Genomic DNA, 57671 nt, shown 5'->3' with positions numbered 1-57671 from the left:
CGGAACGGGGATTATCGGTTGAAGTGGAGGTGGACGGTGGAGTCAATCCCGAAACCGCCGCACTTTGCGTCGAGGCCGGAGCGGATGTGCTTGTTGCAGGTTCAGCCATTTATCAACAGGCAGACCGTAAAGAAGCCATTTCATCCATCCGTGGAAACTTGACATAAACCTGAAACTTGAGATATAAAAGGTCTTCAAATTGAAGGCCTTTTATTCTTGTCTTTGTTAAACAAGAGTGCTGTTATTTATGTATACTAGCTGTTGATTGGAGCAATAGGCGAAGACTCCTCGAAAATGCGAGCATTTTCTTCGTGCGATGAATCGCTGCCGGAGCTTTCCTTGTCCTGCGGGAAGTAGCGATTAGTGGAGACCCCACAGGCGAAGCCGAGAAGGCTCACGCAAGCCCCTTGGGTCGCTGCGCCTAGTGCAGAAATCAACAGCGGTGTTTAACGGGGCCATATTCTTAATAAGGAGCAAAAGGCAATGAAAATAATTATTGTGGCCGGTGGACCGCCGGAATATATCCCGTACCTAAAAGTAAACACTTCTGAATCCATCACTTGGATAGGGGTGGACAGGGGCGTCCATTATTTATTGGAACAGAATATAGTCCCCCAGAAAGCGTTCGGGGACTTTGACTCTGTAACAGCTGCAGAACTGGCGGAAATGAAGAAGAAAATTACAGACCTTGATATGTTTCCAAGTGAAAAGGACGAAACGGATACAGAGCTTGCTGTCAATTGGGCCATGGCACAAAACCCTTCTTCCATAACCATGTTGGGAGTGACCGGTGGAAGACTCGACCATTTTCTTGGCAATGTGCAACTCCTGCTAAAAGGGATCCAAAACGGATTCACCATTGAAATCCGGGATAAACAGAATATCCTTTATCTGGTCAATCCCGGACAATACCCTATAAAAATGAATAAGGACCTCCCATACATCTCATTCCTTTCCATAACCCCTACAGTAAGCGGAATCACTCTGGATGGATTTAAATATCCCCTAAAAAATAGGAATATAAAATGGGGCGACACACTATGTATAAGTAATGAACTAGATACTGAAAATGGTACTTTTTCATTTAAGGATGGCATATTAATGATGATAAGGAGCCGTGATTCATCCCATTTTATGTGACGGCATTCTTCATCTGCACGTATTCATTCATATCTATTATGGTTAAAAAGTTCCGGGGAGGGAAATGGAATGAAATTTTATACGATAAAGTTGCCGAGGTTTTTAGGTGGTATCATCCGTGCCATGCTGGGATCGTTTAAAAAAGAGTAGAGCACCTTTATGAGGTGCTTTTTTGATAGATATTCCGATAATAATATTATGTTAACTAAAAGAACAAAAGTAAAAAGCGACAGGGGATTATCCCTGTCGCTTTTGCATGTGCGCATATAAATTATACGCGCTCAACTTTACCTGATTTTAAAGCTCTTGCAGATACGTATACACGCTTTGGCTTACCATCTACCAAGATACGAACTTTTTGAAGGTTTGCACCCCAAGTACGTCTTGAAGAGTTCATTGCGTGAGAACGTGAGTTACCAGAACCAGTCTTTTTGCCAGTGATTACACATTTACGTGCCATGTTTAATTCCCTCCTAACTACAAAGAAACATCAATCAATATTTTCATTTAGTGTCAGAAAAACGATGCACGGGACCTCCGTCAATAGGAAGCAGGTCCATACAGTGTCTTTCTTTTCATAGATAAAACAGTTGAAAATACTTATATAATTTAACATACAACCCCGCACAATGCAATAGTTCTGAAGAAAGCTTTCAAGAAAAAAGCCTTGACATACATGTTTCTAGCATTCAGTATAATAATAGTATTATTACAATAGCATTCGTCTGCTTTCAAAAACCTTTCTTTTATAGTAAAATAACGAGTAGACAAGGTGAATAAACCAATCGAAGGGGGAACCTTTATGTCCATCGAACTAAAAACATCTTATGGTCAAATAGATATTTCTAATGATGTAATTGCAACAATCGCAGGTGGAGCAGCTGTAGACTGCTATGGCATTGTAGGAATGGCTTCCAAAAGCCAGCTTAAAGATGGGTTGTCAGAAATACTTCGAAAAGAAAACTTTACAAAAGGTGTTATCGTACGCCAGGAAGAAGATCGATTACATATTGATATGTACATCATTGTAAGCTATGGAACGAAAATTTCAGAAGTGGCGCATAATGTACAGACTAAAGTAAAATATACCCTTAATCAAATGCTCGGTCTTTCCGTTGATTCATTAAACATTTATGTACAGGGAGTTCGAGTTACGAACCCGTAATAAGGAGGAAAATTTAGTGTCAGTAAAAGTTCTAAATGGGAAACGTTTTGCACAGATGATTATTCAGGGTGCAAATCATTTATCTAACAACGCCAAGACTGTGGATGCGTTGAATGTGTTTCCGGTTCCTGATGGAGATACAGGTACGAACATGAACCTTTCCATCACATCAGGAGCAAAGGAAGTAAAAAACAATGTTTCCGAGCATATCGGCAGTGTTGGTTCTGCTCTGGCTAAAGGCCTACTTATGGGGGCAAGAGGTAACTCGGGGGTTATTCTTTCTCAGCTATTCCGTGGATTCTCCAAGCATATCGAATCAAAGGAAACGATCACAAGCAAGGATTTTGCACATGCGCTTGAAGCAGGAGTTCAAACGGCCTATAAAGCAGTTATGAAGCCTGTGGAAGGAACTATCTTAACGGTTGCGAAAGATGCAGCCAAAAAGGCGGTCGCTGTTGCAAAGAACGAAGACGACATCATTGTTTTAATGGAAGAAACGCTAAAAGAAGCGAATGCATCTTTGAAGCGTACTCCTGACCTGCTGCCAGTTCTTAAAGAAGTTGGCGTAGTCGACAGTGGTGGACAAGGTCTCGTTTATATTTATGAGGGCTTCCTGGCTGAATTGAAAGGCCAAAGAATTGAAGATATCGTACCAACCACTTCGATGAACCAATTGGTTAGTGCAGAGCACCATAAAAATGTGCATGCGGCCATCAATACAGAGGATATAGAATTCGGCTACTGTACAGAATTCATGGTTAAATTCGAAGCGGATAAATTGAAGGCGAATCCTTTTACAGAAGATAAATTCCGCAATGACCTATCTCAACATGGAGATTCTTTACTGGTCATCGCTGACGATGAAATTGTAAAAGTTCATATCCATGCAGAACAGCCTGGCGATGTGTTGACTTACGGTCAGCGCTACGGCAGTCTTATCAACATGAAGATTGAGAACATGCGTGAGCAGCATAGCAACCTACTTTTTGAAGAGGATGAATATGCAGCACCGACTGTTGCGCCACAAGCGAACAAAAAGCGTGAGAAGTTTGGAATCATCACCGTTGCAATGGGTGAGGGTATTGCTGAGCTATTTAAGAGCATTGGGGCAAAGGCGGTTATTGAAGGCGGCCAAACGATGAATCCGAGTACAGAGGATATCTTAAAGGCAATTGAGGAAGTAAATGCCGACAACGTCATTATCCTTCCAAACAACAGCAATATCATCATGGCTGCCAAGCAGGCTGCTGAAGTTGCCGGCAATCATGTTGCAGTAATTGAGAGCAAAACGGTTCCTCAGGGGATGGCGGCTATTCTTGCTTTCAATCCTACTGGTGAGCTGGCAGACAACAAAGAGGCAATGAAAGAGGCTCTTACATCTGTTAAAACCGGTCAGGTTACATTTGCTGTAAGAGACACCAACATCGATGGCATTGAAATCCAAAAAAATGATTTCATGGGAATCGCTGACGGTAAAATTGTCATTACCAGCAAAGATAAAAAGCAGGCTGCCAAAGATCTCCTTCATACGATGATGGATGATGATGCAGAAATCCTGACTGTCATTTATGGTGAAGATGTTTCCCAAGAGGAAGTAGACGAATTGGTGGAAGAACTTGAGCAGGCGTATCCGGATGCTGAAGTGGAAGTTCACAACGGGAAACAGCCGTTATACTCCTACATCTTCTCTATTGAATAAAGCCCCATAATCAGCAAAAAAGAATAAATGCAAAAGAAGGGGTAAATACCCTTCTTTTGTATGTTTTTTTATCAACCAAGGTGTTTGTGTTCATTGTTGATTTTATGTGTCTAGCAACAGCGGTGTTTAAAAGATAGAGGGGGAGTGGGGAAATGAAGTATAGAAGCGTCTTTGATATTATTGGTCCTGTAATGATTGGTCCATCAAGTTCTCACACAGCAGGAGCTGCCAGAATTGGTCGTGTTGCGAGAAGTCTGTTTGGCAGACAGCCTGAATGGGCAAGCATCTCCTTTTATGGCTCCTTTGCAAAAACATATAAAGGCCACGGGACGGACGTTGCGATTGTCGGCGGACTTCTGGACTTTGATACATTTGATGAACGAATCAAAACTTCCCTATCCATTGCTGACTCATTGAGCATGAAAGTTGAATTCATAGAGGAAGAAGCAATAACGGATCATCCTAATACTGCAAAAGTCCGTATTGGTGATGAACTGGGAGAACTGGAGCTTGTAGGCATCTCCATCGGTGGAGGAAAGATTGAAATCACAGAGCTGAATGGCTTTGAATTGAGGCTTTCAGGGAACCATCCGGCACTCTTGGTTGTGCATAATGACCGATATGGTGCGATCGCTGGAGTCGCTAATGTACTTGCGAAATTTGCCATCAATATCGGACATATGGAAGTTTCGCGCAAAGAAAAAGGAAAACAGGCATTGATGACAATAGAAGTGGATCAGAATATTGATGATGCGGTAATCAAAGAGCTGTCTTCTCTGCCTCACATTACACAAGTTACCAAAATAGTCGATTAAATTTCAGAATAATAATGATAGCGCTTTCAATTAGAGGGAAGGGGAGCTTAGTATGTTTCGAAATGTAGCAGAATTAATCGAGCTTGCCGAAAGCACCGGTAAGAAAATATCCCAGCTCATGATTGAACAGGAAATGGAGTTCACTGGTAAGAGCAAGGAGGACATCCTATCGCAGATGGATCGAAATCTAGAGGTGATGGAACAGGCGGTTGAAAGAGGGCTGCAAGGGGTAAAATCCGTTTCTGGTCTTACTGGGGGAGATGCGGTCCTATTACAGAAGTATATTGAATCCGGGAAGTCTTTGACCGGCAAAAATATTCTGGATGCTGTTAGTAAAGCTGTTGCCACCAATGAAGTGAATGCGGCGATGGGAACGATATGTGCTACACCGACTGCAGGATCTGCGGGAGTAGTTCCTGGCACCCTATTTGCAGTGAAAAATGTGCTAAATCCAACGCGCGAGGAAATGATCAATTTCCTGTTCACTTCTGGAGCATTCGGGTTTGTTGTAGCGAATAATGCCTCCATATCAGGTGCAGCAGGTGGTTGTCAGGCTGAAGTTGGCTCAGCTTCCGGTATGGCTGCTGCCGCAATCGTGGAAATGGCAGGAGGCACACCAGATCAATGTGCACAAGCAATGGCCATTACACTGAAAAACATGTTAGGATTAGTATGCGACCCTGTAGCTGGCTTAGTGGAGGTCCCTTGTGTGAAGAGAAACGCAATGGGAGCGGCCAATGCCATGGTAGCCGCAGATATGGCGCTTGCAGGAATTACAAGTAGAATTCCATGTGATGAAGTGATTGACGCGATGTACAGAATCGGTCAAACGATGCCGACTGCATTAAAAGAAACAGCGCAAGGAGGGTTGGCGGCAACACCAACTGGACGTGAGCTAGAAGCGAAAATATTTGGTGTTCCCTTACAAAAAGGTGAGTAAACTATCTGAAACTTCGATAACAAATGTTAAAGGTATTGGGGAAGAGACAGCCAATTCCCTTCATAGCATGGGAATTGAATCCGTAGAGGATCTTCTCATGCATCTCCCATACCGATATGAAGACTATCGCTTGCGGGACATTTCCGAAGTGAAACATGATGAGAAAATAACAGTGGAGGGGAAGGTTCATGGTGAGCCTTCTCTTATGTATTATGGGAAGAAGAAATCAAGACTGACTTTTCGCGTTTTTGTGGGAAGCTTTCTAGTAAAGGTAGTCTGTTTCAATCGACCGTTCTACAAAAACAAACTGGCAATCAATGATACCATCACCATTACAGGTAAGTGGGACCAGCACAGACAGACCATCACGGTTCTGGAAATACATTTTGGTCCTTTTACAGAGGGGCGGGAAGTGGAGCCGGTCTATTCTGTGAAAGGGAATATTACGGTCAAGCAGATGAGAAAGTTCATCCACTCTGCCCTAAAAGAGTATGGCGACCGAATCGATAATTCGTTGCCACCTGTTCTGCTGCAAAAGTATAAGCTGCCTTCCAAGAAGGACTCCATTACCGCCCTACATAATCCCGTCAATCAAGAAATGCTGAAAGGAGCCAGACGCTATCTCGTCTATGAAGAGTTTCTGATGTTTCAGCTGAAAATACAGGCGCTGCGTAAATATCAACGAGAGCATTCCAAAGGAATCTCCCAAAAGTATGCTGAGAAAAGCTTGAATGAATTTATTCAGGTTCTCCCTTTTCCTCTAACGGGTGCTCAAACTCGGGTATTGAAAGAAATTCTGGGAGATATGGCTTCTCCTTACAGGATGAACCGCTTGCTCCAGGGGGATGTTGGATCCGGGAAAACCGTTGTTGCGGCAATTGGTCTGTATGCATCCTATCTTTCCGGCTATCAGGGAGCGTTGATGGTCCCGACTGAAATTCTTGCAGAACAGCATGCGCAATCCCTGACAGGGCTGTTTGCATCTACCCCTTTAAGGGTTGAACTTTTGACGAGTTCTGTAAAAGGAAAGAGAAGAAGAGAGCTTCTCGAGCAATTGAAAAATGGGGAAATAGATATTTTGATAGGAACACACGCATTGATTCAGGACGAAGTGGATTTTGCCAGATTAGGTCTTGTCATCACGGATGAACAACATCGTTTTGGCGTAGGGCAAAGGAGAATTTTGAGAGAAAAAGGGGAGAGTCCTGATGTATTGTTCATGACTGCAACTCCTATTCCAAGAACTCTTGCCATTACTGCCTTCGGTGAGATGGATGTCTCCATCATTGATGAAATGCCTGCTGGAAGAAAAGCGATTGAAACGTATTGGGCTAAACACCAGATGATTGATAGGGTACTGTCGTTTGTGGAAAAGGAATTGCTGAAAGGAAGACAGGCCTATGTGATCTGCCCCCTCATTGAAGAATCAGAAAAACTCGACGTGCAAAATGCCATAGATGTCCATGATATGCTGACCCACTACTACCGGGGAAAATGGAAAATTGGTCTTATGCATGGCCGCCTGAATTCCGATGAGAAAGAAAAGGTGATGCAGGAATTCAGCGACAACCTGGCGCAGGTATTGGTTTCCACAACTGTAGTAGAGGTGGGAGTCAACGTCCCGAATGCTACAATGATGGTGATCTACGATGCTGAGCGGTTTGGCTTATCGCAACTCCATCAATTAAGGGGACGTGTAGGTCGTGGTTCCGAGCAGTCTTACTGTATTTTGCTCGCAGATCCTAAATCCGAAGTAGGGAAAGAACGGATGAAAATCATGACAGAAACGAATGATGGATTCGTCCTTTCTGAAAAGGATCTCGAACTCAGAGGGCCTGGTGACTTTTTTGGAAGAAAACAAAGCGGTGTTCCTGAATTTAAAGTAGCCGACATGGTTCATGATTACCGCGCCTTGGAAGTTGCCAGACAGGATGCCTATGATCTTCTTCATTCGCAAAGTTTCTGGGAAGAAGACCAATATGAGGATTTAAGGACAGTGATTGAGGAATCAGGCGTTCTGGATGGAGAAAAACTGGATTAATTCCATCACATAATCTCGGAAGCTAGCAGAAGTTTGCTAGCTTCCATTTTTGATTGAAAGTATGATTTTAAGTAGAAATAGACTACATATAAAGATTTTTTCTTGCAATATGAAGGACTCCTATATATACTACTATTAGTACCTAGTCATAATAGTTCGGATGGTGTAATTAGATGAGAAGAAATAAAAAGGAGCGCCAATTATCGTTAAAAGACAAGATAAAAGAGAATCCTTTTATTACGGATGAAGAATTGGCGGAATTTTTTCAAGTGAGCATTCAAACGATCCGATTGGATCGACTGGAACTTAGTATTCCTGAATTAAGGGAAAGAATAAAAAATGTAGCAGCCCGTACTTTGGAAAAAGAAGTCCGTTCCTTGCCTATAGAGGAGATAATCGGGGAAATCATTGATCTGGAGTTGGACCAAACTGCCATATCCATCTTTGACGTTCAGAGCGAGCATGTATTCAAACGCAACAATATTACACGTGGTCATCATCTTTTTGCACAGGCAAACTCGTTGGCTGTTGCCGTCATCAATGACGAATTGGCATTGACAGCTAAAGCGACCATACGTTTTACGAGACCCGTAAAGCTTGGGGAACGCATCGTAGCCAAAGCGGTGGTCAGTAAAGTAGACAAGGAAAAAGGCAGAACAACCGTAGAAGTGAAAAGTACCGTTGGCAGCGAAAAGGTGTTTCACGGGGAATTTGAAATGTTCCGGTCTACAAGTTTTTAATCTAGCAAAGGTAGGTAGTAAAACATGAAAATCGCAATAGATGCAATGGGCGGGGATCATGCACCGAAGTCCATGGTGGAAGGAACAATGAAAGCGGTCGAGGCTTATCCTGATCTGACGTTTACTTTAGTTGGCGATGAGCAGAAAATACGACCATACTTAACCAATGATAAGAATATAAGCATTATACATACAGAAGAAGCGATTTCAGGTGACGAAGAGCCGGTAAAGGCGGTCCGCAAAAAGAAAAACTCCTCTTTGGTTCTGATGGCCAAGGAAATAAAAGAAGGCCGAGCGGATGCTTGTATTTCTGCAGGAAACACGGGAGCTTTGATGACTGCCGGACTATTGGTGGTAGGAAGAATCAAAGGAATAGAGCGCCCGGCACTTTCACCGACATTCCCCACAATCGGCGGAGAGGGATTTGTGATGCTTGATGTGGGAGCGAACGTGGATGCAAAGCCGGAACACCTCTTCCAATATGCGCTAATGGGTTCCATCTATGCCGAAAAAGTAAGAGGAATTAAAGCACCTCGTGTAGGATTGTTGAATGTAGGTACCGAGGATAAAAAAGGGAACGAATTGACAAAAGCCGCATTTGAGATGATTAAAGAGTCCGGTGCTGTACATTTTATCGGAAATGTGGAATCACGCGATCTCTTGAATGGTGTAGCAGATGTAGTGGTGACAGACGGCTTTACTGGGAATATTGCTTTAAAGACGATCGAAGGTACGGCACTATCCGTCTTTGCCATGATGAAGGAAGCATTGACCAGCGATTTGAAAAGCAAGCTTGCAGCAGCGGTTTTGAAACCGAAGCTAAAAACGTTGAAAAATAAAATGGACTATTCGGAGTATGGAGGAGCCGCCTTATTCGGATTAAAGGCTCCTGTTGTCAAAGCGCACGGATCTTCGGATGCCAACGCTTTTTACAATGCGATACGCCAAACACGCAATATGCTCGAGTCCAACATGGTTGGCGTGATAACAGAAACAATCGAAAAAACGGAATTCGTTACAAAAGAGGAGAACGGGGGAGAATAATGGGTAAAGTAGCATTTGTTTTTCCAGGCCAAGGTTCACAGACTGTCGGAATGGGGCAGGAGCTTTCCGGTCATTTTGAAGTAGTGGACAGCATCATCAAAAAAGCGGATGAAAAACTCGGGTTTAGCTTATCCTCCCTTATGTTTGAAGGACCGCAGGAAGAACTTACATTGACCTATAACGCACAACCGGCATTATTAACGACAAGTATTTCCATCCTAGAGAAATTGAAAGAAGCTGGAATAAATGCTGATTATGTGGCAGGGCACAGTCTTGGAGAATACTCCGCTCTGGTTGCTGCAGGCTCCATCAGCTTTGAAGATGCGGTCCATACAGTATACCTGCGTGGAAAGTTCATGGAAGAGGCAGTGCCAGCAGGGGAAGGCACGATGGCCGCAGTTCTTGGATTGGATGAGGAAGTTCTCCAGTATGTTACAGAGCAAGTGACAAGCACCATTGCTCCAGTCCAGCTTGCAAACCTCAACTGTCCGGGACAGATTGTTATCTCAGGCTCCAAAGCAGGTGTTCAGGCGGCTTCCGAGCTAGCGAAAGAAAAAGGCGCAAAACGCGTCATCCCACTTGTAGTGAGCGGCCCATTCCATTCCAGTCTCATGCAACCTGCAGCAGAGAAGCTTGCAGCTGCTTTGAAAACAATAGATGTGAAGAATACCGAGATCCCTGTTATTGCAAATGTGGATGCACATGAAATGCAAAAAGCTGAGGAAATCAATGATAAGCTCGTCAAGCAATTATACTCTCCAGTAAGATGGGAGCAATCGGTCGAACGCATGATCGAACTTGGAGTAGATACATTTATCGAAGTTGGACCTGGGAAAGTCTTATCAGGTCTGATCAAAAAAATAAACCGCCGAGTAACAACCATCCCTGTCTATGACATGGAGACGTTGCAAAAAGCGTTAGATCACTTTCAAGGGGAGGATACATCAAATGCTTAAAGGTAAAACAGCAGTCATCACAGGAGCATCACGAGGTATTGGCCGAGCAATCGCTTTGGATTTGGCGGAGCAGGGTGCAAATATCGTGGTAAACTATTCCGGCAGTGAGGCAAAGGCCTATGAAGTGGTGGAAGAAATCAAACAAATGGGTGGGAACGCTATAGCGGTTCGCGCTAATGTTGCCTATATGGAAGAGGTTCAGGCGATGATGAAAAAGAGCCTTGAACAATTCGGGACGATCGATATTCTTGTGAATAATGCTGGGATTACAAGGGATAACCTCCTTATGCGCATGAAGGAAGACGAATGGGATGATGTAATCAACATCAACCTGAAAGGCGTTTTCAACACCACCAAAGCTGTGACAAGGCAAATGATGAAGCAGCGCTCAGGCAGAATCATCAATATCGCGTCAATCGTCGGTGTAAGCGGGAACCCTGGACAAGCAAATTATGTGGCAGCCAAAGCGGGTGTCATCGGCCTTACCAAAACGACTGCACGTGAATTGGCATCACGTCACATTAACGTTAATGCAATTGCCCCAGGATTCATTACAACAGACATGACAGATAAATTGAACGAAGAAGTGAAAAGCGAAATGCTGAAGCAGATTCCATTAGCCCGTTTCGGCGATGCGAAGGACATTGCATCCGTTGTTTCCTTCCTTGCAAGTGAAAAGAGTGCGTATATCACTGGCCAGACAATCCACGTGGACGGCGGAATGGTGATGTAATAAGACTGTTCGAGCAGTACCGACAAGGAAGTCGAACAATATTCTTATGAAAATCTGTAGACAATCTGGTTTTTTTCGCAAACTTTAACTATAATACTTGAGGGGAGGTGAAAGTTGTGGCAGAGGTATTAGAGCGTGTAACAAAGATCATTGTTGATCGTTTAGGTGTGGACGAGTCCGAAGTAAATCTTGATTCTAAATTCAAAGATGATTTAGGTGCAGATTCTTTAGATGTAGTTGAATTGGTAATGGAGCTTGAGGATGAGTTTGAATTGGAAATTTCAGACGATGAAGCAGAAAACATTACTACAGTTGCAGATGTGGTCAACTACATAAAAGCAAACACATAATTGCTTCACTTTGAAAGTCCCACTTTATAAGTGGGACTCTTATTCGTTTTCCGGGTATTTTCAGCTAATCCATTCAAACGATGTCCGACTGTATTTCTGCACAAATCTATGCTAACATAAGTTTTTTACATAAAAATGAGCAAATGGTGTAAGATGCTATTTGTAACCTATAAATAATTTGTTAAAATAGTCATGTTATACATCTTTCGTCACATGATTTTATAATCAGCATAGAGAAAGAAGAATGTATGTTGGAGGCACCTTTATGACAAGAAATAAAAGTCGAATAAATGAAAAGAAAAGTGAAGCGATCTCAAAGAAGTTCCAAACGCTTCAAGAAGACTTGGGCATCGATTTTCAAAATGATAAATTACTGTATCAGGCATTTACACATTCATCGTATGTGAATGAGCATCGGAGAAAGCCTTATGAGGATAATGAACGATTAGAGTTTTTGGGGGATGCAGTGCTCGAATTGACGGTATCTCAATTCTTATATAAGAAATTCCCGATGATGAGTGAAGGTCAGCTGACGAAACTGCGTGCATCTATCGTGTGCGAGCCATCACTTGTTTCATTTGCAAATGAGCTTTCCTTCGGTTCTTACGTATTGCTCGGGAAAGGGGAGGAATTGACCGGTGGTCGAGCCAGACCTGCGTTGCTTGCGGATGTGTTTGAATCCTTTATTGGGGCATTGTACCTGGATCTTGGACTGCCAGCCGTATTCTTATTCCTGGAAAAATACGTGTACCCCAAAATTAATGAAGGTGCTTTTTCTCATGTGATGGATTATAAGAGTCAATTGCAGGAATTGATTCAGCGCAATGCTCTTGGCGTGATTGAATATGAAGTCCTTGAGGAGAAAGGCCCTGCGCATAACAGGGAATTTGTCTCCAAGGTCAGTTTGAATAAAGAGGAGCTTGGAATTGGTGTCGGCAGATCGAAAAAGGAAGCCGAGCAGCACGCTGCACAGTTCGCTTTAGACAAGCTCAAGCAATCGAAATAGTAAGAATGGAGAATAGAGGGCGATCCGATGGTGCCTCCGCTGCGGCTATATGGGTCGCCTTCTTTTCTTTTTACATAGCAATAAAATTACGGGCTGTAGTTGAATACAAAAGCAACAATGTATGCGAAAAAGGCCTTTATATAAAACAGAGGTGAAGGATAATGTACCTCAAACGATTAGAAGTGGTTGGATTTAAGTCGTTTGCAGAAAAGATATCGGTAGATTTTGTACCAGGGGTAACAGCCGTTGTTGGCCCTAATGGAAGTGGAAAGAGCAATATCATCGATGCCATCAGATGGGTGCTGGGAGAACAGTCAGCCAAATCTCTGCGTGGGTCGAAAATGGAAGATATCATTTTTGCAGGTAGTGACAGCAGGAAGGCATTAAATATTGCCGAGGTGACCCTCACACTTGATAACAGCAAGCGCATCCTGCCGATCGATTACATGGAGGTAAGTGTAACAAGGCGCGCCTACCGCTCCGGTGACAGCGAGTTTTTGATTAACAAGCAATCGTGCCGCCTGAAGGATATTGTCGACCTGTTCATGGATTCCGGACTTGGAAAAGAAGCGTTTTCCATCATCAGCCAAGGGAAAGTCGAGGAGATACTTAGCAGCAAGGCGGAAGAGAGAAGAAGCATCTTTGAGGAAGCGGCTGGTGTGCTGAAGTATAAATCCCGTAAAAAGAAAGCGGAAAGCAAGCTTTGGGACACACAGGAAAACCTGAATCGTGTATCAGATATCCTTCATGTACTGGAAGGGCAGGTGGAGCCACTTAAAATGCAGGCTTCCATTGCAAAGGATTATCTGGAGAAAAAGGAAGAGCTTGAGCAGATTGAAGTAGGGGTAACCGTCTACGAAATCGAAGAATTACACCAAAAGTGGGAAAGAATCTCTCAGGAAGTCAAGGAGAGTACGGAAAAGGAATTGACCCTTTCTTCTGAACTGTCACAAAAGGAAGCGACACTTGAAAAGTATAAAGACCAAGTGGCTGCACTCGACGAATCCGTCGACTCCCTCCAGCAGGCATTACTTGTTGCAAGCTCGGAGCTTGAAAAACTGGAAGGACGGAAGGAAGTCCTGAAGGAACGCAAAAAGAATGCAAGTTCAAACAGGGCACAGCTGGAAAAGTCATCGGTGGAGTTGGATCAGTTCCTGAAGTCGCATAAAGGGAAATGGCAAACAGAAAAAGCAATGCTTGAAACTCTTCATGAGGAACTGATTTTAACGGAACAGCAGCTCAAGGAGAAGCAGCTGATCAATGAGCAGTTCGATTTGAACATCGAAGAGAAGATTGATGCACTCAAAAGCGATTATATTGAACTATTAAACAAGCAAGCTACTGTTCGTAACGAGCTGACTTATTTAGAACAGCAAGAGAAGCAAGAAGGATTGAAAATCCAAAGGCTTGACGAGGGGAATCAGAAGTATGTGAACCAGCGCCATGCCACAGAACAGAAAAAGCTGGAGATCGAAAATAAGCATAAGGCGGTCAGTGAAGAGCTTCATCAAACCATTGATTCGTTTCGAAAAGAGCAGGCCACTTTAGATCAATACAAGGAATCCTATCAAAAGAAAGAAACAACCCTGTACCAGGCATACCAGTTCCTTCAGCAGACAAGGTCCAGGAAGGAAATGCTCGAAACCATGCAAGGGGATTTTGCAGGATTTTTCCAGGGTGTCAAAGAAATATTGAAAGCCCGTGATGAAAACCGCCTATCCGGTATCAAGGGGGCGGTCGCTGAACTGATCCAGGTGAATCAGTTCGTTGAGACAGCCATAGAGATAGCCCTCGGCAGCGCAACGCAGCACATTGTGGTGGATGATGAACAGAGTGCCCGGTCTTCCATCCAGTATCTGAAGAAGAACGGCTATGGAAGAGCCACCTTTTTGCCTCTTAGCGTGATGAAGCCCCGAACAATGCCGGAGTATCAGCTGAAGCAGATCGGCCAGCATGATGCATTTGTAGGAGTGGCAGCATCACTTGTGGAAAGTGATGCCGCCTATGAAAATATCGTTCTCAATCTTTTAGGAACCATTGTAATTGCAAGGGATCTTAAAGGGGCCAATGCACTAGCCTCCATACTTCAGCATCGCTACCGGATTGTCACACTCGATGGTGATGTGGTGAATCCCGGAGGTTCGATGACCGGGGGAGCTGTTAAGCAAAAGTCCAACAGTCTCCTGAGCAGGGGCCGTGAGCTGGATACGATTGCTTCCAAGCTTGAGGAGATGGAAGGAAAAACGTCCCTTCTTGAAGATCAAGTGAAAACACTCAAGCAGAAAATCTCGGAAAAAGAGATGCAAGTCCAACAGTTGAAAGCATCCGGAGAGGAACTGCGCTATAAGGAGCAGGAAGTCCTGAGCCAGATCAGGGAAGTGGAGCTGGAAGAGAAAAATGTCAATGAGCATCTTAGCTTGTATGATTACGAGAAACAGCAGCTTTCCACCTCTATCCAGCAAGCAGTCGACCGCAAAACTGTCCTTGAGACAGAACTGAAAGAGGTAGGTCTTGGCATATTGGAGCTTGATAGGGAAATAGCCGAACTGCATACCAAGAAAAATGAACAGCACACAACAAAGGAAGCTGTCCAAAACGATCTTACCCAACTAAAAGTGGACTATGCAGGAAAGAAAGAAAAGCTTCATAGTCAATCGGAAAAAGTGGAAAACATCTCACAGGAAATCGAATCAGCACAAGAAAAACTGACAGAAATCCGGGAAGACCTGGCGCTGCTTCAAAGCGAGATGAATGACAACTCTTCAGGGGAACAGAAGCTGGAAGTGGCTGCAAAAGAAAAGCTGCAGGACAAAAATACGACAATGAAGCTGATTGCCGAGCGACGAGCACAGCGTTTGACCATTTATGAAAAAGTGGAGTATGAAGAGCTGGAGCTGAAAGAGCTGAAAAGGCAATACAAGCAGCTCACAGATATTTTGAAAGCGGAAGAGGTAAAGTTGAACAGGCTGGATGTGGAACTTGATAATAGACTTCATCATTTAAGGGAAGAGTATATGCTGTCATTTGAAGCGGCAAAAGAAGCGTATCCCCTTGATGTGGAAATTGAGGAAGCGCGCAAAAAAGTGAAGCTGATCAAGCTTGCCATCGAAGAGCTTGGGACAGTTAATATCGCGGCTATCGAAGAGTATGATCGAGTAAGTGAACGTTACTATTTCCTGAAAGAGCAAAAGGATGATCTGCAGGAAGCGAAGGATACGCTGTTCCAAGTCATTGGAGAGATGGACGAAGAGATGAAAAAACGTTTTGAGACGACGTTTACAAATATCCGTGCACATTTCCATGATGTTTTCCGTTCCCTGTTTGGCGGCGGACGTGCGGATCTTGTACTGACCGATCCGAATGATATGCTGAATACAGGTGTAGATATCGTCGCACAACCACCAGGAAAGAAACTTCAGAACCTTGGGCTGTTATCCGGAGGGGAGCGGGCATTGACCGCAATCGCCCTATTATTCTCCATTCTGAAGGTAAGACCGGTACCGTTCTGTATTCTGGATGAGGTAGAAGCGGCGCTTGATGAAGCGAATGTCCACCGCTTTGCGCAATACCTGAAGCAGTTCAGTAAGGACACGCAATTCATCGTCATCACACATCGTAAGGGAACGATGGAATTCAGTGATGTACTTTATGGAGTGACCATGCAGGAATCAGGTGTTTCCAAGCTCGTTTCCGTAAGGCTGGAAGAATCCAGGGAACTAGTCCAATAAAAAAGCGTTGTTAGAGAGGAAGAGATAGAATGAGCTTTTTTAAAAAGTTGAAAGAAAAAATCACTTTTCAAACGGAATCTGTTTCAGAAAAGTTCAAAGAGGGTCTGACTAAGACAAGAGATTCCTTTTCAGGTAAAGTAAACGATCTTGTTGCGCGATATCGTAAAGTGGATGAGGATTTCTTCGAAGAATTGGAAGAAATCCTTATTGGAGCAGATGTAGGCGTCAATACAGTAATGGAACTGATTGATGAACTCAGAATGGAAGTGAAGCGCCGCAACATCCAGGACCCGCGCGAGGTACAGGCTGTCATTTCCGAAAAATTGGTGGAAATCTATGAAGCTGGCGAGGATATCTCCCCACGCATCAACATGCAGGAGGAAGGCTTAACAGTCATTCTTGTGGTTGGAGTAAACGGCGTCGGGAAAACCACCTCAATCGGGAAGCTTTCCAATAAACTGAAGCAGGATGGCAAAAAAGTGCTGCTTGCAGCAGGGGATACCTTCCGTGCCGGTGCGATTGAACAGCTTGAGGTATGGGGAGAGCGCGTTGGTGTCGACGTTATCAAGCAATCTTCCGGATCCGACCCTGCCGCAGTGATGTTTGATGCGATCCAAGCGGCAAAAGCCCGGAAAGCGGATGTGTTGTTATGTGATACGGCCGGACGCCTGCAAAATAAAGTGAACCTGATGAAGGAACTTGAAAAAGTGAAACGTGTAATCGAACGTGAAGTGCCAGGGGCTCCTCATGAAGTGCTGCTTGTCCTCGATGCAACTACAGGCCAGAATGCACTTAGCCAGGCAAAGATATTCTCTGAAGTGACAAACGTCTCCGGTATCATTCTGACAAAGCTTGATGGAACAGCAAAGGGTGGTATCGTACTGGCCATCCGCAACGAGCTGAAGATCCCGGTGAAGTTCGTCGGCCTCGGTGAAAAAGTGGAAGATCTTCAGGAGTTCAATGCAGAACAGTATGTGTATGGACTCTTTGCAGATATGGTTGATAAGGAAGTAGTAGAGTAAGATGGGGCCGCTCCGGTTTGGGGCGGTTTTTCTTTTTGTCCTTGGGTATGATGGTGAACTGTTCAGAAGTATGATCGGTGGATTGATGTGTGATGGTTGAGACCACGAAACTGCAGGAAAGGTAGGGAGGCGGTCTCAAAAGGGATGGTTGAGACCACGAAAGCGCAGGAAAGGGGGAATGGTGGTCTTAAAAGGGAGGGTTGAGACCACGAAACAGCAGAAAAGGAGGGATGGTGGTCTCAAAAGGGATGGTTGAGACCACGAAACAGCAGGAAGGTAAGGATAGCGGTCTCAAAAGGGGTGGTTGAGACCACGAAAGCGCAGGAAGGTAGGGATGGCGGTCTCAAAAGGGATGGTTGAGACCACGAAAGCGCAGGAAAGGTAGGGATGGTGGTCTCAAAAGGGATGGTTGAGACCACGAAACAGCAGGAAGGTAGGGATAGCGATCTCAAAAGGGATGGTTGAGACCACGAAACTGCAGGAAAGGTAGGGATGGCGGTCTCAAAAGGGATGGTTGAGACCACGAAAGCGCAGGAAGGTAGGGATGGTGGTCTCAAAAGGGAGGGTTGAGACCACGAAACAGCAGGAAGGTAAGGATAGCGGTCTCAAAAGGGGTGGTTGAGACCACGAAACAGCAGGAAAGGAGGGATAGCGGTCTCAAAAGGGGTGGATGAGACCACGAAACTGCAGAAAAGGAGGGATGGCGGTCTCAAAAGGGATGGTTGAGACCACGAAACTGCAGAAAAGGAGGGATGGCGGTCTCAAAAGGGATGGTTGAGACCACGAAACAGCAGAAAAGGAGGAATGGCGGTCTCAAAAGGGTACAACTGTCAATAACTAATCCCTCACGTCACAACCACATGACAAGAAAAAAACTTGACATCCCCCCAAACAAAATGTAAACTAACTTATTGTAAAGGCATTTCACTTAACAAGGGAGAGTGAGTAGGATGCTAGAAAAAACAACGAGAATGAACTATCTCTATGATTTCTATCAATCGTTGTTGACGCCAAAGCAAAGAAGTTATATGGCTTTGTATTACCTAGAAGATAACTCCCTTGGTGAGATAGCAGAGGAATATAACATAAGTCGTCAAGCGGTGTACGACAACATCAAACGTACGGAACAGATGCTTGAACAATATGAAGAAAAACTTTTGTTATTTCAAAAGTTTCAAGAGCGGCAAGAGCTGATAAACCAGTTGAAGGGTACACTTTTGACCAATCCGTCAAAAGAAGAGCTTTTAACATTTATCGAATCGCTCGAGAAATTAGATTAGGGGGCGGCATACATGGCATTTGAAGGTTTAGCCGACCGTTTGCAAAATACGATACAGAAGATTCGTGGAAAAGGTAAAGTTAGCGAACAAGACGTGAAAGAGATGATGCGTGAGGTTCGACTGGCTCTACTAGAAGCGGACGTAAACTTCAAAGTAGTGAAAGACTTTGTCAAACGTGTTAATGAACGTGCAGTTGGACAAGAAGTCATGAAAAGTCTTACACCCGGTCAGCAGGTCATCAAGGTAGTTAAAGAAGAACTGACTGCACTCATGGGTGGGGAACAAAGTAAAATTGCTGTAAGCAACCGTCCGCCAACCGTCATTATGATGGTGGGTCTACAGGGTGCTGGTAAAACGACCACTACCGGAAAGCTGGCAAACCTATTGCGTAAAAAACACAATAGAAAGCCTCTTCTAGTAGCTGCCGATATTTACCGTCCTGCAGCAATCAAACAGCTTGAAACCTTAGGGAAACAATTAAGCATGCCGGTTTTCTCCCTTGGAGACAAGGTTAGTCCAGTGGAAATCGTGAAGCAGGCCATCCAACAGGCAAAAGATGAGCATCATGATTATGTGCTGATCGATACTGCCGGTCGTCTGCATGTTGATGAAGCATTAATGGACGAGTTGAAACAGGTGAAAGAAATTTCCAAACCGGATGAGATCTTCCTGGTGGTGGATGCGATGACCGGTCAGGATGCTGTCAATGTAGCGGAAAGCTTCAACGAACAGCTTGGCTTGACGGGAGTTGTATTAACAAAGCTGGATGGAGACACTCGTGGTGGTGCGGCGCTTTCTGTTAAGGCGGTAACGAATACTCCGATCAAGTTTATTGGTATGGGAGAAAAGTTGGATGCCATTGAAGCTTTCCATCCTGAGCGTATGGCCTCCCGTATTTTAGGTATGGGGGATGTGCTGACACTTATTGAAAAGGCACAATCGAATGTAGACGAAGAGAAAGCGAAAGAGCTGGAACAGAAGCTGCGTACGATGAGCTTTACGTTTGATGATTTCCTGGAACAATTAGGTCAGGTAAGAAGCATGGGACCTCTCGATGAAATCTTGGGGATGATACCTGGTGCGAACAAAATGAAAGGCCTGAAAAACGTCCAGGTAGATGAAAAGCAGATCGGTCATGTGGAAGCGATTATCAAAAGCATGACAAAAGCAGAAAAAGAAAATCCAGATCTTATCAATGCTAGCCGCAAAAAACGGATAGCAAAAGGTAGCGGACGTCCTGTCCAGGAAGTGAACCGTCTACTCAAACAATTCGAAGAGATGAAAAAAATGATGAAGCAAATGACGAACATGCAAAAAGGAAAAGGCAAAAAAGGTGGATTCAAGTTTCCTTTCATGTAAGTCTTTCACACCATTTTTTCTCTTAATAAATCAAGTGACAAGAAAAAACACTTTACAAACAAGTAACTACTTGTTATCATACTATCTTGTGTGAAATATTTTCGGAGGTGCTTATATTATGGCAGTTAAAATTCGTTTAAAACGTATGGGTTCTAAAAAATCCCCATTCTATCGTATCGTAGTAGCAGATTCTCGTTCTCCTCGTGATGGACGTTTCATTGAAACAGTTGGAACTTACAATCCTGTAACTCAACCAGCTGAAGTTAAAATCAATGAAGACCTAGCTTTAAAATGGTTACAAGATGGCGCGAAGCCTTCTGACACTGTTCGTAACCTTTTCTCTAACCAAGGTATTATGGAAAAATTCCACAATGCTAAATTAAGCAAATAAGAGATCAGATGACAGAACTGATTAAAACAATTGTGACGTCGTTGGTAGATCATCCAGAGCAAGTGGTTGTTACAGAAAAGGCATCAGGTAATGCCCTCACGTATCAACTCGCAGTACATCAAGATGATTTAGGGAAAGTGATTGGCAAGCAGGGAAGAATTGCAAAAGCGATTCGAACTGTATTATTCGCTGCTGCCTCTCATGAAAATAAACGAGTGCAATTAGAAATACTGGAGTAGGGGAGGCTTTATAGCTTCCCTTTTTCCTGTTTTAGAGGATGTTCCATATGGTAAGGAATCATTTTTAATAGGTTATTTAAGTGAATAAGGGTAAAATAATGCTACATAGATGTCCGAAGAAAAAAGTATATGGAGGTGCTACGCGTGTCAAAATGGTATAATGTGGGGAAATTGGTGAATACGCACGGGATCAGGGGAGAAGTCCGGATTGTATCAAGAACCGACTTTCCGGAAGAGCGCTATAAAAAAGGAAACCGCCTGTATCTATTCCTGCCAGACCAAAAGGAACCTCTTGAGGTAGTGGTGGAGACGAGAAGGGTTCACAAGTCATTTGATCTTCTGACGTTTGAAGGATTCCATAACGTCAATGAAGTGGAAAAACTGAAAGGAGCCATCGTCAAGGTTCCTGAGGATCAGTTAGGGGACTTGGAAGAAGGGGAATACTATTTCCATGAAATCGTCGGCTGCAAGGTATTGCTGCAGGAAAACATGGAGGAAATCGGCACGGTAACCGAAGTGCTGACACCTGGGGCGAATGATGTTTGGGTAGTGAAGCCTAAAAAAGGGAAAGACATCTTGATCCCTTACATCGAATCTGTTGTCAAAAAGGTGGATGTAAAAGAAAAGACGATAATCATTGAGCCATTAGAGGGGCTGTTCTAATAATGAAGATTGATATTCTGTCCATCTTCCCTGAAATGTTTACAGGTGTTCTGCAATCCTCGATTCTAAAGAAAGCTGCCGACAAGGGGGCTGTGGAGTATCGGGTGACGGATTTTCGTGAATACGCATCGGATAAACATAAAAAAGTAGATGATTACCCATTTGGGGGTGGTGCAGGCATGGTACTGAAGGCTCAGCCCATCTTTGATGCAGTGGAAAGCCTGAGGGCATCCACCACTGCAAAAAGACCACGTGTGATCCTTATGTGCCCTCAAGGCGAGCGCTACACCCAGAAGAAAGCTGAGGAGCTCTCCAAGGAAGAACATCTGATCTTCATCTGCGGTCATTACGAAGGCTATGATGAGCGTATCAGGGAGCACATCGTAACAGATGAGTTGTCTATCGGGGATTTTGTCCTGACTGGCGGGGAACTGGCTTCCATGGTAATCGTGGACAGTGTGGTAAGGCTTTTGCCTGATGTCCTCGGAAAAGTGGAATCTCATGAGCAGGATTCCTTCAGCACAGGTCTGCTTGAACATCCCCATTATACCCGGCCTGCTGATTTCAGGGGGATGAAGGTGCCGGATGTATTATTGTCAGGCAATCATGCACATATCGAAAAATGGCGTTCCAAGGAAATGCTCAAGAGAACATGGGAGAGAAGACCAGATCTTTTTAATGCATATACGTTGACGAAAGAACAGGAAGAATGGTTGGAGGAGATTAAAAAAGAGGATAAGAGATATTGATTTTTTTTATTCAATATGCTATTATACTCTTTGTGACTTAGCCTAGCTATGTCTTAAAACGATGTTCCGCTGCATCAGAAGTATGGAATGAACATCTGTGGAAAAGGAGTAGAAAACTATGCAAAAATTAATTCAAGAAATTACGCAAGGTCAATTGAAAACTGATCTTCCAGCTTTCCGTTCCGGAGACACTGTACGTGTACACGTTAAAGTTGTCGAGGGTACACGTGAGCGTATTCAGGTGTATGAAGGAGTAGTAATCAAGCGTCGTGGCGGCGGCATCAGCGAAACATTTACTGTTCGTAAGATCTCTTACGGTGTAGGTGTAGAGCGTGCATTCCCTGTTCATTCTCCAAAGATTGAAGGAATCGATGTAATTCGTCGTGGTAAAGTACGTCGTGCGAAACTTTACTATCTTCGTGCATTACGTGGTAAAAAAGCGCGTATCAAAGAAATTCGATAATAAAAGGGAGAGCTTGGTGACAAGCTCTTTTTTTGTTAATCAGAAATCTATGGCGCTTGGAGTTTTCCCTAACCTAAAAGAAGGTATATAATAGGAAAAGAATACATATGGGCAATTGGTAGACAAGGTTATATTCGGGGAGTTTCAGACCGATCGTTAATGGTTGGCCGGTCTGGCATATATTTTCATCCATGTTGTTACACACTAATTGAGAGTAGCGGAGGAACTGATATGGCACGTTCTAAAAATGAGCTTTGGGAATGGGTAAAAGCTTTGGCAATCGCTGTTTTACTTGCAGCAGGCATTCGTTATTTCTTTTTCGCACCTATAGTGGTAGACGGAGAATCCATGATGCCGACTCTTCATGATAAAGACAGAATGATTGTCAATAAAATCGGATATAAAATTGGAGATCCGGAACGATTTGATATTGTCGTCTTCCATGCAACACAAGACAAGGACTATATCAAACGTGTAATCGGATTGCCGGGAGATGAAATAGAATACCGTGATGATGTGCTGTACATCAATGGTGATCCGTACGAAGAGCCATATCTGGACAAGTACAAGGAACAGCTCCAAGGGGACGGTCCCCTGACAGAGGACTTCACTTTGGAAGAGCGTACCGGGTCAAAGGTTGTTCCAGAAGGCCACATCTTTGTAATGGGGGATAACCGCCGTTACAGCAGGGATGGCCGTCATATCGGCACTGTCAGCCAAGAGGAAGTGCTAGGCAAGACAAATATCGTATACTGGCCATTGGCTGATCTTAGAATGGTGGATTAAGGCAATATATCGGTAAGGACTTCAGGAGGCATCAGGCAATGACAATTCAATGGTTCCCGGGGCATATGGCAAAAGCCCGGAGACAGGTAACAGAGAAACTAAAATTAATAGATATCGTTTACGAACTGGTGGATGCTCGTATTCCAGTATCTTCACGCAACCCGATGATTGATGAGATTGTGGCAAACAAGCCGCGTATCATCCTGTTGAATAAAGCGGATATGGCAGATGCAAGAATCACCAAGCAGTGGTTGGAATATTTCAACCTCAAAGGGGAGACAACAAAGGCGATAGCCATCGACTCCCAGACAGGGAAGGGCCTTCAGCAGATATCCTTCCTTTCAAAAGAGCTGCTGAAAGAAAAATTCGATAAAATGCAGTCCCGCGGGATTCGTCCGCGAGCGATCAGGGCTTTGATTGTTGGTATTCCGAACGTAGGGAAATCCACCCTGATCAACAGGCTGGCAAAAAAGAATATCGCGCAAACAGGTGACCGTCCCGGAGTGACCAAAGCCCAGCAATGGGTGAAGGTTGGAAAAGAGCTCGAGCTGTTGGACACCCCGGGTATCCTTTGGCCGAAGTTTGAAGATCAGATGGTCGGATATCGTCTTGCGACTACAGGGGCCATCAAAGATACCATCATCAATCTGCAGGATATCGCAGTTTTTGCGTTGCGTTTCCTAACGGAGCACTACCCGGATAGACTGCGTGAGCGTTATGCACTGGAGAAAATACCTGAAGATATAGTGGATCTCTTCGATGCAATCGGCTCCAAACGCGGCTGTATGATGAGTGGCGGCCATGTAGACTATGATAAGACTGCAGAGCTTGTCATCAGGGAAATAAGGCAAGAGAAGCTCGGAAAACTTAGCTTTGAAGCACCTGTACAGTTATAGGAGGCCAGCATTTTTTGCTGCCTTTTTTTTATTTTTGCCAGATAATGAAAAATGAGAGGTAAACACAATGAAGAACACTCCGATAAAAGAGATAGAAGCGAAGCTGAGAGAGTTGAAAAGCGCTGATGACCCCTTTCTGGACACCCTGAAAGACGACGAGCGGAAGGGCGTAAAGGCTCTAGTGAAGTGTTGGGAAAAAAGAATCAATCAGGACATGCAATTGTTTACTCAGTTTGAAGAAATGAGCCAATATGAAAATTCCCTTTATCAACAAGGGTGTCTCCATATTGCAGGGGTAGATGAAGTCGGACGGGGACCGTTGGCAGGACCTGTGATTGCGGCAGCGGTCATCCTGCCGAAAGACTTTCAACTTCTAGGTCTGACAGATTCCAAAAAGTTATCAGCTTCCAAGCGCGCTTTTTTCAATGAGTATATAAGAGAGCATGCCGTAAGCTTTGGTATCGGTGTTGTGGACTCCAAGACGATCGACCGGATTAATATCTATGAAGCTACAAAGCTTGCGATGCGGTTGGCGGTTGATCACTTATCAGTTAAAGCGGATCATCTCCTGATCGATGCCATGAAACTCGACCTTGACATTCCTCAGACTTCCATTATCAAAGGGGATGCTAAGAGTATTTCAATTGCTGCAAGCTCTGTGCTAGCAAAAGAGGCACGTGATTCGTATATGAAAGAACTTGCGGCCCAATACCCTGAATATGGTTTCGAAAGGAACATGGGATATGGAACAAGTGAACATCTTGAGGCAATAAAAGAAGTGGGGATCATGAAGGAGCATCGACATTCCTTTTCCCCGGTAAAAGAATTGGTAGTGAGTTGAGAAAAAGGGGAATGGCGCAATGAATATTTGGCAGCTTATACAGCATAGAATTCCGGATGGCATATTAAATAAAATGGAAAAGGGCAATCATAAGCTGCCGGACAAATTTCAAGCAAAGGTGACAGAGCAGCTGGATGGTGCTCTTTTTGCCGTTCAAAAAGGGGGAATCTCTTTTTCAGCCAAAATCTCAGGGCCTGTTGAATTGGGAAAAGAATATGTGTTTCATAGTTTGAGGGAAGAGAAAGGGATAGTTCTCAGAGTGGACCGCTCCATACCGGCCATTGAGAATACTGCACAACCCTTGCCCGGGAACAGAACGCCCTCAATAGGGCTGCAACAGCTTCAAGCGCAGTCTACTATACATAGGCTGGAGCACCATATAAGGGAAGCAGGGGTAAAATTCGCTCCCGCGGAACTTCAACAGCTGGCAAAAGTGATTGATGGATTTCAAGGGCCTCAAAAAGAGATCATGATGGAGCTGACTAAATTCTTGGTCGTTCGAAATGCTGCCACACCTGAAGCTGTACATAAAAATCTGCCATTTCTGACTGCAGCCTTGCTAGATGATGAATCTTTGGGGAGTACTCTGGAAAAGGTGAAACAACTAATTAGTGTGTCAAAGGAAGCAAGACCCGAAACATTGAAACTGCAAGCGCAGCTTGAAAAGATTACAATTCCCGCCCCTCTCCAATCACAAAAGGAAATGGTGCTGTTTTTGAAACAACTATTTTCTAATACGGGGCTGGATTATGAAAACACCCTGTTTCAAAGGCTCCACTCACAGCAGTCCTTATCAAGCCTTCCATTAGAGCAGCTTAAGCCCATCCTGCTCGAATATGCGAAGGGAATGATGAATAAGGAGGAAAGCGGCTTTGTTGGAAAGCTCATAAATAAAATAACAGGTTTTCAGCTCCTTAGCAGGGAGGAGGGTTCTTTCCAACACCTATTCCTTCCTATTCCGGTCGTGGTCGAGAAAGAATCCAGGGAGTGGTATGTTCATCTGAGTTCCAAAAAGAATAAGGCCGACGGAATTGATCCTGATTATTGCCGTATTGTCCTTTATCTCGATTTACCGCTCTTTTCCACAACATTGGTCGATTTGTTCGTGCAACAAAGAGTGATCACGTTGTCCATCCACCACTCCTACCCTTCATTAGGTGATTTGGTGGAGAATGGGCTACCTCAGCTAAAAGAAAATCTCTCCCAGAAGGGTTATACTCTCTCAGCGATTAAAACAGTTCATAAGCAAGAAGACGGGCTTGAAGAGTTACCTCTGGATTTTGTCAAAAAAATATTCAGCACTTCCGAGGAAGGAGTGGACTTTCGAATATGAGCAATAGCCAAGGTAAAGCGTCTATGGAAAGAAAGAAAGCAGTCGCTTTGAAGTATGATAAAGCGAAGCATTCCGCGCCGGTTGTCAGTGCAAAAGGAAGGGGCGTTGTAGCGGAAACCATCATTCAGGAAGCAGTGAAGCACAATATCCCGGTTCAGGAGGATTCAGCTCTGATTGAGATGCTTCTCGAGATCGAATTGAACGAAAGCATTCCCGAAGAGCTGTATGAGGTGATAGCGGAGGTACTGTCCTTTGTGTATCAATTGCATCAGAAGGAGAAAGATGATTCCACGGAATTATGAATAGAGAAGGTTTATTAAAATAACAAAATAATTGAATAATCTGTCAAAAATTCAATTATCGGCTTTTTTAAACCTCATTTAATACAAAATCTAGGTGTCAAATGATAATTTTTTGAAAATAGTATAATATTTTTGCAGAAAGGTAGACATTTGACAAACCTTTTAATAAAATGAAAGCGCAGTCTATTTTTTAACGATTATTTTTGCGATACATAAGATTGGAGGATGGGAAATGAATATCCATGAATATCAAGGAAAAGAGATCCTCAGAAAATACGGGGTAGCTGTTCCGAATGGCCGCGTTGCATTTACTGTAGAAGAAGCAGTAGAAGCTGCGAAAGAATTAGGAACAGAAGTTTGTGTTGTAAAAGCGCAAATCCATGCAGGTGGTCGCGGTAAAGCTGGCGGCGTTAAGGTTGCAAAGAATCTGGATGAAGTCCGCGAATATGCAAACGAGATTTTAGGCAAAACATTGATTACTCATCAAACAGGCCCTGAAGGTAAAGAAGTAAAACGTTTACTTATTGAAGAGGGCTGCGATATTAAGAAAGAATATTATATCGGGTTAGTATTGGACCGTGCAACTTCTCGTGTTGTGTTAATGGCATCTGAAGAAGGTGGAACAGAGATTGAAGAAGTGGCTGAGCATACGCCTGAGAAAATCTTCAAGGAAGTAATTGACCCTGTTGTTGGATTAACAGGATTCCAGGCTCGTCGTATCGCATTCAACATCAACATCCCGAAAGAATTAGTGGGACAAGCTGTTAAATTCATGATGAGTTTGTATACTGCTTTTGTAGAAAAAGATTGCTCGATTGCTGAAATCAATCCACTGGTTGTAACTGGCGATGCAAAGGTAATGGCACTTGATGCAAAGTTGAACTTTGATGCAAATGCTCTTTACCGTCATAAAGACATTGTTGAATATCGTGATCTGGAAGAAGAAGATGCAAAAGAAATCGAAGCTTCCAAATATGACCTAAGCTATATCTCCCTAGATGGAAACATCGGTTGTATGGTTAACGGTGCCGGTCTTGCGATGGCAACAATGGATATCATCAAGCATTACGGTGGAGACCCTGCTAACTTCCTGGACGTTGGGGGCGGTGCTACAGCTGAGAAAGTAACAGAAGCTTTCAAGATTATCCTTTCTGATGATAATGTAAAAGGGATTTTTGTTAACATTTTCGGTGGAATCATGAAGTGTGACATCATTGCTACTGGAGTAGTGGAAGCGGCGAAGCAAGTAGGACTTGAAGTTCCTCTGGTTGTACGTTTGGAAGGTACGAACGTTGACTTAGGAAAACAGATTTTACGTGAATCTGGTCTGAATATCGTTGCAGCCGAATCCATGGCTGATGGAGCACAAAAAATCGTAGCGCAAGTAGGATAAGAAAGGCAGGGAGCATACATGAGTGTATTTATTAATAAAGATACAAAAGTAATCGTACAAGGTATTACTGGTTCTACAGCTCTGTTCCATACAAAACAGATGCTGGAGTATGGTACACAGATCGTTGGTGGGGTAACACCAGGTAAGGGCGGCACTGAAGTGGAAGGTGTACCTGTTTTTAACACGGTTGAAGAAGCGGTAAAGGCTACTGGTGCCAATGCATCTGTAATCTATGTTCCGGCTCCGTTTGCAGCAGATGCAATCATGGAAGCGGTTGACGCTGAATTGGACTTGGCTATTTGTATTACTGAGCATATCCCGGTTCTTGATATGGTAAAAGTGAAACGCTATATGGATGGGAAAAAGACTCGCCTAGTGGGTCCTAACTGCCCTGGTGTCATCACTCCTGATGAGTGCAAGATCGGAATCATGCCTGGCTACATCCATACTAAAGGCCATGTAGGGGTAGTTTCCCGTTCTGGTACACTTACGTATGAAGCAGTTCACCAGTTATCCCAAGAAGGAATCGGCCAATCTACAGCAGTAGGTATCGGTGGAGACCCAGTCAACGGTACAGACTTCATTGATGTGTTAAAAGCTTTTAACGAAGATGAAGATACGTATGCAGTAATCATGATTGGTGAAATCGGTGGAACTGCTGAAGAAGAAGCGGCTCTATGGGTGAAAGAAAATATGACAAAACCTGTAGTTGGATTCATTGGTGGACGTACTGCACCTCCAGGAAAACGTATGGGCCATGCCGGCGCCATCATTTCCGGTGGAAAAGGTACAGCCGACGAGAAAATCCGCGTAATGAATGAGTGTGGAATCGAAGTTGCAGACACTCCATCTGTTATGGGAGAAACACTTATCAAAGTAATCAAGGAACAAGGCATCTACGATAAATGTAAAACGCATTAATAATTGATGGAATAGGAATAGCCGGTGGCGGCTATTCCTATTAATCATTTTCAAAAAAATTTAATGAGGTGCTGCGACCGTATGGAACGATGGAAAAAAAGATTCATTGCCCTTCATCATTGCCCTTTTTTAAACGATTCTGCCATTATTAAGCTGATTAAAATCGATCCTACCCTTGAAAACTTTCATCAACTTTCTCCTTCTGATATCTCCCGTCTCACTTCTCTTTCTCATCAAAAAGCTCTTACCATCTTTGACTACATGAAAAACCTCCAATTTGACCACTTACTTGACATCTATGAAAAAGAAAAGATTCACATTATCACAATATTTGATGAAGAATATCCACCTCTATTGAAGGAGATATACGATCCCCCCTTGGTCTTATATACAAAAGGAAACCCTCTTTTGTTGAAAGCAAGGATTCTGGGGGTGGTCGGGACAAGGAATATGACGGAAAATGGTCGGTTATCCCTTCAGAAAATGATACCGCCGTTAATAAAAGAAGGTTTTGTCACCGTAAGCGGTCTGGCAAAGGGGATCGATACGCATGCCCATAGGCTGACTGTAGAAAATAAAGGCGGTACCATTGCAGTGCTAGGTGGCGGGGTGATGAAAATCTACCCAAAAGAAAATCAGAAGCTGGCAGACTATATTGCAGAAGAGCATTTGCTGGTCTCGGAATATCCTCCTTTCACATCTCCCGTGAAGTGGCATTTTCCAAAAAGGAACCGTATTATCAGTGGACTAAGCGAAGGGGTTATTATAATAGAAGCAAAAGAAAAAAGCGGTAGCTTGATTACCGCAGATCAGGCTCTAGAACAAGGCAGGGATGTCTTTGCCGTACCGGGGTCGATTGTGGAACCGACTGCAGCAGGAACAAACAGCTTGATACAGCAAGGTGCCAAACTGGTGATGAGTCACCAAGATATCCTAAATGAACTGCAATAGTGGAATTTTCTAAAATTTTCACATAAAAAGACAAATAAATTTCAATTTTTTATATAAATTTTCTTTTTTTACTTTACAAATGATTATATGTCTATATTATTATAGGGTACAACGATATTCATAAGTTGTACTTTTTTCATGCAAGCAAGTATGAAAAGCGCGATATCTGACTACATAGTAAATAGAAGGAAGCGCCGAACCTCCTTTTTCCCACAAATAAAGAATGATTTCTTCGTTTATTTGATAGAAATAGTAGGGAAAAGAAGGAGTAGGAATGGGTAGTTGTTTGACAAACCCATCTTTAATATTTAATAATGGTGAAGATTTAATGAACTGTAAATGAAAACTTAAAAACGAGAAATTTACCTTTTGATAAAAATTGAATGTAAAAAGTGGTTGTTAAAAACTTTGAGAAAACAAATGGCATGAGGCCAATTTTTTCTAAGAATTTACCCTCTTGAGGAGGATTATTGAATGTCAGAATACTTAGTGATAGTGGAATCACCAGCTAAAGCAAAAACAATTGAACGATATTTGGGGAAAAAATATAAAGTCAAAGCATCTATGGGACATGTCAGGGATCTGCCTAAAAGCCAAATGGGTGTGGACGTGGAACACGAATTTGAGCCGAAATACATTACCATCCGAGGAAAGGGACCTGTACTTAAGGAGCTGAAGACCGCAGCCAAAAAAGCCAAGAAAATCTATCTCGCAGCTGACCCGGATCGCGAAGGGGAAGCAATTGCGTGGCATTTGGCACATAGTCTTGATATTGATTTGCAATCCGACTGCAGGGTTGTTTTCAATGAGATTACAAAAGATGCGATCAAGGAATCCTTTAAGCATCCAAGGCCAATCAACCTCGATGTAGTGGATGCGCAGCAGGCAAGAAGAATTCTGGACCGACTTGTAGGCTATAATATCAGTCCGCTACTCTGGAAAAAGGTTAAAAAAGGATTAAGTGCAGGACGTGTTCAATCTGTAGCTGTCCGGCTGATCATTGATCGGGAAAATGAAATCAACGCATTCACACCTGAGGAATATTGGACCATCAAGGGTTCATTCATCACCAATGATTCAAAGGAATTTGAGGGCAGTTTCTATGGACTTGATGGGAAAAAGACTGAATTGAATTCTGAAGAGGATGTTAAAATCGTTCTTGGGAAATTGGAGGGCAACTCCTTTGAAATCCAAAGTGTCACGAAAAAGGAACGCAAACGCAATCCGGCTCTGCCGTTTATCACTTCTTCCCTGCAGCAGGAAGCCGCCCGTAAGCTTAACTACCGTGCCAAGAAAACAATGATGCTTGCACAGCAGCTATATGAAGGGATTGAACTAGGGAAGGAAGGAACTGTAGGGTTGATCACCTATATGCGTACAGATTCCACCAGGATATCAGAGACGGCAAAAAAGGAAGCGGTTGAATACATAGAAAAGACATTTGGCCAGAAGTTTCTTTCGACTGAACAACGAAAAGAAACGAAAAAGGCTAATGCCCAGGACGCGCATGAGGCAATCCGTCCAACTTCTACCATGAAAGACCCCCAGTCCGTAAAGGAATACTTGTCCCGTGATCAATTCAGATTGTATAAGCTAATCTGGGAACGTTTTGTCGCAAGTCAAATGGCACCAGCGATTTTAGACACAGTTTCCATTGATCTTGCACAAAATAATGTGATGTTCCGTGCAACAGGCTCAACAGTTAAGTTTCCCGGCTTCATGAAGGTATATGTTGAAGGCAGTGATGACCAGCAGGAAGAAAAGGAAAACCTGCTTCCAGCACTTGAGAAGGGCGATAATGTCTTCTCAAAGGATGTAGATCCGAAGCAGCATTTCACACAACCTCCACCAAGATATACAGAGGCCAGACTGGTAAGGACTTTGGAAGAGCTCGGAATAGGCAGACCTTCTACGTATGCGCCGACTCTTGACACCATCCAGAAGCGTGGCTATGTGGCACTCGATAATAAACGTTTTGTCCCAACAGAACTTGGTAACATCGTCATTCAATTAATATTGGAATTTTTCCCTGAAATCATTAATGTGGAGTTTACCGCAAATCTTGAGACGAATCTGGATAATGTGGAAGATGGCAAGGTGAACTGGGTCCATATCATTGATGGATTTTACCATGAATTCGCCAAACGTCTGGAAAGAGCGGAGCAGGAAATGCAGGAAATCGAAATCAAAGATGAACCTGCTGGTGAGGATTGTGAAATTTGCGGACACGAAATGGTTTTCAAGATGGGACGCTATGGCAAGTTCATGGCATGCTCCAATTTCCCGGAATGCCGAAATACAAAGCCGATCGTTAAGGATATTGGCGTACCTTGTCCTAAATGTGAAAAAGGGAATATCGTGGAAAGAAAAAGTAAAAAGAAGCGAATTTTCTATGGCTGTGACCAGTATCCAACGTGTGAATTCCTATCATGGGATAAACCGATTGCCCGTAAATGTCCGAAGTGTGAATCTCTGCTTGTAGAGAAGAAGCTGAAAAAGGGCGTTCAAGTACAATGCGTTGAGTGTGATTACAAAGAAGAGCAGCAAGCATAAGAAAAAAGGGACTGACACCTCAACACTTTGCGTCAGCCCCTTTTCATTTGGTAAAGTAGTTTTAGGTGGCCAGTTATATTGGGTCAGTAAGTTTGCAGATTTGGAGGAAAGAAATATTATGACAACACAAGTAGTAACTGTTATTGGAGCTGGCTTGGCAGGTAGTGAAGCGGCTTGGCAGCTTGCAAATAGAGGGATAAAGGTTCATCTATACGAGATGAGACCTGTTGTGCAAACACCTGCACACCATACAGATAAATTTGCAGAATTGGTATGTTCAAACTCTTTAAGAGCGAACACACTGACAAATGCTGTTGGAGTATTAAAAGAAGAAATGCGGATGCTGGATTCCGTTATTATAAAATCTGCGGATGAATGTGCCGTCCCTGCAGGAGGGGCTCTAGCGGTTGACCGCCATGAGTTTGCTGCAAAGGTTACGGAGATGGTGAAAAACCATCCTAATGTAACGGTATTCAATGAGGAAGTGGAAGCAATCCCTGAAGGTCCGACCATCATCGCAACAGGCCCATTAACGTCAAAAGCACTTTCAGAGCAGCTTCGTTCCCTGACTGGGGAAGAGTATCTGTACTTCTATGACGCCGCAGCGCCGATTATTGAAAAAGACAGCATCAATATGGATATCGTATACTTGAAGTCCAGATACGATAAGGGAGAAGCGGCGTACTTGAATTGCCCGATGACAGAGGAGCAGTTCAATACATTCTACGAAGCCCTGATCGAAGCAGAAACGGTCCCATTGAAGGAATTCGAAAAGGAAATCTTCTTTGAAGGCTGCATGCCGATTGAAGTCATGGCAAACCGCGGGAAAAAGACGATGCTCTTTGGTCCTCTTAAACCAGTCGGACTTGAAGATCCAAAAACCGATAAACGTCCATATGCAGTAGTACAGCTTCGCCAGGATGATGCTGCTGGAACTTTGTATAATATTGTCGGTTTTCAGACACATTTAAAATGGGGTCCTCAAAAAGATGTGATAAGATTAATACCTGGTCTGGAGAATGCAGAAATCGTCCGTTATGGCGTCATGCATAGAAATACGTTCATCAATTCCCCTAACCTGCTAAAAGCGACGTACCAGTTTAAAGCAAGGGAAAACCTTTTCTTCGCAGGACAGATGACCGGGGTGGAAGGGTATGTTGAATCAGCCGCTTCAGGTCTGGTAGCCGGCTACAATGCAGCGAGACTGGTAACTGGGGAAGTGCCGGTTGAGTTTCCTAAGGAATCCGCTATCGGAAGTATGGCGCATTATATTACATCTACAAACGCTAAGAACTTCCAGCCTATGAATGCCAATTTCGGTTTGTTCCCTGATTTGCCGACTAAGATAAAGAATAAGCAGGAACGCAATGAAGCGCATGCTAGGAGAGCTTTGGAAACAATTCAGAATTTTGTAAAAAGTTAATCAAATTAATTGCAAGGGCTACTAAATTGTGATAATATTTAGTAGCCCTTGTGAGGTGATAAATAATATGCAAAATGTTAAGATTCCGTTAATTTCTTTTTTAGAATATTTACAGATTGAGAAAAACTATTCAAAATATACTATTGTGTACTACCAAAAGGATATTGAAGATTTTTTTGAATTTATGAAAGAAGAAGCGCTGACTAGCATAAGTGATATCACCCATATTGAAGCACGTTTGTATCTGACCAAGCTGCATAAGAAAAAATATGCCAGAAGATCGGTTGCGAGAAAAACTTCAAGCCTGCGAAGCTTCTTTAAATATTTGATCCGGGAAGAACAAATAAGCATGAATCCTTTTACGATCGTTTCCCTGCCCAAGCAAGAAAAACGCCTGCCACAATTTCTGTATAGTGAAGAATTAGAAAAATTGTTTGCGGTATCAGATCTTGATACGGCCCTTGGTCAAAGAAATCAACTTCTTTTGGAGCTGCTTTATGCGACAGGCATTCGTATCAGCGAGTGCTGCGGGCTTCAGCTGCAGGATATTGATTTCAGCCTTGGGACCATTCTTGTAACCGGAAAAGGGAATAAGCAGAGGTATGTTCCTTTTGGAAGCTATGCACAAGAGGCCCTGGAGCATTATATGGAAAATGGGCGAAAGGAATTGCTCTCCAAAGGAAATCTGCCTCACGCAAAGCCACTATTCCTGAATTTCCGCGGAGGCCCGCTCACCCCGCGTGGTGTAAGGGTTGTATTGAATGAGATGGTGAAAAAAACCAGCTCGACCCTACATATTAGCCCCCATGTTTTGCGTCATACATTTGCAACTCATATGTTAAATGAAGGGGCAGATCTGAGAGTGGTTCAAGAGCTCCTTGGTCATTCCAGCCTTTCATCCACTCAGCTCTATACGCATGTGACGAAAGATCGTCTTCAACAAACATATAATCAATTTCATCCTCGAGCTTGAGGATCAAACAGGAGGAATCCCCATGTCTTCTTTTCATGCCACCACGATATTTGCCGTCAAGCACAATGGCCAATCGGCAATGTCGGGTGACGGCCAAGTTACATTTGGAAATGCTGTTGTGATGAAACATTCTGCAAGGAAGGTCCGGAGACTTTTCAACGGAAAGATTCTTGCAGGTTTTGCTGGTTCTGTAGCGGATGCGTTTACATTATATGAACTGTTTGAAGGAAAACTGGAAGAATATAATGGGAATTTGCAGAGGGCGGCGGTCGAACTTGCAAAGGATTGGCGCAGCGATAAAGTCCTAAGAAGACTCGAAGCAATGTTGATCGTAATGGATGAAACAAGTCTTCTTCTTATCGCTGGTACTGGTGAAGTAATCGAACCGGATGATGGTATTCTGGCTATCGGTTCCGGCGGCAATTATGCCCTTGCTGCAGGCCGTGCGTTAAAACGTTATGCAGGTGAGCATATGACTGCCAGGGAAATTGCAAAGGCAGCTTTGGATATGGCCGGCGAAATTTGTGTTTATACGAATGACAATATCATTGTAGAAGAACTATAGAAAAGGCGGTTGTAAACATGAGTACAAAATTAACCCCTCGGCAAATAGTGGAAATGCTGGATCAATATATTGTAGGGCAGACAAATGCAAAAAAAGCCGTAGCTGTGGCACTAAGAAACCGGTACCGCCGTAATTTGCTTAAAGGATCATTGCGGGATGAAGTTGTACCTAAAAACATCCTGATGATCGGTCCTACTGGTGTAGGGAAAACAGAGATAGCAAGAAGAATTGCGAAGCTAGTTGGTGCTCCGTTCATCAAGGTGGAAGCGACAAAATTCACAGAGGTTGGATATGTGGGCAGAGATGTGGAATCAATGGTTCGGGACCTTGTTGAGACATCTGTTCGTCTTGTGAAAGAAGAGAAAATGATCAAGGTGAAAGAGAAAGCACTCGAAAATGCAAATAAACGCATTGTAGAACTTCTCGTACCGGGAAAGCAGAAGAATTCTTCTTATAAAAATCCTTTTGAAATGATTTTTGGCGGAAATGCCCAGAACTCCGATTCGGAAGAAGAATCAAAACAAGAGGAAGTGTCCATTCAGGAGCAGAGAAAAAGAATGGCCCATAAGCTTGCTTTAGGTGAACTTGAAGACAGGTATATCACGATCGAAGTGGAAGAACAGCAGGGCTCGATGTTTGATATGCTTCAGGGTTCGGGTATGGAACAAATGGGCATGAACATGCAGGATGCATTAAGCAACCTGATGCCGAAGAAAAAGAAGAAACGGAAGCTGACAGTTGCTGAAGCAAGACCGGTTCTGACAAATGAAGAAGCGCACAAGCTTATTGATATGGATGAGGTTACGCAGGATGCAGTAACGCGTGCGGAGCAAAGCGGCATCATTTTCATCGATGAAATCGATAAAATTGCCAAAAAGAACTCTGGCTCATCAGCAGATGTATCCCGTGAAGGGGTGCAACGTGATATCCTTCCAATCGTGGAAGGCTCAACGGTTGTTACCAAATACGGTCAAGTGAAAACGGATCATGTACTTTTCATTTCAGCCGGAGCCTTCCATATGGCGAAGCCGTCAGATCTAATACCGGAACTGCAGGGACGCTTTCCAATCCGCGTGGAGCTTACCAAGCTTTCTGTTGAAGATTTTGTAAGGATTCTGATCGAGCCGGATAATGCTTTAATAAAGCAGTACATAGCATTATTGGAAACAGAAGGTATACAAGTTGAATTTTCTGACGATGCTATTCGTAAGATAGCTGAAGTTGCATTCCAAGTGAATCAGGATACTGATAATATTGGGGCGCGCCGTTTGCATACCATTCTCGAAAAGTTGTTGGAGGATCTCTCTTTTGAAGCGCCGGATATCAATCTGGAGAAAATAGTGATCACCCCACAGTATGTGGATGAAAAATTAGGAACCATCGTAAAAAATAAAGATTTAAGCCAATTTATATTATAGAAGTAGATTTTAGGAGGAAATAGTTATGGCATTATTACAAAAAACAAGAACAATCAATGCTATGCTGCAAAAAGCGGCAGGTAAACCAGTAAATTTCAAGGAAATGTCCGAAACGCTTTGCAATGTGATTGAAGCGAATGTGTTCGTCCTTAGCCGTCGTGGAAAGTTGCTTGGTTATTCCATTAACCAGCAGATTGAAAACGAGAGAATGATCAAGATGTTGGAAGATCGTCAATTCCCTGAAGAATATACAAAGAACCTATTCAACATCTCGGAAACTTCATCCAACCTGGATGTTGAGAGCGAATATACAGCATTCCCAGTTGAAAACAAGGATCTGTTCCAATCAGGTCTGACTACGATCGTCCCGATTATCGGTGGTGGCGAGCGTTTAGGAACACTTATTCTTGCCCGCCTGCAGGAGCCTTTCTCTGATGACGATCTCATCATGGCGGAGTACGGTGCAACAGTAGTAGGTATGGAAATTCTTCGTGAGAAATCGGAAGAAATCGAAGAGGAAGCAAGAAGTAAAGCTGTGGTCCAAATGGCTATCAGTTCCCTTTCATACAGTGAGCTTGAAGCGATCGAACACATTTTTGAAGAACTGGATGGTAAAGAAGGTTTACTTGTAGCAAGTAAAATCGCTGACCGTGTCGGTATTACAAGATCTGTAATTGTAAATGCACTTCGTAAGCTTGAAAGTGCCGGAGTAATCGAATCTCGTTCTTTAGGGATGAAAGGAACGTACATTAAAGTTCTTAATGATAAGTTCTTGATGGAATTAGCCAAATTAAAGTCTCACTAATAGAAAAAACCTACCTGAAAATGGTAGGTTTTTTGTTTTGTGGAAAAACGCGTTTGGAATGCTCAAGTTTAGAAAACTCAGTTGATTGGAGTGGAAGGCACGGAGATTCCTCGAATATGCAAGCATTTACTTCGTACGATGTATCGCTGCCGCAACCTTCCTTGTCCTGCGGGAGGAGGCTCCCGGACCGCCTAAGGATAAGCGCAGTGCCTGGAACGGAAATCAACGGGCTTTATTATACAGATACTCAAAAAAACTGTAGATAACCTCGAATTACTTCGAGTTTATCTACAGTCTGAAACCACCATATAATTGGTGGTTTTTTTCATTTATTCTTAAATTTAACAAATGTCGTTTTTTGTCGTGACTTTAGTCCTACGACAAAAAATGAGTCAAATTGACGATTTTTTTTAACATTTGACACATAGACATATGCGGTTCCATAATTTACAATGAATTTATACATACAATTTTCGACAAATATAAATAATTCGTCATTTTTCTAATTTTTTTGGGGGTCATAATGAAAATTTTTTCGACATCAATTAGTGCACTAGAAAAAGGTATCCAATATTCGGGAATGAAACATAAGGCGATTTCTCAAAATATTGCCAATGTGGATACACCGAATTACAAAAGGAAAGATGTAAGTCCGAATTTCGGGCAATTTTATCAGGAAGCGATGAATGCCAAAAAAACAGACAGCAGACATCATGATTTCACAGGAACGTCGAAACAAGCTTTTACCATAAATAATACATCCCATTCGTACTCACATAATGGAAACAATGTGGACATCGATAAGGAAATGTCAGACTTGGCAGAAAATCAAATCTATTACTATACCATGATCGATCAACTTAGTGGCAAATTTCAATCGCTGCAGAACGTAATAAAAGGAGGTAAAGGGTAATGTCCATGTTTAAAAGTATGAATATTTCCGCTTCTGCCTTGACTGCACAACGATTGCGGATGGATGTCATTTCTTCCAATATGGCAAATGTTGATTCTACGAGGGGGAAATTTGTAGATGGTGAATGGGTGCCATATAAAAGGAAGGTAGTAGAGACGGCTCCCAAAGAGGGCAGCTTTCAATCTTTTCTACAAAAAGCTTCAGGCTCTTCAAACAATATTGGCAATGGTGTGAAGGTAACAAGAATTAAAGAGGATGATGCGCCATTTAGAGTCGTCTTTGATCCTGAGCACCCAGATGCCAATGAGGATGGATACATAGAACTCCCCAATGTAGATCCTTTAAAGGAAATGGTGGATCTGATGAGTGCCTCCAGGTCATATGAAGCAAATGTTACAGTGTTTAACGCATCAAAGGGAATTATGATGAAAACACTTGAACTTGGGAAATAGAAAGGACTGAAAACAAATGATATCGAAAATTTCGAACCAGGCTCCAATGATGCAAACTACCGACTTCACCAAAAAATCTAGTGGAGAAGTGCAACAGCAGTTTTCCGGCTTTTTAAAGGATGCACTAAACGAAGTAAATAATTCTCAAATTGCATCAAATGAAATGACAAGAAAGCTCGTCAATAATGAGGGAGTTGAATTGCACGATGTGCTGATTGCGCAGCAAAAAGCGAGCGTCTCCCTTCAATTGACAATGGAAGTAAGAAATAAAGGTATTGAAGCCTATCAGGAAATAATGCGTATGCAAGTATAATAGATTCATTTCCAAGTCTGCCAGTAACATCTTCTAACATTTAAAGATAAGATAATAGACAAATAAATGCGGTTATTTACTGCATAAATTGCTGCTAGATAATAACCGGGGGAATTGACAGAATGAAAGAAAAATTACTTGATATGAAAAATAGAACAGTCTCCTTTTGGAAAAACAAGGGGAAAACACAAAAAACGGCTTTCATTACGAGTGCAGTCGTTGCAATTCTTGCATTGACTGCCATCACTTACTTTTTGACAAGAACCGATATGGCACCCTTGTATAAAGACTTGACTCCTCAGGAAACTGGACAAATCAAAGAGGTGCTTGATACAAGAGGAATTCCTTCGCAAATAACGGAAAACGGTACAGCGATCCTCGTTCCACAGGAAACAGTGGACGGTTTGAAAGTGGATCTCGCTGCAGAGGGTGTCCCGAAAAGCGGCAGTATTGACTATGGTTTCTTCGGAGAAAGATCCGGTTTTGGGATGACCGACAATGAATTTCAGATAATGAAGCTAGATGCCATGCAAACGGAGCTGGCAAACCTGGTCAAAAGCATCGAAGGAGTAAAAGATGCACAAGTGATGATCACAATGCCCCAAGAGGGTGTGTTCGTCCGTGACGCAGTGCAGGAAGCATCCGCATCCATCGTTTTGGATACAGAACCTGGTTATCAGTTCGACCAGGCGCAAATAAATGCCTTGTACCATTTGGTGTCAAAGAGTATCGCTAACCTATCTACGGATAATATCGTTATCATGAATCAGAATTTTGAGTATTTTGACCTTGCAAATAGTCAAAATTCAGGAAATGCTCTGAATGTAACGAGCCAATTGGAATTGAAAAAAGAAATAGAAAGAGATATTCAACGACAGGTTCAACAGATGCTCGGCATGATGATGGGACAAAACAAGGTTGTGGTGTCTGTCACGACTGATATCGATTTTACACAAGAAAATAGGGAAGAAAACCTTGTTACACCTGTCGATCCCGACAATATGGAAGGGATTGCCGTCAGTGTCGAAAGAATAACGGAGACCTATACTGGTTCTGAAGGTGAAGCTGGTGGAGATATGGGTACCGGTGAGGCTGATGTTCCTGCTTATATTGCCGGTGGGGCGAATGGCAGTGGCGATTACGAAAAAATGGAAGAAAGAATCAATAATGATGTAAACAGGATTAGAAAAGAAATAGTGGAAAGCCCTTATAAGATACGGGATATGGGCATTCAGGTAATGGTGGAGCCGCCTGTTGCTGATGATCCACTTTCCTTGCAGAATGGGACAGTTGATGAAATCAGGCAAATTTTAGGTACCATTGTCAGAACTTCCATTGACAAGCAAGCACTTGCAGAAAATCCGGATGCGGACATTGAAGACAAAGTGGTGGTATCTGTTCAAACCTTCAATGGAAAAGCTCAATTCGAGGAAACATCCACTTCCATTATCCCGATCTGGATGTATGTGGTCGGTGGCGTGCTAATCGCAGTTATCATTCTCTTGATCTTCCTGTTAATGCGACGTAAGAAAGAGGAAGAAGAGGAAGAACTGATAATAGAAGAGGAAATTACACGGATAAACATTCCGGATATTAATAATAACGAAAAAGAATCAGAAGGCTCAGCTCGCCGTAAGCAGTTGGAAAAAATGGCGAAAGAAAAACCTGATGAATTTGCAAAACTATTAAGATCATGGTTATCAGAATAAAGATAAGGAGGTTCAATAAATGGCGAAAGCTAATACAAGCAAATCTTTCAGCAACAAACAGAAGGCAGCCATTTTATTAATCTCTCTTGGGCCAGACGTATCCGCTTCCGTTTATAAGCATCTTTCGGAGGATGAAATAGAAAAGCTTACATTGGAGATTTCAGGGGTAAGAACAGTGGACTCGCATATTAAAGAAGATGTGTTGGAGGAGTTCCACCAAATTGCTCTTGCACAGGATTATATTTCACAGGGTGGAATAAATTATGCAAAAACGGTTCTTGAGAAAGCATTAGGGAAAGATCAGGCAAATGCGATTATCACCAGGCTGACTTCATCCCTTCAGGTGAAACCGTTCGATTTTGCAAGAAAAGCGGATGCATCACAGATATTGAATTTTATCCAGAATGAGCATCCCCAAACTATTGCACTGGTATTATCCTATTTGGAGCCTACCAAATCCGGGCAGATTCTCTCGGAGCTTCCGCAGGAGCTTCAGGCGGATATCGCCAAAAGGATTGCAGTGATGGACAGTACATCCCCTGAAATTATCAACGAGGTTGAGCAGATCCTTGAACGCAAGCTTTCCACTACAGTTACAAGGGATTATACGAATACCGGAGGAATTGACTCGGTGGTGGATGTGTTGAATCAAGTCGATCGCAGTACGGAAAGAACCATTCTCGATGCTCTTGAAATACAGGATCCGGAACTTGCAGAGGAAATCAAGAAACGAATGTTCGTCTTCGAGGATATCGTGACCCTGGACAACATGGCGATACAGCGTGTGATCCGGGATGTGGAAAACGAAGACTTGATGCTGGCACTAAAGGTGGCCAGTGAGGAAGTGAAGGAGATAGTCTTCAAAAATATGTCCAAGAGAATGGTAGAAACGATGAAAGACGATATGGAATATATGGGGCCGGTACGTTTGAAGGATGTGGAAGAGGCGCAATCGAGAATTGTTGGCATCATCCGAAAGCTCGAGGAAGCGGGCGAAATAGTCATCGCGCGTGGCGGAGGAGATGACATCATTGTCTAAGTTAATTAAATCCTCCCTTTTCAACATCGAAGAGAAAGAAAGAATATCAATAAAAGTTGCTCCTATTTTTTCTGCACAGGATGAAGAGCAGAAATCACCGGTCCAGGGACATTCGATTGAGCATATAAATAGGATGGTCCAGGAAGCAAAGGATGAAGCTGTCAGGATTTTAGAGACTTCTGCTGCTGAAAGAGAGAAGGCACTCCAGGTGATTGCACAGGAAAAAGAAAACTGGAAACAAGAAAAACAGCAGTGGATGGATCAGGCATCTAAAAAGGGCTATGAACAAGGATTCCAAGCTGGTAAAACAGAGGCTCTTATGGAATATGAAGGATTGTGCCTGCAAGCAAAAAATACTGTTGAACTAAGCAATTTAGAACATCAAAAAAAAGTGGAAAGCTCCATCGAAACCATCATGGCTGTCAGTATAAAAGTAGCCGAAAAAATCTTGGGCTATGAGTTTGAGAGAGACGGTGATGCGTATATGAAAATGGTGCAGACTGCCCTTAAAGAAGTAAAAGAAAAAGAAGAAGTGAAAATCTATGTAAGTACTAAACAATACCCACATCTCATTCTTAATAAACAACTTTTGCAAAATATAATTAACAGCCAATATGATCTATTAATCTATCCAGAAGCAGACTTACAGGAAGACGGATGCTGGATTGATTCTTCTGCTGGAAGGATGGAAGTATCCGTACAAACACAGCTGACGGAAATCAAGGATAAATTGCTGCAATTAGTCAAACCGGAGGCAAATAATGATGATTCTAGAAGAGCTACTGCAAGAAATTGATGGCATGAACTCTTACAAACGCTACGGAAAAGTAAAGAGAGTAATTGGACTGATGATCGAATCCAAAGGTCCGGAAAGCTCGATTGGAGACGTTTGTAATATCATCATTGACCGCAAGAAGCGTAGAATTGTGCAGGCGGAGGTTGTCGGGTTCAGGGATGAGCATGTCATACTGATGCCCTTTACTGATATCCAGGATATCGGACCAGGATGTATGGTGGAGGCTACCAATCATCCTTTGGAGATAAAGATAGGAGAAGGTCTCCGGGGAATGGTCCTGGATGCGATGGGGAATCCCCTGGATCCCTCGGTTGAAATGCCGATCGGACTTGGGACATATCCTACCGACCAGGCTCCTCCCAACCCTATGACAAGGCCTTCCATCACGGAAGAACTGGAAGTGGGAGTGAAGATTATAGATGGTCTTCTGACTGTGGGAAAAGGACAGAGAATCGGCATTTTCGCCGGGAGCGGAGTCGGAAAGAGCACCCTGCTTGGAATGATAGCCCGAAACACTTTTGCCGATATTAATGTCATTGCTTTGATCGGGGAGCGCGGCAGGGAAGTAAGAGACTTCCTTGAGCGCGATCTTGGCCCAGAAGGTCTAAAGCGCTCCATCATCGTTGTGGCAACCTCTGATCAGCCCGCTTTAATGAGGATAAAAGGAGCTTACACTGCCACTGCCATTGCAGAGTTCTTCAGGGACGCGGGCTATAATGTGATGCTGATGATGGATTCTGTCACTCGGTTTGCGATGGCCCAGCGGGAAGTGGGACTTGCCATCGGCGAGCCTCCTACTACAAAAGGCTATACACCTTCCGTTTTTTCTATGCTGCCCAAACTGCTTGAGCGGACGGGTACCAATCAACATGGGTCCATTACCGCCTTTTACACGGTGCTTGTGGACGGGGATGACATGAATGAACCGATAGCCGATACAGTAAGAGGTATTTTGGATGGACATTTTGTTTTAGATAGAGAGCTTGCAAATAAGGGGCAATACCCTGCAATCAATGTGTTGAAAAGTGTCAGCCGAGTGATGAACAACATTGTGAGCAAGGAGCATAAGCAAGCAGCTGAGTACATGCGTGAGAAACTCTCCAAATACTATCAAGCGGAAGACTTGATTAACATAGGAGCCTACAAGCGTGGTACATCCCGAGAAATTGATGATGCCATTCAAGCATATCCGACGATTATTCAATTTCTAAAACAAGATGTTGAATCTAAATGGAGCTTTATGCAGACAAAGACAGCGCTTATTGACCTAAGAAGAAAAGGGGCATCAGATGGAAGTTAGAAAAGGACGCTTGGAAAAGATATTGTTTGTGAAAAAGGCGGAGAAAGAGCTGGCCAGCACGGAATACCAGGATGCCATCTCGCAATTTGAAAATGAGGGGCAGCAGCTTTATGACCTTTTGAAGCGGAAAGAGCAGCTTGAAGGTAGCCTTCAGGATAGACTGCAGCACGGCATCCCGATCGAGAATTTGAAACAGCAGCAGTTTTTTATCGGGAATCTGGAAAAGAATGTACTGAATCAGCAACGGAAAGTGAGCCATGCCCGTGCTTTTATGAATCTGAAAGAAGAACGGTTAAAGGAACAATCTATTGAGTGCAGGAAATATGAAGTGCTTGATGACAAGCAGAAGCTGTTCATTAAACAAAACGAAAACAGGATTGAGACCTCGTTCATAGATGAGATGTCGATCCTTCACTATACGCATCACACGAATAGGTGAAGTAGCGATGAAAAAAGAAAAACAACAAATGATTCAAGAGGAAGAACAACAGAATTATACTTTTTTGCAGAAAGTCTTATACTTATTTATTTTCCCCGTATTGTTTTTGATAACCGTGGTGCTGGGCATTTTAACGTTTCAAGGTACCAATGTCTTTGATCTTGCCCAAACATTTATTCCGAAAGAGACAGCCAAGAATGAAGAACCTGTAGAAAATGGGAAAGAAGCTCTTCCAAATAAAGAGGATGAAAGTAAGCCGGAAACCAGTCAAGAGGTCATCATGCTTGAAAGAGAGATAAATGATAAGGAACGTGAAATAACAAAGCTGGTTGCTGAACTTGAACAGGCAAACAATCGTATCAGGGATTTGGAAGCGCAGGAGCGGGAGATAAAATCTTCAACTAAAGAGCTGGCAGCCCTTTATGAAAGAATGTCGACAAAAAAAGCAGCCGGGATCATCATGGAATTAGAGGAAGAGATGGCGCTGTTAATTCTTAAGGACCTGAGTGTTTCCAAGAAATCAGGGATTCTTGGCCAGCTTGAACCTGACCAGGCTGCCAGATTTACAAAGCTTCTTGCAGAGGACGAATAGCGCGATGTGAAAGGAATGAGGAAAGTTGATGTTTTTAGGCACTAGCCAATTGGGGGAAATGCTCCATGCAAAACCGCTAAAAATGGAGGGCACTGCAAGAACTGAGGCCGAAGCTTCCGAAGCTGGCGAGTTTCATCGTCTGTTATCGGAAAATATTTCATCATTATTGGAAGAGCTTACTGCTTCTTCTACCGATCTAGGAAAAGAGATGGCTTTACATTCAGAATCAAGCTATCCTCTTACAAACATAGAAGACTTGGAGGAACTCTTACATTTGGAACTTTCACTTCTTAATAGTTTAGAAGAGGAACTCTCATCTGAGGAATATTTCGGACTTATTCATCAATTTTTGGAGTTATCTTCGACATTGACTCAGGCTAAGCAGCAACAGTCAGTTCCAGCAGACATGGGTGAAAACGTCTTTGAAAAGATGGCACTTTTAACCAACAAACTTCTTCTTTTTATTAAAGAATGGAAGGAAGGAAAATCAGAAAATCCGCAGCCCCAAAATGTCAAACAACAAACAGACTTAAAAGAGCTGATGGTTCTGATTGAAAAGAAATTCGCAAAAATCTTTCAGGTCACAGAGAAACATACAGGAAGAGCAGACACTGCCAATGTAAAAAGCTTCCCATTCCATCATTTTATATCTGAAAATGTATCAGCCGGGCCATTTTCGATCAATCAACTGCAGCAACCGAGACAAGCAACCATTCAGTGGGTGGTCGATACTTCATCAAGCCAGGTTGCACGAGAACAGCTTATTCAAAAGTTGGAAGGCATACTCTCCAAGAGCCAATCGAGCTTTGTAAATGGCAATCAACAGATTACTATCCGATTGAACCCTGAACATCTAGGAACATTACATATCAAATTACAGGAAACCCAACATGGGTTGGTCGCAAAATTGGTTGCACATTCCAAATCAAGCGCCTCCCTTCTTGAAAGTGGAGTAACCGCGCTTAAACAGAACTTAGTTAATGCCAATATCCTTGTGGATAAAATTGAGGTCGTCTACCAGGAGCAGGAGCAGGAACAGCGCTTTTTCCATCAAGGAAAAAGCCAGGAGGAACAGCAAGCCTTTAAAGATTCTTCTTCAAACGGGAGAAAAGATAAAGAATCTGCAGAAAAATCTTTTGATGAAATACTTTCAGAGGAAATTGTTATAAATGAACGGGAGGCTGAAGGAATATGACCAGTATATCTTCCGATTTATATATTCAAAATCGCCAAGTGGAGAGCAAGAAGCAAAACAACGTATTGGGGAAAGATGACTTCCTGAGATTGCTGATGGCTCAGCTTCAAAACCAGGATCCTATGAATCCGATGGAAGATAGGGAGTTCATCGCCCAGATGGCCACCTTCTCCTCCTTGGAGCAGATGACCAATCTCAACACAAGCATGGAAGGATTCATCAAATCACAAAACAAGCAGCAGGCATTAGCGATGCAGCAGTACCTGGGTGCGGAAGTGACGTGGCAGGAAGTCTATTTTGTGGATGAAGAGCCTTTTGTAGAAACTAAAAAAGGCATCGTCACCAGTATTGCAATGGCAGAGGGTAATGCAAAACTGATTACGGATGATGGGAGTGAAGTTGCGCTAGAGCAGCTTACTCAAATTAAGCATTCTGATGATTCTGTGCAGAACACCCTTTTGCAAGCCAGCCATTTGATCGATAAGAAAGTTTCACTCCTTTACAATGGGAAAACATATGAAGATCTTAAAGTTAACTCTGTCGTATCAAAGGATGGAAAGACCTATTTGACCGTTGCCGACCCAAGCCTTGAGGATGTAAAGATACCGCTTGACGCCATTACGAAAATATCTCAATGACTTTAGATAAGATAGAGGGGGATTTATCATGTTACGTTCCATGTATTCCAGTATTGGAGCATTAAGAAACTTTCAAACAAAACTAGATGTAATAGGTAATAATATCGCAAATGTCAATACGTACGGATTCAAAAAAGGAAGAGCAACTTTTCAGGAAATGATGGTACAGCAGCTTTCAGGTGCGAGCGGCCCAGCAGCAGGAAAAGGCGGGATCAATGCGAAGCAGATCGGGTTAGGTTCGATGATCAGTACCATTGATTCCATCCAAACACAGGGATCCTTGCAGACAACTGCGAGACCACTTGATCTGGCACTCTCAGGAGATGGATATTTTGCCGTTGCATCTATCTCAGATGTCACAAGGGTGAATGTGGACTCCAATACGGTATATGGGGACAACAGGATTCTTGGCGGCGGGATTGATAATGCTGTTGCGATGAATTATACAAGAGCAGGCAATTTCTATATGGATAACAATGGGTATATCGTAAATTCCAATGGGATGTACTTGATCGGGGAAACAGGGGAAAAGACTATTCCGACCGATGCGATTGTAAATGCCTCCAATGCCGCATTGAACAGCGCAGAGAACTTTTTTGGTCAGTATCAGGATTTCAGAACAGATACAACAAAGTTTCTTAAGCTGGCTAGTTCTTTCCTGGAGGCTCAGAGAACGTATGATGATGCATTGAAAGCTAGTACAGAGGCAGGCGGAGCAGATCCGCAACTGCTTGCTGCAGCAACTGCTGCAGCAACTGCACGAGATAATGCAGCCAACGAATTCAATAATTTTTATTCGAATGTATATTCCGGTCAAATTACGAACTTCAATGCTGCCGGACAGGGATTGAATACAGATATCAGAACCTTCATTAATCAAACTGGTGAAGTTGTCTATCAATTGCTGGATCCGATTGTCCAACCTTACAGCGGAACATTACCGGTCGCTGCAGGTGCAAGCCAGAATGAACTTTCAGACCTTGTATTCTATGCGCAATCAATCAAAGAAGGCTTGGATACGGAATTTAAAAGCTTCGAAAACTTCGTAGCAAAGGCGGAAATGGTTCAATTGCCATCATGGAGCGACTCATTAAGTGGAAGTCCCGGTCTGATCCAGATTCCACCGAATGCCAGAAGCTTCAGTATCTCAGGTGATGGAAAAGTAAGCTTCATCGATCAGTTCGGACAGCTGAAAGTTGCAGGGCAGGTGATGCTTGCCAAGTTCCCTAATGCTTCCGGTTTGGAGAGAATAGGCGAAAACCTTTTCCAACAGTCCAATAACTCCGGAACGATGGATAAAAACGGAGATGGAATTCAATTGGCTGAAATGTTCCGCCCTGGAGAGGATGGAGCGGCTGCAATCATTTCCGGAACATTGGAAATGTCAAATGTGGACCTTTCGGAAGAATTTACAGAAATGATTACTGCGCAAAGAGGATTCCAGGCTAATACAAGAATCATCACTACATCTGATGAGATTCTGCAAGAGCTTGTCAATCTGAAGCGCTAAAGGAGGATTGGGCCGGGGGAAGCTGAACTGACCCAACTATTATGATTAAACTAACGAAGCTAAGTGGTAAATCCTTTGCTTTAAATGCCTGGCTGATCGAGCAGGTGGAGGAAACCCCAGATACGATGGTTACGCTTAATAATGGCAAGAAATTGATCGTAACAGAAACGATGGAGCAGGTAATTCTACTTTGTAAAGAGTTTTATACCAGCATTCATCAAGAGAAGCGATAGGGGGAAAGAAAATGTTCCGCAACAAATTAGTGAATGCCATGATTATCATTTTATTGATTATTTCCCTTGTTGGTGTAGCTGCTTTGGTTACCGTGAATGTATATTACGCAGACGGTTCAAAGGACGAGGATTCGATCGATGACATTCTTAAGCATTCTTTGGATATTGAAGAAATAACAACAAACCTGCAAAGCGGAGGATATCTTCGCGTTCAGTTCAAGGTCCAGACAGATAGCAAAAAAGCACGGGAAGAGTTGGAAAAAAGAGATTTCCAGGTTCAAAATATTATCATCCATGAGATTTCCAATAAAAAATCTTCAGATTTAGCAGGCAATGAAGGATTGAAAAAGCTTGAAAGCGATATACAGTCCAAACTGAATGAAGTGATGAAGGAAGGGTCTGTGGTTCAGGTCTACACAACGTCCTTTCTGCTTCAAGACTAACATCAAGAGATCCACGTGAAGATAGGAGGTGGTGGGCATGTCTACAGAAGTGATGTCGCAAAGTGAAATAGATGCCCTTTTATCCGCTCTTTCAACGGGTGAAATGAATGCGGATCAATTGAAAAAAGATAATGAAGTAAAGAGAGTCAAAGTGTATGATTTTAAACGTGCCTTAAGATTTTCAAAAGATCAGATTAGAAATCTGACAAGGATCCATGAGAACTTTGCTAGATTACTGACGACTTATTTTTCCGCACAATTAAGAACCTACATACAAATCAGTGTGGCATCCGTAGATCAGTTGCCATACGAAGAATTCATTCGATCCATTCCTAAGATGACAATATTGAATGTCTTTGAAGCCTCTCCCCTCGAGGGTAGGCTGGTGCTGGAGGTAAATCCCAATATTGCCTATGCGATGCTTGACCGTCAGTTGGGGGGGAAAGGAACCAGTTTTAATAAAGTGGACAGCTTGACTGAAATTGAAACAAAGCTAATGACCTCTCTTTTTGAAGGTGCAATAGAAAATTTCGGTGAAGCATGGGAGTCGATTGCTGATATCCAGCCTTTCCTGGCAGACCTGGAAGTGAACCCGCAATTCCTGCAGATGGTTTCCCCGAATGAAACAGTCATCGTTATATCGATGAACATAACGATCGGTGAGATAACAGGTATGATTAATGTGTGCATTCCATTTGTGGTGCTGGAGCCGGTCATCCCGAAATTATCTGCCCATTATTGGATGGAGGATAAGCGTAAAGTTAGGCAGGACCATGAAGTCGAATCTTTACAAAAGGCGATTAAAGCGACCACCTTGACAATTACAGCCGAACTGGGCAGGTCTGAAATAACTTTTTCTGATCTTCTTGATTTAAGTGTTGGTGACGTGTTGCCGTTAGATCAGAAGATTGAACAGCCCATCTTCGTGAATGTCGATAAAAAACCAAGTTTTCTGGCCCAGGTGGGTCAAGTGAAAAAGAATATGGCCATACAAATTATGAAGGAAATCAAGGAGGGATACGAAGATGATGAGTGATGGAATGTTATCACAGGACGAAATTGATGCCTTGCTTCGAGGTTCAGATAACGACAACGAAGAACCCCTCTTTGTTGCACCAAATGTAGAAGATCACTTCTCGACATTAGAACAGGACGCTCTGGGCGAAATCGGAAATATTTCCTTTGGCAGTTCTGCAACAGCCCTATCCACCCTCTTGAATCAGAAGGTGGAAATTACGACACCAAAGGTAAGTCTACTCGAAAAACAGCAATTGGAAGCAGAGTTTCCAGATCCTTATGTTGCTATCAGAGTAAATTATACAGAGGGCTTTACAGGATCCAATATTTTGGTGGTGGAACAGCGGGATGCTGCCATAATCGCTGATTTGATGCTCGGTGGCAGCGGTGAAAATCCATCCCGGGAATTTGACGAGATTCATTTGAGCGCTGTTCAGGAAGCGATGAACCAGATGATGGGGTCCGCAGCAACATCGATGTCAACGGTGTTCTCCAAAAAAATAGATATCTCGCCCCCATCAGTTCTGTTGATTGACTTCAAAGAGGGCGAAGGGAAAGACCAAATGCCGGAAGATAATCTTTTGGTAAAAGTTGCATTTTCCATAAGAATAGGTAAGTTGATTGATTCTTCCATTATGCAGATCCTTCCTTTTCCATTTGCTAAAGAGCTTGTGAAGGAATTATTGAATAAAGACAAAAAAGTGGAAGAACCTGTTGTATCTTCGACTAATTTGTCACCATCACCTGTTCCAAAACAAGAGAATGTGGCATCGATGGAGCACAGAACAGAGGAAACATCGTACGCATATTCCCAACATGCACCGGATAATATCAGTTATCAGCAGCAAGAAAGAAAGGCACAACCGGTTGCAGCAAAGCCGGCACAGACCGTCAATGTCCAGCCTGCAGTTTTCTCAAGCTTCGAAACTACTGCAGTAGCAGAGGCTGAACCCAATAATTTAAGCATGTTAATGGATATTCCACTGCAGGTAACAGTAGAGCTTGGAAGAACGAGGCGCTCGGTCAAGGATATCCTGGAGCTGTCTGCCGGTTCAGTTATAGAACTGGATAAGCTGGCAGGAGAACCTGTTGATATATTAGTGAACAATAAGCTTATCGCACAAGGGGAAGTAGTTGTAATAGATGAAAGCTTTGGTGTGAGAGTGACAGATATAGTAAGTCAAACAGATAGAATCAAAAAGCTTCGTTGATTACTGGGAGGAAAACAAGATGAGCAAACGTATATTAATTGTTGATGATGCAGCATTTATGAGAATGATGATCAAGGATATATTATCTAAAAACGGCTATGAAGTGGTAGCGGAAGCAGCCGATGGCGTGCAGGCTGTCGAGAAGTACAAGGAACATCATCCTGATCTGGTTACCATGGATATTACCATGCCGGAAATGGACGGAATCACTGCCTTGAAAGAAATTAAAGCAATCAATCCAAATGCAAAGGTAATCATGTGTTCTGCGATGGGGCAGCAAGCAATGGTTATCGATGCAATCCAAGCTGGCGCGAAAGACTTTATCGTCAAACCATTCCAAGCGGATCGAGTGATTGAAGCCATCCACAAAACTCTATCCTAGGAGTGTCAACTTTGCTTGCAAACATGAAAAAAATCAGTATAGCGTGCATTCTATTATTCTTTCTTCTGCCCTCTCCATTTACTGCTTCTCAGCAGGGAGAGGGAGGAAGCATGATGGTGGATGAAATGTTCAATCAAAAAAGTGATAAAGAAAAATCAGAAACAACCGAACAGGACCAAATTGACTCATTCAGTGATACAGAAATGGTCAACCAGCAAAGTGTACCAACTGTTACCATTTGGGATTTTGTAAAGATGATTTTTGCACTTATATTTGTTCTTTTCTTAATCTATATTGCTTTACGGTTTATCAATAAGAAAAATAAATGGTTCGATAACGGCCGGTCTGTCGAGAATATCGGGGGAACCAATCTAGGAAACAATAAATCACTGCAGCTCGTCAAGGTGGGCAATAGCATATTAGTAGTCGGAGTCGGGGATTCCATTAATCTATTAAAAGAAATAACGGACGAGAAAGAGGCAGGTCTACTTATTGAGGCATACAAGAATAAATCAGAAACAGCCCCTCTAACTACGGACAAATTCAAAGATTTGATAAAGAAACTTCCAACGAGTAAAAATGCGATCAAAACGAACCAGTTTTCCAGTCTATTAAAAGAACAGATTGGACAACTATCTCAGGAAAGGAAAAAGAAGATCAGTGAGTTGGATGAAAAGGAAGGTCGGGGACGATGACAGATTTAATGGAAGTCTTCAGTGGCAATGACGCCTCAACCGTATCCACTTCTGTTCAGCTTTTACTATTATTGACCGTTTTCTCACTGGCACCAGCAATCCTGATTCTAATGACCAGTTTTACAAGAATCATCATTGTTCTATCCTTTGTCAGGACTTCCTTGGCAACGCAGTCGATGCCGCCAAACCAGGTATTGATTGGGCTATCATTATTTTTAACATTTTTCATTATGGCTCCGACCTTTTCACAAGTGAATGAACAGGCTCTGCAGCCGCTGTTTAATGAGGAAATTACCCTTGATGAGGCATATGAATTGGCAGCTTTGCCAATGAAGGAATTTATGAGTAAGCATACAAGACAGAAAGACCTTGCACTATTTATGGATTATTCAGGAATGGAAAGACCTGAATCCATAGAAGATATACCGCTGACCGTTTTAGTGCCGGCTTTTGCAATCAGTGAATTGAAAACCGCTTTTCAGATAGGATTTATGATATTTATCCCATTTCTTGTGATTGATATGGTAGTGGCGAGTGTTCTGATGTCGATGGGGATGATGATGCTTCCTCCGGTAATGATTTCCCTGCCATTCAAAATATTATTGTTTGTCCTTGTTGATGGCTGGTATATCGTCGTGAAATCACTGCTGCAAACATTTTAAAAGAGGTGTCAAAGTAAATGAGCCCAGAATTCGTAATATCCATGGCAGAACGAGGAGTTTTTACTATTTTGCTGATTTCCGCTCCTCTATTAATACTCGCTTTAGTAGTGGGCTTAGTTGTAAGTATCTTTCAGGCTACCACCCAAATCCAGGAACAGACGCTTGCATTTATTCCGAAAATTGTTGCAGTCCTCGTAGGTCTTATCGTATTCGGCCCATGGATGCTATCCAATATGCTTTCCTATGCGATGGAAATTTTCAATAATATGCACCGATTTGTGAGTTAGAAGGATGCTTGAATCATTGAACTATTTTCCGGCATTTCTGCTGGTTCTGACCAGGGTGACAGCTTTTTTTGTAACACTGCCTCTCTTTTCATATCGGAGTGTTCCTGCAACATTTAAAGTTGGTCTCGGATTTTTTTTCGCACTGGTGATGTCCTTCAGTCTTGAACTTCCTGTCCTTGAAATCGACGGCATGTTTATCATGCTGGTAGTAAAAGAAATGATGGTTGGTCTATTAATCGGACTGGTTGCCTATATGATTTTGACCGCCATTCAGATTGCTGGAGGTTTAATAGATTTTCAGATGGGCTTTGCAATTGCGAATGTCATCGATCCCCAGACCGGTGTACAAAGTCCGATCATCGGGCAATTTTTCTATATGTTTGCGATGCTGCTGCTATTGTCTGTAAATGGTCATCATTTGATGCTTGATGGTATTTTCTATAGCTACGAACTCATTTCCATCACTCAAAGCTGGCTTCCACTTGGTGACGAGCTTGTACTGGAATACGTATTGAAAGCGGTCAACATGATGTTTGTCATTGCGCTGCAACTGGCATTCCCAATTGTCGCTATCCTTTTTTTGGTGGATGTTGCGCTGGGAATAGTTGCACGTACAGTTCCACAGCTAAATATATTTGTTGTAGGTCTTCCTTTGAAGATTGGGGTAAGCTTTATTGCCATTATCTTCTCCCTGACCATCCTGTTTACATTGTTTTATCAATTGTTCGAATTAATGCTTCACACCATGAGAGGGTTAATGGAATTGCTTGGAGGTTTATAGATGGCAATATTGTTGAAACTGGACCTGCAGTTTTTTTCTGGAGAGAAAACGGAAAAGGCGACGCCTAAAAAACGTCAGGACACGAGAAAGAAGGGGCAGGTTGCGAAAAGTGCCGACGTCAATACGGCATTTGTTCTGATTGCTGTATTTCTTTGTCTTTCGTTTATAGGACCTTGGCTGAAATCGGAAATTCTCACACTGTTTGTTCAAGCGTTTCAGGTGTATATGCTTGAAGAAGTCACAGTGGATCAGGTTCATCTGATATTTATGGATATACTGATGCAGCTCATCATCCTTGTTGGACCGATCATGCTGGCTGCCATGGTTGGAGCGGTCATTGCGAATTTCGTTCAGGTAGGTGCATTGTTTTCCACTGAAGCGATCCATATGAAACTGAATAAGCTGGATCCCATTCAGGGTTTTAAGCGCATCTATTCCGTAAGGGCTATCGTTGAATTGATTAAATCGATGTTGAAGATTCTTTTTGTGGGCATTATCACTTTTTCGCTTCTCTGGTTCAGCCTTGAGGAAATATTGATGCTATCCCAGATGAACATTCATGAAGCATTGGGATTTATCGGAAGCTTAACGGTTCGAATGGGGCTTATTGCCGGTGCAGGACTCTTGTTTCTATCAGTCTTTGATTATCTTTATCAGAAATATGACTATGAAAAGAATATCAGAATGTCCAAGAATGATATTAAAGATGAATACAAAAAGTCTGAGGGCGACCCCCTGATTAAATCAAAAATCAAGCAAAAGCAAAGGGAGATGGCCATGCAGCGTATGATGCAGGATATTCCCCAGGCGGATGTCATCATCACCAATCCGACTCATTATGCCATCGCTCTCAAATATGATGAGAATAAAAGGGATGCTCCTTATGTATTGGCCAAAGGTGTAGATTTTGTTGCTTTAAAGATAAGGGAAGTGGCCAAAGAGCATAACATTACCACAGTGGAAAATAAACCACTTGCAAGAGCCATTTACAGTCAGTCCGAAATCGGCGATGCTATTCCCGAAGAGTATTTCCAGGCAGTAGCGGAAATATTGGCTTATGTATACCGATTAAAGAACCTTGTTAAATGATGGTTTGACCTAAAGGAGAGATTATTATGTCAGCTAGAGATCTAAGCGTATTACTTAGCGTTATCCTGATTATTGCCATGTTAATTATTCCATTTCCTTCCTGGATGCTAAGTATTCTAATCATTATCAATATCTCCCTTGCATTGATCGTATTATTGACTACCATGAACATTCAGGAACCTTTGCAATTCTCCATCTTTCCATCGTTGCTCTTATTATTGACGCTGTATCGATTGGCGCTAAATGTTTCTACTACAAGGTCCATTCTCAGTGAAGGAGATGCGGGTACTGTAGTAGATACGTTTGGGACATTTGTAGTTGGAGGCAATGTTGTTGTAGGACTTGTTGTGTTTCTGATTTTAGTAGTTATCCAGTTTGTTGTTATTACAAAAGGTTCAGAACGCGTATCGGAAGTCGCGGCACGATTCACCTTGGATGCGATGCCAGGTAAACAGATGAGTATCGATGCGGACCTCAATGCCGGACTGATTTCCGAGCATACGGCTAAAGCGCGGCGTGAAAAGATCGCAAAGGAAGCGGACTTCTATGGTGCGATGGATGGTGCGAGTAAATTCGTAAAAGGGGATGCCATTGCCGGTATCATCATTGTATTCATTAATATGCTTTTCGGAATTGTGATAGGGATGACACAGCTTGGTCTTTCTTTCGGAGAATCTGCCCAGAAGTTTACGCTACTCACGGTAGGTGACGGGATTGTTTCCCAGATACCTGCACTTTTAATTGCAACAGCGACTGGTATCGTTGTGACAAGAGCTGCCTCGGAAGGTAACCTTGGGGCAGATATTACGGCCCAGCTATTCGCCTATCCGCAGATGCTCTATGTTGCAGGAGGAACGATTCTGCTTCTTGGAATCTTTACGCCAATAGGACCGTTATTGACAGCACCTATCGCTCTTTTGCTGATTGTTGGCGGGTATTTCATCCACCAATCCCAGAAAAAAGAGGAAATGGTGGTCGTGGAAACGGAGGAAGAAGTTGTTACAGACGAATTGCGAAGTCCGGAAAGTGTGGTCAACCTTCTCTCTGTTGACCCGATAGATTTTGAATTCGGGTATGGATTGATTCCATTGGCAGATTCGAAGCAGGGTGGAGACTTATTGGACCGCATTGTCATGATTCGGAGACAGTTGGCGTTGGAGCTTGGAATCGTCATTCCGGTTGTCAGGATACGTGATAATATTCAACTGCATCCGAATGAATATCGCCTGAAAATCAAAGGCAATGAAGTGGCAAGAGGCGAACTGCTCCTTGATCACTATTTGGCAATGAGTCCTGGAATGGAGGATGATAGTATTGAAGGAATAGATACGATCGAGCCATCCTTCGGTCTTGCCGCTAAATGGATCAGTGAGGAAAAGAAGGATGAGGCGGAAATGTACGGCTATACAGTCGTCGATCCCCCATCTGTCGTTTCCACTCATATCACAGAGAAGATAAAACAGCATGCACATGAACTATTGGGCCGACAGGAAACGAAGCAGCTTGTCGATCATCTAAGAGAAACGTCACCTATTCTAATAGAAGAAGTTACACCTTCTCCATTGACCATAGGGGATGTTCAAAAAGTTCTCTCAAAGCTATTGAAGGAAAATGTGTCGATAAGAAATCTTCCGGTCATTTTCGAAACGCTTGCAGACTATGGGAAAATGTCTGCAGATACGGAGCTGCTTACTGAATATGTAAGACAGGCTTTAAGCAAGCAGATCACCAACCAATATTCTATCGGAAACGAGTCCTTCAAGGTTGTAACCTTGGCAGGTCGGGTGGAGAAGCTGATAGCTGACCATATTCAGCAGACGGACCACGGCAATTTCCTTAGCCTGGATCCGAACATATCGGTCGAAATAGTCCAGAGAGTCGGAGAGCAAATGGAGCAATTCTCAGTTTACGAACAGACTCCGATCCTCCTTTGTTCTCCGGCTGTAAGGATGTACGTGAAACAATTACTGGAGCGGTATCTTCCACAAATACCTGTTCTGTCCTATAACGAACTGGAAGCCAGTGTAGAAGTACAAAGCATAGGGGTGGTGAATGTGGAAGGATGAAAGTAAAAAAATACAAAGCCTCCTCCATGCAGGAAGCTATGAGTCAAGTTCGGGCTGAGCTTGGGGATGAGGCAGTCATTTTAAATTCAAAAGCGGTAAAAACAACCAGTTTTTTTGGACTAGTTACAAAAAAAGGTGTGGAAGTCATAGCTGCAGTGGATGAGGAACCAATCAAACAGAAAAACAAAAACTATCCTGTCCTGGAAATAGAACCGGTCAAGGAACC

General features: G+C 43.0%; 62 protein-coding genes (2 of these 62 only partly in view). 61 read left to right on the top strand and 1 reads right to left on the bottom strand.

Annotated elements, in window-relative coordinates; translation table 11 throughout:
• The 3 genes from rpe to spoVM form a co-directional block, all read left to right on the top strand.
• A protein-coding gene (rpe, locus tag ACFVAD_RS07300) for a ribulose-phosphate 3-epimerase (RefSeq protein WP_386637600.1) crosses the window boundary here: on the top strand, positions 1–167 show its final stretch. Its footprint begins 487 nt before the window's first position; only the last 167 of its 654 coding nucleotides appear in the window; the start codon falls outside the window, past its left edge; it ends in the stop codon at positions 165–167.
• Positions 168–483: 316 nt separating this feature from the next.
• Entirely contained in the window at positions 484–1140 is a 657-nt protein-coding gene (locus ACFVAD_RS07295) for a thiamine diphosphokinase (protein WP_386637598.1), read from the top strand.
• 69 nt (positions 1141–1209) lie between these two features.
• A complete protein-coding gene (spoVM, locus tag ACFVAD_RS07290) occupies positions 1210–1290 on the top strand; it encodes a stage V sporulation protein SpoVM (RefSeq protein ID WP_060665857.1) in 81 nt (26 codons plus the stop codon).
• Between the two features lie 121 nt (positions 1291–1411).
• Here spoVM and rpmB read toward each other — a convergent pair whose 3' ends face one another.
• Entirely contained in the window at positions 1412–1600 is a 189-nt protein-coding gene (rpmB, locus tag ACFVAD_RS07285) for a 50S ribosomal protein L28 (protein WP_204413591.1), read from the bottom strand.
• Between the two features lie 342 nt (positions 1601–1942).
• On the opposite strand from rpmB, the gene ACFVAD_RS07280 reads away from it, so the two are divergent.
• The 58 genes from ACFVAD_RS07280 to flhF form a co-directional block, all read left to right on the top strand.
• The gene (locus ACFVAD_RS07280; RefSeq protein WP_386637596.1) at positions 1943–2305 is read left to right on the top strand and encodes an Asp23/Gls24 family envelope stress response protein; all 363 of its coding nucleotides are present in this window, start codon (positions 1943–1945) and stop codon (positions 2303–2305) included.
• A 16-nt stretch (positions 2306–2321) separates the two neighbouring features.
• Entirely contained in the window at positions 2322–4004 is a 1683-nt protein-coding gene (locus tag ACFVAD_RS07275; RefSeq protein WP_386637594.1) for a DAK2 domain-containing protein, read from the top strand.
• A 152-nt stretch (positions 4005–4156) separates the two neighbouring features.
• Positions 4157–4819, top strand: a complete 663-nt coding sequence (gene sdaAB, locus ACFVAD_RS07270; RefSeq protein ID WP_386637592.1) for an L-serine ammonia-lyase, iron-sulfur-dependent subunit beta — start codon at positions 4157–4159, stop codon at positions 4817–4819.
• Between the two features lie 52 nt (positions 4820–4871).
• On the top strand, positions 4872–5759 hold the full coding sequence (gene sdaAA / locus ACFVAD_RS07265) for an L-serine ammonia-lyase, iron-sulfur-dependent, subunit alpha (RefSeq protein ID WP_386637589.1): 888 nt from the start codon (positions 4872–4874) through the stop codon (positions 5757–5759).
• A complete protein-coding gene (recG, locus tag ACFVAD_RS07260) occupies positions 5752–7800 on the top strand; it encodes an ATP-dependent DNA helicase RecG (protein ID WP_386637587.1) in 2049 nt (682 codons plus the stop codon). Before sdaAA ends, recG begins: the two co-directional genes overlap by 8 nt.
• A 173-nt stretch (positions 7801–7973) precedes the next feature.
• Complete coding sequence (gene fapR / locus ACFVAD_RS07255) at positions 7974–8540, top strand: transcription factor FapR (protein ID WP_386637585.1); 567 nt, start codon at positions 7974–7976, stop codon at positions 8538–8540.
• Between the two features lie 24 nt (positions 8541–8564).
• Positions 8565–9584 (top strand): phosphate acyltransferase PlsX, encoded by a 1020-nt coding sequence (gene plsX, locus ACFVAD_RS07250; protein WP_386637583.1) that lies wholly within the window; start codon positions 8565–8567, stop codon positions 9582–9584.
• Entirely contained in the window at positions 9584–10540 is a 957-nt protein-coding gene (fabD, locus tag ACFVAD_RS07245; protein ID WP_386637581.1) for an ACP S-malonyltransferase, read from the top strand. Before plsX ends, fabD begins: the two co-directional genes overlap by 1 nt.
• Complete coding sequence (fabG, locus tag ACFVAD_RS07240; RefSeq protein ID WP_386637579.1) at positions 10533–11273, top strand: 3-oxoacyl-[acyl-carrier-protein] reductase; 741 nt, start codon at positions 10533–10535, stop codon at positions 11271–11273. Before fabD ends, fabG begins: the two co-directional genes overlap by 8 nt.
• Before the next feature lie 116 nt (positions 11274–11389).
• Complete coding sequence (gene acpP, locus ACFVAD_RS07235; protein WP_204413619.1) at positions 11390–11623, top strand: acyl carrier protein; 234 nt, start codon at positions 11390–11392, stop codon at positions 11621–11623.
• Between the two features lie 265 nt (positions 11624–11888).
• Positions 11889–12629, top strand: coding sequence for a ribonuclease III (rnc, locus tag ACFVAD_RS07230; RefSeq protein WP_386637576.1), 741 nt, complete (start codon positions 11889–11891; stop codon positions 12627–12629).
• 161 nt (positions 12630–12790) lie between these two features.
• Positions 12791–16357: a chromosome segregation protein SMC gene (gene smc / locus ACFVAD_RS07225; RefSeq protein WP_386637574.1), complete on the top strand. Its 3567-nt coding sequence runs from the start codon at positions 12791–12793 to the stop codon at positions 16355–16357.
• A 29-nt stretch (positions 16358–16386) separates the two neighbouring features.
• Entirely contained in the window at positions 16387–17379 is a 993-nt protein-coding gene (ftsY, locus tag ACFVAD_RS07220; protein ID WP_386637571.1) for a signal recognition particle-docking protein FtsY, read from the top strand.
• Between the two features lie 950 nt (positions 17380–18329).
• Positions 18330–18659, top strand: coding sequence for a putative DNA-binding protein (locus ACFVAD_RS07215; protein ID WP_386637569.1), 330 nt, complete (start codon positions 18330–18332; stop codon positions 18657–18659).
• Positions 18660–18671: 12 nt separating this feature from the next.
• Positions 18672–20018, top strand: a complete 1347-nt coding sequence (gene ffh, locus ACFVAD_RS07210; RefSeq protein ID WP_386637567.1) for a signal recognition particle protein — start codon at positions 18672–18674, stop codon at positions 20016–20018.
• Between the two features lie 118 nt (positions 20019–20136).
• Entirely contained in the window at positions 20137–20409 is a 273-nt protein-coding gene (rpsP, locus tag ACFVAD_RS07205) for a 30S ribosomal protein S16 (RefSeq protein ID WP_204413630.1), read from the top strand.
• An 8-nt stretch (positions 20410–20417) separates the two neighbouring features.
• The gene (locus tag ACFVAD_RS07200) at positions 20418–20648 is read left to right on the top strand and encodes a KH domain-containing protein (RefSeq protein ID WP_386637564.1); all 231 of its coding nucleotides are present in this window, start codon (positions 20418–20420) and stop codon (positions 20646–20648) included.
• A gap of 144 nt (positions 20649–20792) precedes the next feature.
• A complete protein-coding gene (gene rimM / locus ACFVAD_RS07195; protein WP_386637562.1) occupies positions 20793–21311 on the top strand; it encodes a ribosome maturation factor RimM in 519 nt (172 codons plus the stop codon).
• A 2-nt stretch (positions 21312–21313) separates the two neighbouring features.
• A complete protein-coding gene (gene trmD, locus ACFVAD_RS07190; RefSeq protein ID WP_386637560.1) occupies positions 21314–22060 on the top strand; it encodes a tRNA (guanosine(37)-N1)-methyltransferase TrmD in 747 nt (248 codons plus the stop codon).
• A gap of 118 nt (positions 22061–22178) precedes the next feature.
• Entirely contained in the window at positions 22179–22523 is a 345-nt protein-coding gene (rplS, locus tag ACFVAD_RS07185) for a 50S ribosomal protein L19 (RefSeq protein WP_386637558.1), read from the top strand.
• A 231-nt stretch (positions 22524–22754) separates the two neighbouring features.
• Positions 22755–23309, top strand: coding sequence for a signal peptidase I (gene lepB, locus ACFVAD_RS07180; protein ID WP_386637556.1), 555 nt, complete (start codon positions 22755–22757; stop codon positions 23307–23309).
• 38 nt (positions 23310–23347) lie between these two features.
• Positions 23348–24205, top strand: coding sequence for a ribosome biogenesis GTPase YlqF (gene ylqF, locus ACFVAD_RS07175; RefSeq protein ID WP_386637554.1), 858 nt, complete (start codon positions 23348–23350; stop codon positions 24203–24205).
• A gap of 67 nt (positions 24206–24272) precedes the next feature.
• Positions 24273–25046 (top strand): ribonuclease HII, encoded by a 774-nt coding sequence (locus tag ACFVAD_RS07170; RefSeq protein WP_386637552.1) that lies wholly within the window; start codon positions 24273–24275, stop codon positions 25044–25046.
• Positions 25047–25065: 19 nt separating this feature from the next.
• A complete protein-coding gene (locus tag ACFVAD_RS07165; protein WP_386637550.1) occupies positions 25066–26379 on the top strand; it encodes a hypothetical protein in 1314 nt (437 codons plus the stop codon).
• Positions 26376–26681: an EscU/YscU/HrcU family type III secretion system export apparatus switch protein gene (locus ACFVAD_RS07160; protein WP_386637548.1), complete on the top strand. Its 306-nt coding sequence runs from the start codon at positions 26376–26378 to the stop codon at positions 26679–26681. The genes ACFVAD_RS07165 and ACFVAD_RS07160 overlap by 4 nt, the downstream gene beginning before the upstream one ends.
• 232 nt (positions 26682–26913) lie before the next feature.
• Entirely contained in the window at positions 26914–28074 is a 1161-nt protein-coding gene (sucC, locus tag ACFVAD_RS07155; RefSeq protein WP_204413655.1) for an ADP-forming succinate--CoA ligase subunit beta, read from the top strand.
• 18 nt (positions 28075–28092) lie between these two features.
• A complete protein-coding gene (gene sucD / locus ACFVAD_RS07150) occupies positions 28093–28995 on the top strand; it encodes a succinate--CoA ligase subunit alpha (RefSeq protein WP_386637546.1) in 903 nt (300 codons plus the stop codon).
• An 81-nt stretch (positions 28996–29076) separates the two neighbouring features.
• A complete protein-coding gene (dprA, locus tag ACFVAD_RS07145; RefSeq protein ID WP_386637544.1) occupies positions 29077–29946 on the top strand; it encodes a DNA-processing protein DprA in 870 nt (289 codons plus the stop codon).
• A 474-nt stretch (positions 29947–30420) separates the two neighbouring features.
• Complete coding sequence (gene topA / locus ACFVAD_RS07140; protein ID WP_386637542.1) at positions 30421–32499, top strand: type I DNA topoisomerase; 2079 nt, start codon at positions 30421–30423, stop codon at positions 32497–32499.
• A gap of 118 nt (positions 32500–32617) precedes the next feature.
• A complete protein-coding gene (gene trmFO / locus ACFVAD_RS07135; protein ID WP_386637540.1) occupies positions 32618–33922 on the top strand; it encodes an FADH(2)-oxidizing methylenetetrahydrofolate--tRNA-(uracil(54)-C(5))-methyltransferase TrmFO in 1305 nt (434 codons plus the stop codon).
• 67 nt (positions 33923–33989) lie between these two features.
• Positions 33990–34895 carry a tyrosine recombinase XerC gene (gene xerC / locus ACFVAD_RS07130; protein ID WP_386637538.1) on the top strand — a complete coding sequence of 302 codons (906 nt, stop codon included), beginning with the start codon at positions 33990–33992 and terminating at the stop codon, positions 34893–34895.
• Between the two features lie 22 nt (positions 34896–34917).
• Positions 34918–35460, top strand: coding sequence for an ATP-dependent protease subunit HslV (gene hslV, locus ACFVAD_RS07125; protein ID WP_386637536.1), 543 nt, complete (start codon positions 34918–34920; stop codon positions 35458–35460).
• Between the two features lie 17 nt (positions 35461–35477).
• Entirely contained in the window at positions 35478–36878 is a 1401-nt protein-coding gene (gene hslU / locus ACFVAD_RS07120; protein ID WP_386637534.1) for an ATP-dependent protease ATPase subunit HslU, read from the top strand.
• Between the two features lie 25 nt (positions 36879–36903).
• Complete coding sequence (codY, locus tag ACFVAD_RS07115) at positions 36904–37683, top strand: GTP-sensing pleiotropic transcriptional regulator CodY (RefSeq protein WP_386637532.1); 780 nt, start codon at positions 36904–36906, stop codon at positions 37681–37683.
• 523 nt (positions 37684–38206) lie between these two features.
• Positions 38207–38596 carry a flagellar basal body rod protein FlgB gene (gene flgB / locus ACFVAD_RS07110; RefSeq protein WP_386637530.1) on the top strand — a complete coding sequence of 130 codons (390 nt, stop codon included), beginning with the start codon at positions 38207–38209 and terminating at the stop codon, positions 38594–38596.
• Complete coding sequence (gene flgC / locus ACFVAD_RS07105) at positions 38596–39048, top strand: flagellar basal body rod protein FlgC (RefSeq protein WP_386637528.1); 453 nt, start codon at positions 38596–38598, stop codon at positions 39046–39048. Before flgB ends, flgC begins: the two co-directional genes overlap by 1 nt.
• Before the next feature lie 46 nt (positions 39049–39094).
• Positions 39095–39361 carry a flagellar hook-basal body complex protein FliE gene (gene fliE / locus ACFVAD_RS07100; RefSeq protein WP_483887606.1) on the top strand — a complete coding sequence of 89 codons (267 nt, stop codon included), beginning with the start codon at positions 39095–39097 and terminating at the stop codon, positions 39359–39361.
• Positions 39362–39483: 122 nt separating this feature from the next.
• The gene (fliF, locus tag ACFVAD_RS07095; protein ID WP_386637524.1) at positions 39484–41070 is read left to right on the top strand and encodes a flagellar basal-body MS-ring/collar protein FliF; all 1587 of its coding nucleotides are present in this window, start codon (positions 39484–39486) and stop codon (positions 41068–41070) included.
• A gap of 19 nt (positions 41071–41089) precedes the next feature.
• On the top strand, positions 41090–42109 hold the full coding sequence (gene fliG, locus ACFVAD_RS07090; RefSeq protein WP_386637522.1) for a flagellar motor switch protein FliG: 1020 nt from the start codon (positions 41090–41092) through the stop codon (positions 42107–42109).
• Positions 42102–42905 (top strand): flagellar assembly protein FliH, encoded by an 804-nt coding sequence (gene fliH, locus ACFVAD_RS07085; protein WP_386637520.1) that lies wholly within the window; start codon positions 42102–42104, stop codon positions 42903–42905. Before fliG ends, fliH begins: the two co-directional genes overlap by 8 nt.
• The gene (gene fliI / locus ACFVAD_RS07080; RefSeq protein ID WP_386637687.1) at positions 42874–44205 is read left to right on the top strand and encodes a flagellar protein export ATPase FliI; all 1332 of its coding nucleotides are present in this window, start codon (positions 42874–42876) and stop codon (positions 44203–44205) included. The genes fliH and fliI overlap by 32 nt, the downstream gene beginning before the upstream one ends.
• On the top strand, positions 44195–44644 hold the full coding sequence (gene fliJ / locus ACFVAD_RS07075) for a flagellar export protein FliJ (RefSeq protein WP_386637518.1): 450 nt from the start codon (positions 44195–44197) through the stop codon (positions 44642–44644). Before fliI ends, fliJ begins: the two co-directional genes overlap by 11 nt.
• 7 nt (positions 44645–44651) lie before the next feature.
• Positions 44652–45236 carry a MotE family protein gene (locus ACFVAD_RS07070; RefSeq protein WP_386637516.1) on the top strand — a complete coding sequence of 195 codons (585 nt, stop codon included), beginning with the start codon at positions 44652–44654 and terminating at the stop codon, positions 45234–45236.
• Between the two features lie 28 nt (positions 45237–45264).
• A complete protein-coding gene (locus ACFVAD_RS07065) occupies positions 45265–46431 on the top strand; it encodes a flagellar hook-length control protein FliK (RefSeq protein ID WP_386637514.1) in 1167 nt (388 codons plus the stop codon).
• A complete protein-coding gene (gene flgD, locus ACFVAD_RS07060) occupies positions 46428–47069 on the top strand; it encodes a flagellar hook assembly protein FlgD (protein WP_386637512.1) in 642 nt (213 codons plus the stop codon). The genes ACFVAD_RS07065 and flgD overlap by 4 nt, the downstream gene beginning before the upstream one ends.
• Before the next feature lie 28 nt (positions 47070–47097).
• Positions 47098–48579 (top strand): flagellar hook-basal body complex protein, encoded by a 1482-nt coding sequence (locus ACFVAD_RS07055; RefSeq protein ID WP_386637510.1) that lies wholly within the window; start codon positions 47098–47100, stop codon positions 48577–48579.
• Between the two features lie 41 nt (positions 48580–48620).
• Entirely contained in the window at positions 48621–48812 is a 192-nt protein-coding gene (locus tag ACFVAD_RS07050) for a flagellar FlbD family protein (RefSeq protein ID WP_386637508.1), read from the top strand.
• An 11-nt stretch (positions 48813–48823) separates the two neighbouring features.
• Positions 48824–49255, top strand: coding sequence for a flagellar basal body-associated protein FliL (fliL, locus tag ACFVAD_RS07045; protein ID WP_386637506.1), 432 nt, complete (start codon positions 48824–48826; stop codon positions 49253–49255).
• 37 nt (positions 49256–49292) lie between these two features.
• Complete coding sequence (gene fliM, locus ACFVAD_RS07040; RefSeq protein ID WP_386637504.1) at positions 49293–50291, top strand: flagellar motor switch protein FliM; 999 nt, start codon at positions 49293–49295, stop codon at positions 50289–50291.
• On the top strand, positions 50281–51483 hold the full coding sequence (gene fliY, locus ACFVAD_RS07035) for a flagellar motor switch phosphatase FliY (RefSeq protein WP_386637502.1): 1203 nt from the start codon (positions 50281–50283) through the stop codon (positions 51481–51483). Before fliM ends, fliY begins: the two co-directional genes overlap by 11 nt.
• 19 nt (positions 51484–51502) lie before the next feature.
• Positions 51503–51865, top strand: coding sequence for a chemotaxis protein CheY (gene cheY / locus ACFVAD_RS07030; RefSeq protein ID WP_204413695.1), 363 nt, complete (start codon positions 51503–51505; stop codon positions 51863–51865).
• Between the two features lie 11 nt (positions 51866–51876).
• Entirely contained in the window at positions 51877–52560 is a 684-nt protein-coding gene (locus tag ACFVAD_RS07025; RefSeq protein WP_386637499.1) for a flagellar biosynthetic protein FliO, read from the top strand.
• Positions 52557–53222, top strand: coding sequence for a flagellar type III secretion system pore protein FliP (fliP, locus tag ACFVAD_RS07020; RefSeq protein ID WP_386637497.1), 666 nt, complete (start codon positions 52557–52559; stop codon positions 53220–53222). The genes ACFVAD_RS07025 and fliP overlap by 4 nt, the downstream gene beginning before the upstream one ends.
• A gap of 17 nt (positions 53223–53239) precedes the next feature.
• Complete coding sequence (gene fliQ / locus ACFVAD_RS07015; protein ID WP_386637495.1) at positions 53240–53509, top strand: flagellar biosynthesis protein FliQ; 270 nt, start codon at positions 53240–53242, stop codon at positions 53507–53509.
• 4 nt (positions 53510–53513) lie between these two features.
• Positions 53514–54290, top strand: a complete 777-nt coding sequence (fliR, locus tag ACFVAD_RS07010) for a flagellar biosynthetic protein FliR (protein ID WP_386637493.1) — start codon at positions 53514–53516, stop codon at positions 54288–54290.
• Complete coding sequence (gene flhB / locus ACFVAD_RS07005) at positions 54291–55379, top strand: flagellar biosynthesis protein FlhB (protein WP_386637491.1); 1089 nt, start codon at positions 54291–54293, stop codon at positions 55377–55379.
• 26 nt (positions 55380–55405) lie between these two features.
• Positions 55406–57445 (top strand): flagellar biosynthesis protein FlhA, encoded by a 2040-nt coding sequence (gene flhA / locus ACFVAD_RS07000; protein WP_386637489.1) that lies wholly within the window; start codon positions 55406–55408, stop codon positions 57443–57445.
• Positions 57442–57671, top strand: the beginning of a protein-coding gene (flhF, locus tag ACFVAD_RS06995) for a flagellar biosynthesis GTPase FlhF (RefSeq protein ID WP_386637487.1). It continues 916 nt past the right edge of the window; the window shows 230 of its 1146 coding nt (coding positions 1–230); its start codon is at positions 57442–57444; its stop codon lies off the right edge, out of view. The genes flhA and flhF overlap by 4 nt, the downstream gene beginning before the upstream one ends.

This window comes from Sutcliffiella sp. NPDC057660, from assembly GCF_042800035.1.
In the GTDB taxonomy this organism is placed as follows: Bacteria; Bacillota; Bacilli; order Bacillales; family Bacillaceae_I; genus Sutcliffiella_A.
The sequence above is the reverse complement of the archived record's forward strand: the minus strand, read 5'-3'. Positions and strand labels throughout refer to the sequence as shown.

Excerpts from the sequence above, each read along its gene's own strand:
- ACFVAD_RS07295 (WP_386637598.1), top strand. The coding sequence starts at position 484 with ATGAAAATAATTATTGTGGCCGGTGGACCGCCGGAATATATCCCGTAC.
- spoVM (WP_060665857.1), top strand. The coding sequence starts at position 1,210 with ATGAAATTTTATACGATAAAGTTGCCGAGGTTTTTAGGTGGTATCATC.
- rpmB (WP_204413591.1), bottom strand. The coding sequence starts at position 1,600 with ATGGCACGTAAATGTGTAATCACTGGCAAAAAGACTGGTTCTGGTAAC.
- ACFVAD_RS07280 (WP_386637596.1), top strand. The coding sequence starts at position 1,943 with ATGTCCATCGAACTAAAAACATCTTATGGTCAAATAGATATTTCTAAT.
- sdaAB (WP_386637592.1), top strand. The coding sequence starts at position 4,157 with ATGAAGTATAGAAGCGTCTTTGATATTATTGGTCCTGTAATGATTGGT.
- sdaAA (WP_386637589.1), top strand. The coding sequence starts at position 4,872 with ATGTTTCGAAATGTAGCAGAATTAATCGAGCTTGCCGAAAGCACCGGT.
- fapR (WP_386637585.1), top strand. The coding sequence starts at position 7,974 with ATGAGAAGAAATAAAAAGGAGCGCCAATTATCGTTAAAAGACAAGATA.
- plsX (WP_386637583.1), top strand. The coding sequence starts at position 8,565 with ATGAAAATCGCAATAGATGCAATGGGCGGGGATCATGCACCGAAGTCC.
- fabD (WP_386637581.1), top strand. The coding sequence starts at position 9,584 with ATGGGTAAAGTAGCATTTGTTTTTCCAGGCCAAGGTTCACAGACTGTC.
- fabG (WP_386637579.1), top strand. The coding sequence starts at position 10,533 with ATGCTTAAAGGTAAAACAGCAGTCATCACAGGAGCATCACGAGGTATT.
- rnc (WP_386637576.1), top strand. The coding sequence starts at position 11,889 with ATGACAAGAAATAAAAGTCGAATAAATGAAAAGAAAAGTGAAGCGATC.
- smc (WP_386637574.1), top strand. The coding sequence starts at position 12,791 with ATGTACCTCAAACGATTAGAAGTGGTTGGATTTAAGTCGTTTGCAGAA.
- ftsY (WP_386637571.1), top strand. The coding sequence starts at position 16,387 with ATGAGCTTTTTTAAAAAGTTGAAAGAAAAAATCACTTTTCAAACGGAA.
- ACFVAD_RS07215 (WP_386637569.1), top strand. The coding sequence starts at position 18,330 with ATGCTAGAAAAAACAACGAGAATGAACTATCTCTATGATTTCTATCAA.
- ffh (WP_386637567.1), top strand. The coding sequence starts at position 18,672 with ATGGCATTTGAAGGTTTAGCCGACCGTTTGCAAAATACGATACAGAAG.
- rpsP (WP_204413630.1), top strand. The coding sequence starts at position 20,137 with ATGGCAGTTAAAATTCGTTTAAAACGTATGGGTTCTAAAAAATCCCCA.
- ACFVAD_RS07200 (WP_386637564.1), top strand. The coding sequence starts at position 20,418 with ATGACAGAACTGATTAAAACAATTGTGACGTCGTTGGTAGATCATCCA.
- trmD (WP_386637560.1), top strand. The coding sequence starts at position 21,314 with ATGAAGATTGATATTCTGTCCATCTTCCCTGAAATGTTTACAGGTGTT.
- rplS (WP_386637558.1), top strand. The coding sequence starts at position 22,179 with ATGCAAAAATTAATTCAAGAAATTACGCAAGGTCAATTGAAAACTGAT.
- lepB (WP_386637556.1), top strand. The coding sequence starts at position 22,755 with ATGGCACGTTCTAAAAATGAGCTTTGGGAATGGGTAAAAGCTTTGGCA.
- ylqF (WP_386637554.1), top strand. The coding sequence starts at position 23,348 with ATGACAATTCAATGGTTCCCGGGGCATATGGCAAAAGCCCGGAGACAG.
- ACFVAD_RS07170 (WP_386637552.1), top strand. The coding sequence starts at position 24,273 with ATGAAGAACACTCCGATAAAAGAGATAGAAGCGAAGCTGAGAGAGTTG.
- ACFVAD_RS07165 (WP_386637550.1), top strand. The coding sequence starts at position 25,066 with ATGAATATTTGGCAGCTTATACAGCATAGAATTCCGGATGGCATATTA.
- ACFVAD_RS07160 (WP_386637548.1), top strand. The coding sequence starts at position 26,376 with ATGAGCAATAGCCAAGGTAAAGCGTCTATGGAAAGAAAGAAAGCAGTC.
- sucC (WP_204413655.1), top strand. The coding sequence starts at position 26,914 with ATGAATATCCATGAATATCAAGGAAAAGAGATCCTCAGAAAATACGGG.
- sucD (WP_386637546.1), top strand. The coding sequence starts at position 28,093 with ATGAGTGTATTTATTAATAAAGATACAAAAGTAATCGTACAAGGTATT.
- dprA (WP_386637544.1), top strand. The coding sequence starts at position 29,077 with ATGGAACGATGGAAAAAAAGATTCATTGCCCTTCATCATTGCCCTTTT.
- topA (WP_386637542.1), top strand. The coding sequence starts at position 30,421 with ATGTCAGAATACTTAGTGATAGTGGAATCACCAGCTAAAGCAAAAACA.
- trmFO (WP_386637540.1), top strand. The coding sequence starts at position 32,618 with ATGACAACACAAGTAGTAACTGTTATTGGAGCTGGCTTGGCAGGTAGT.
- xerC (WP_386637538.1), top strand. The coding sequence starts at position 33,990 with ATGCAAAATGTTAAGATTCCGTTAATTTCTTTTTTAGAATATTTACAG.
- hslV (WP_386637536.1), top strand. The coding sequence starts at position 34,918 with ATGTCTTCTTTTCATGCCACCACGATATTTGCCGTCAAGCACAATGGC.
- hslU (WP_386637534.1), top strand. The coding sequence starts at position 35,478 with ATGAGTACAAAATTAACCCCTCGGCAAATAGTGGAAATGCTGGATCAA.
- codY (WP_386637532.1), top strand. The coding sequence starts at position 36,904 with ATGGCATTATTACAAAAAACAAGAACAATCAATGCTATGCTGCAAAAA.
- flgB (WP_386637530.1), top strand. The coding sequence starts at position 38,207 with ATGAAAATTTTTTCGACATCAATTAGTGCACTAGAAAAAGGTATCCAA.
- flgC (WP_386637528.1), top strand. The coding sequence starts at position 38,596 with ATGTCCATGTTTAAAAGTATGAATATTTCCGCTTCTGCCTTGACTGCA.
- fliE (WP_483887606.1), top strand. The coding sequence starts at position 39,095 with ATGATGCAAACTACCGACTTCACCAAAAAATCTAGTGGAGAAGTGCAA.
- fliF (WP_386637524.1), top strand. The coding sequence starts at position 39,484 with ATGAAAGAAAAATTACTTGATATGAAAAATAGAACAGTCTCCTTTTGG.
- fliG (WP_386637522.1), top strand. The coding sequence starts at position 41,090 with ATGGCGAAAGCTAATACAAGCAAATCTTTCAGCAACAAACAGAAGGCA.
- fliI (WP_386637687.1), top strand. The coding sequence starts at position 42,874 with ATGATTCTAGAAGAGCTACTGCAAGAAATTGATGGCATGAACTCTTAC.
- fliJ (WP_386637518.1), top strand. The coding sequence starts at position 44,195 with ATGGAAGTTAGAAAAGGACGCTTGGAAAAGATATTGTTTGTGAAAAAG.
- ACFVAD_RS07070 (WP_386637516.1), top strand. The coding sequence starts at position 44,652 with ATGAAAAAAGAAAAACAACAAATGATTCAAGAGGAAGAACAACAGAAT.
- ACFVAD_RS07065 (WP_386637514.1), top strand. The coding sequence starts at position 45,265 with ATGTTTTTAGGCACTAGCCAATTGGGGGAAATGCTCCATGCAAAACCG.
- flgD (WP_386637512.1), top strand. The coding sequence starts at position 46,428 with ATGACCAGTATATCTTCCGATTTATATATTCAAAATCGCCAAGTGGAG.
- ACFVAD_RS07055 (WP_386637510.1), top strand. The coding sequence starts at position 47,098 with ATGTTACGTTCCATGTATTCCAGTATTGGAGCATTAAGAAACTTTCAA.
- ACFVAD_RS07050 (WP_386637508.1), top strand. The coding sequence starts at position 48,621 with ATGATTAAACTAACGAAGCTAAGTGGTAAATCCTTTGCTTTAAATGCC.
- fliL (WP_386637506.1), top strand. The coding sequence starts at position 48,824 with ATGTTCCGCAACAAATTAGTGAATGCCATGATTATCATTTTATTGATT.
- fliM (WP_386637504.1), top strand. The coding sequence starts at position 49,293 with ATGTCTACAGAAGTGATGTCGCAAAGTGAAATAGATGCCCTTTTATCC.
- fliY (WP_386637502.1), top strand. The coding sequence starts at position 50,281 with ATGATGAGTGATGGAATGTTATCACAGGACGAAATTGATGCCTTGCTT.
- cheY (WP_204413695.1), top strand. The coding sequence starts at position 51,503 with ATGAGCAAACGTATATTAATTGTTGATGATGCAGCATTTATGAGAATG.
- fliP (WP_386637497.1), top strand. The coding sequence starts at position 52,557 with ATGACAGATTTAATGGAAGTCTTCAGTGGCAATGACGCCTCAACCGTA.
- fliQ (WP_386637495.1), top strand. The coding sequence starts at position 53,240 with ATGAGCCCAGAATTCGTAATATCCATGGCAGAACGAGGAGTTTTTACT.
- fliR (WP_386637493.1), top strand. The coding sequence starts at position 53,514 with ATGCTTGAATCATTGAACTATTTTCCGGCATTTCTGCTGGTTCTGACC.
- flhB (WP_386637491.1), top strand. The coding sequence starts at position 54,291 with ATGGCAATATTGTTGAAACTGGACCTGCAGTTTTTTTCTGGAGAGAAA.
- flhA (WP_386637489.1), top strand. The coding sequence starts at position 55,406 with ATGTCAGCTAGAGATCTAAGCGTATTACTTAGCGTTATCCTGATTATT.